Raw genomic sequence first — 43388 nt, 5'->3', positions numbered from 1 at the left:
CGGCTTGGCAGTCAGGGATAGGGCTTTTGCCAGATCGTCGGTGGTAAGACTTTGAGTGGGACCCGTAGAACTGATACGTAATACGGGCTTAGTAGAATCATCATGACGGTTCAAATGGAATAGATTGAACCCGAAGAAGTGCCTGGGTTTCCCTTTGTCGCTCGATGATACATTTCTTACTTGAATCACCTCCCCTTTTCTAAGGTCTTCTTGTACGGTTTTTTGCGCGAGAACTGTTCGGGCATCTATATTCCTCGAAAGGAAGTGTTCTGCCTGAGATAGGTCGATGCCTTGATAGCTTTGGGCTAAATCCTTTAAATCCTTTTTAGCTTTCATATAGGCCAGTCGTTTCGGTTCGAAATACTTTGGTCGTGCAATTTTAAATAAAATTAATAATATTAAATTTTAAATATTAATTTTATTTCAAATGAAGAAGCGATCAACTTAATCTATGAAGATTTATCTGAGAGTAATCTGCGTCCTAATCATCTCCGCGCCGATTTTTGCGCAGATGCCCATGCCGAAAGGTCTCCCTCCTGAAAAGGGATTAACAACTAAGGGCATGAGTTATGAGAAAGATTGGAGAGTACGGCCGCCTGGAAATCGGTATCAACAACAGAGTGAGCCAGTGGAGAGGGCTTTCACATTCCTGGAAGATATGCCAAGTATCAGCCCATTAGCGGCAGGAGAATTACCCTGGATATCTTCCCCTTTTGGGATGAGATTTCACCCAATCGACAGGGTTCTCAAACCTCACTTAGGCATCGACCTAGTATGCCGGAGAGGCTTTCAGTTCGTTTACGCCACGGCAAATGGGCGAGTGACTTTTGCGGGGAAACGTGGTGGCTTGGGGTTGGCAATTGAAGTAAACCACGCAAATGGCTACCGGACTGGCTACGGCCATTTGGGTACCATTTATGTCCGGGAAGACGATCAGGTCAGGATCGGAGAAGTATTGGGAGTAATGGGGAGTTCAGGCAAGGCGACCGGAATTCATCTGCATTATACCGTCGTTAAAAACGACACTCCGATAGACCCCCTACCCTATTTGACTTTGTATGAGGATTTTATAAATAGAAAAGACGCCCAAAAGGCGTCTTTGAATGAAAATGAAGCGAAGTGATCTTCTTAGTTATTGGCACCCCGACCACTAATTGAACTAAGAGTTTGGTTCTGCTTTTTGATTTCTTCAAGTTTCGACATGGCCAGGTTTATGAGTTCTTCAGAATAATAAAGCTTATCGAAATCGTAACCGTTTCTTTCGACTGCCCGCTTGAAAGCCATGATGTTCGCGGCTGTTCCCTTGCCCTCTTTCAATGCTCTATATTGAATATAGCTTAGACCGTAGGGTTCCAGCAGCACCTTCTCGCTGGGCTTTTTCGACAGTTGATCCGCCTCTTCCGCAGTTAGCTCTCCCCTCTCCCTTTTGGCGGCAACGATAAGTTGTAGGCACAACGAGAAAACGAGTTTATTAAAGAAGGCCACGGCTTCCTGCTCGGTGTATATCTCATCGAGTTTTCGGTGAATTTCAGGATTGGAGGTCATAATCTTACTGATGGTTGATTTGAGCGCTTCCGTCGATGGCGTCTCTGATGCTTTAATGTGCGTATAACGATTGGCCTAAAATTAGAATAAAATAATATCAAATGTCTATTTTCATTGAAAATATCATCAGTCACTTTTTGCTTGAAACTCCTCGTATTCAAGCCTGATAAGTTCTGTCACCTCGCTTTTGATAGACCGATAGTTATCGTCGAGCAAGCGTACTTTCCAGCTATCCTTTTCTTTCTCCTCGTATTTTTCGCCGGGATAGTGCTTACTCACAAGCTTGGCTATATCCTTGATGATGGGTGGTTTACCGTAAATTTTCTTCATACCATCCTGATCTACCCGCACCACCCCTTTAAAGGTTTTGAGTTTGATCTCTTCCCCAAAATTATCAGCAAACTGACCTACGAATTCACCTTGAGAAAGGCCTGAAATCTTAGAAGCCGGAATGACTTCATGCAAGGCGGTCGATAGCGTGACCGAGGTTTCCTCTCTACCAAAAGTGATGTTCTCCGACTCCTGTTGGGTTTTTCCGAAACGTCGTGAGAGTTTCTCAGCCGACTCAAATACGACCTGGCCAGAAAAAATATTACCGGGTAGATTCATTATCACCTTGGACTCACGCTCTCCGTATCCCGACGCCAATTGCTCAAAATCCTGAAAGCCCAGCCAGGTCGCCACCTTATTGCTCCTGGCGGTGGCCATGAGTGAAGAAATGCCTTTCAGAAACATAGTAGGCAACTCATCCCAAAAAAGCGCGGACTTGAGTTTCCCCTGCTTGTTGACCAGCTTGGTCATTTTAGAAGTGTATAAGGAAAAGACTGCGCCATACACTTCGTCCCGCTCGGGGTTATTGCCTGTGCAAAGAATTTTCGGATCGTCAGGATTATTGATGTCAAGCGTAAAGTCGTTGCCCGACATGATCCAGTATAAAGTGGGTGAAGAAAGCCGGGCCAACGGGATGCGCACCGAGGCAATCTGCCCTTCAAGCTGCTCGGCCGCTCCATGCTGCGCGGCGCTAGCGAAAGGACGCACGTAGGCCTCCAATTGTGGATAGGAAGCCATGATGGTAAACATCTCCTTGTATTCTTTCTGACAAGCGAATTCAAGAATATGAGGAAAGGTGCAGACGTTTCGGAAGCGCCCGTACAAATCCAACAATTCTGGGTTACGCAGAGCGGCGGGCTTTTTTATTTCTTCGCCGTAAAGCCGGGTGTACTTTATAGTCACCAGCTTCATATACCAAATCACGGAGGTAAGGAAATTAATGGCCGACTCTACGAAAAAATCTCCCTGCTTGTTTACCCAAGTCCGGTTCAGATTGAGCATGATCGTGGCCGCACTCTGATAGCCATCCAATATCTCCGTCATGCTGGATGGGACGAGGGGGTTGCATCGGTGGGAATACTCGATGTCGTCGAAATTGATCACGTAGAATTTGGGAACGATCAATTTTCCCTCGGCATTCCGCCCCCAGGCAGCCGGGTTTTCGCGAATAGTCTTCTGGTAAGCGTTATAGGCTTCCAGAGTAAGCGTCGGGTATTTGAAGTCATAGATATAGGCCGTGTACCCCTTCCAGATACTTTGCCAAATGGCAGGAACCAGAATGGCGAATGATTTACCACTACCTGGCGTCCCTAATATCATGTTCGACCGATAAGGGTTGATGATGTTCACCCAACCATCCCGCCACTTTTTGTTGTAGTAATAGAGAGTCTTAAAATGGATGGAATCATCATTCTCCTTGAAATCTTCGTTCTGGGGGAAGGTCTCATTCTCGTTATTGAAAATGTCGTTGTTGTTTTTGAAAAACATGATCCGGGAAGCATTCTGTCCTGCTTTTATGATCCAGAATATGGCAACGCAGTTAGAAAGCAGATAGATCACATCGGCGGTTTGGGAAGAAAACAGAGATGAGTCGTATAGAAAAAAGACGTTCAGAAAATAAAGTACCGTCCCCATAGAAGCGTACAAATAGACCTGTTTCACTTTGATACTGGGGTCGATCTTGCCCCGTGAGCCAATTGAATATAGTACGAGCAGAAAGAAAACGACGATCTTGGTAATGAGCGGATGAAGGAACAGGTCGTAGCGCTCATTGAGCCGAACCAATATCTGATTGAGTAGCGCGGTTGGACTCAATGACCCGAGAGCGGGTATGTTCTTAAAAAGGTCATAGTTATACCAGTAGTGATGTAGGAAAACCAGTAGCAGCGCGATAGACAGTAGCAAGTCAACTCCCTTTGCCCTCCCCTCTTTCTCAGCGTTAGTAGCAGACATTTTAAATAATTTTTACAGATTATTAATTTTCAAATCTATAATATTATTTCAATCTTTGGAAATTATTTCATCGCTAAGACCTAAATGGTTTCAATCTGGATATGAGGTTTATTGATAAGAGATACGCTGCGTGGGTGGCATTGCTGCTATCTACCACGACGAGCTGCCAACAAAGTGCGTGGACTGGAAGGCGGGCGGAAAACTACAAGCTATTGCAGTACAGAAGTATGTTGGATGAGGTTGGCAGCACAATCCGATTGGAGAATCAGCGCTTGGCGTATGAGATCCCTTCTACCTTCCGCCATGCCTATGGAAAGGAAATTTGGCCCTATTTTGTTGTCTCTCAGCAGGATTCCTTAGGAATGCGTCACACGGAGGGAAGCGCAATTATACCCAGTCAGTTTTCGATTCCGAAAATCATTTCGGCTCAAGAACAGCAGAGGGCGATTGAGGAAGAGGCCAATGAGAAACTGTACAGAACTCAATCCGATCCCTCTTACTATGAGAATACCAAGCGAGCATTCCAGGCGGAGTACAAACGCAGGATGAGCGCTAAAGGCTTAAAATAACGTGAGGATTGTCCTTAGACTAGTAATTACACGCACACGGTCTCTTAAAACTTGGATTCGCCAATCTTTCGGTATTTGAATTCAAAACCATTGTTGATGGTGATCACGCCCTGATCGAAAAGCAGGGGAACACTACCCATTGGGGTGACGGCGAAGTAGTAGCTGCCTTCCATTTCGTATTTGAGGGGATAGGTCGTTCCGTTATTGTACCGCATGAACAGGCCACCATCTTTTTCGGAAATCGTGAATGTCACAACTTTCGCATCCGGGGACACCGGGCGACCTTCCTTTGGTATTCTTTTCCATGTTCCCAAGTACTCGGCGGTTCTGTTATCCTCGCCTTGCTCCGCACTCTCTTTGGAATCGCAGGAAAGCAAAGTCATCATTATCATTAGGATAACGCTCAAATATTTAAGTCGGACAGCCATAAATGGAGATCAGTTAGGGGACGAAACTTTAACTATTTGCAATTTATAAAGTACTTGACCCTCCAAATATTGTTCTTGATGGGGCATTTTTAACTACCTTCTCTCGATTTTGAAAGTGACACCGTGTCACTTTCAAAACTCATTCAAGCACGCTCAGAAGCTCATTGGCTTTCTCAATGAGTAGCTTCAAAGTGTCTTTTTTAGAGAGGTCTTCATTTAACAGACTTTTCAATCTCATTTGAAGTTTTGCAGCCTGGCTGTCTTCCACCCGATAATCCTCCTTTACGAACTTAATTAATTCCGAGTCTGAATCTTCCTGCGCTTTTCCGCTGTCCTTCGCCTCGGCAGTAGTAGTCTCTGAAGCCACCACTCCCTGAATTAAGTCCGCTATTGTGCCGGATCTTTTATGGTCGGCATTCTCTGGCTTTCCCTTCAAATCGTCCAGGCTTTTGAATGCTTTGGGCATTTTTTCCAAAACTGCGTTCAACTCATCCAGGGATTCAATAGGTTTAGCTGGTTTTTTCTTGGCAAGCGCTTTAACCGCTTCCCTGGGCAATTGGGTCTGGCCCGAAAGAACCTCTTGTTTAAATTCGGGAGATAGCTCGTCCATCCCCTTGGCAAAACCAGAATCTCTTTTGATGGTGCGGGTACTAACGTTGTATTCATTAGCCAATTTCTCGGCCACGTTGACTTCCCTTCCGGATTTGTTTCCTTCCCTCAGTTTATTATACCTCAGCCCCCGCAGATAAGAGGATTGTTCGGGCGTCAGGTTCCGTCGACCCAACTGATAGTTGATCATGTAGTCCCGCACGGTTACCATGTTATCAAAGCTTTCGATGTTGATTCGGTAATCGAGTCCGTGCTTCTGTGCGAGATCATACCGATTGTGGCCATCGATCAGCACATATATTTTGGCGTCATCGGCAAGTCCGTCCAATAATTGGTTGGAAGCACTTTTAGAATCCAGTCCACTTTTCACCACAGCCACAGTAGTTTCCCAGACGGTGAGGGGGTCTTTAATGCCGTTAGCCAGCAAATTGGCCTCCAATTGCTCCTGCTCGTCCGCTTTAAGCGGCGGAATGAGACTCCTTAGTTCAGGAATAACATTCAGATTTGATTTAATGAAAATCTCCTGCTGAAACATGGGTATTTTCAAGTCGGCAGTTTTTTGTTTCAGCTTGTCGAGGGGGCTAGTCTTGGCCATAATGCTATTGGAGTTTTAAGAGTTCGGTTGCCAGGGCTTTGTACTGATTCCAAGGGGTCGAGGAAGGGTGGCTGGTGTGGAGGTCCTCCTTGGCTACTTGTGATTCCTTCACAGCCTTGGACTGGCTGATGATCGTGTCGAACACATGAATCCCTTGGAAGGAGTTTTTGATGTGTTCCATCATGTCCGCGTGCAGATTCAGCCGCTTGTCTATCATTGTGAAAACAAACCCCTTAATGTTAAGACTTGGATTAGCGAAGGTGCGGATATCTGATATGTGGTTCAGCAAGTTCGCGACGCCGTGATAAGCGGAGGCTTCTGCTTGAATGGGTACGATGCAATCGCTGGAAGCTACAAGGGAGCAAGTGGTGCAGATGCCAAGGCTTGGAGGACAGTCGATGAGAATGTAATCGTACTGATCCTTAATCGTGTTGAGTTTAATGGTCAATCTTCGCTCGGAACCGATGGAATTCATCAGGTCGCTTTCGCGTGCCGCCATGCGGATGTCGGAAGGTGCAAGGAAAAGATTGTCAGCGATCGGAAGCACGGGAATTTCGGCATCGGACAATAAGCTGTCGATGATCTGGGTATCTGGCTCGTGTATATTGTAACACTGAGAGAGGTTTCCCTGAGAGTCCATGTCGATCATAAGCACACGCAGGCCGTATAAACTTAGCGCCTTGGCTAGGTTAATGACTGTGGTGGTTTTCCCTACACCCCCTTTGTGATTGACGATTGAGAGGACATTAGCAGACTTCACCCCATTATCGAAGGTGTCAGTATATCCGTATTGTCTGAGTACCGTTTCTATCGCCGACAAATGCTTCTTGGGAATATTAGTCGCATTGGCTAATAAGGCTTTGGAGAGCGTTTGCGACGGGATACCTGCCTCTTTCTCCAAAGGCGGAATTTTGAGTCCGGGCCGCGAACGAATAAAATCGACGATTTTTTCCTGATTGATCATTGGAATAGATGCGATTAACTCTAATTGGTTTTTTACAAATGTAGTAAAGAGGTCTTTCTATCCAATTATATTTAGAAATATTTTGCTGAAAGTGACACCGTGTCACTTTCAAAGTGCGTTTCCTGCCAATTGGGGAGCTTCCTACATTTTATTTGATGATTTCATCTCACTTTGGGGCTCAATCGCTTCTCTAGTTGCGAATCTTTGACTGAGGCGTCCTTAATCACTTTTTCGGAATATTGTACTTCTCCCTCCGATTTATACTCGCCATTGATCCTATGAATGAGGTTTGTCTTTGAATACTGTCTTCCGAGTGAAGAAGCTTTTATTTGCGTTCCGGTCTTTTTACAGATAAAAGCTACCCCATTTCCGACCTTAGATTTAAATCCCATTTTCAACAGCTTGATCTGCAACGTATGGAGATTATTGCACTCGGGAATCAGGTCGTCAATATTTCTTCGCAGCCTCTCGTGATGGGTCGTCATTCTGGGAGCAAAAGCCTCTTCGAGTTTTAGAGAGTCCATTTGCTTCACCTGCCTTAGATCGTATTTGATTTCCATTTTCCGACAAAATCGACCCATTTCCAGATAGTTGTAACTGGACTTAGCTGTATTCTTGCCGTTACTGGCGATTTTATTGGCAATGATGTGGATATGCTCATGCTCCTTATCAGTGTGCTTGAAAGCCAGCAATCCATTCTCTCTGAACCCAAAGTCTTCGGCAAAGTCCGTGACGATGCCTCGCAATGTTCCCTTATCAGGACTCTCGCCAGGCGGGAAGGAGATACTGACGTGGCAAACGGGCTTTTGCGTACGCGAATTCGAAGCGGCTACGCTTTTGAGTTCATCGGCGATGATATTAAGTGGCACTTTCTCCCCGAACAAGAGGGCGTTTATGTGCTGGTAATAGATCAATTCACCACGCACTTTTATCGCTTCATTCTTTCTAAGAGCAGCGCGATCGTATTTGCAGTAGGAGAGAACTCCAAGGAAATTCTGACCTGACTTTCCAATTTTACCGATCATGGCGTAGCTTCTTTAATTTGTAAAGTTTCAGGAAGGGTTCCATAGCTTTTTTCAGGTCATCGACCTTTTGCAACACAATCTTCAAGCATGCCCCTCCGTCTGGGGCAGCTCCCCTATCCTTTATAGATTTTTCTAAGTCAAAGATGATCGAATCTAATTCCATGACTAGGCTTTGGCTATAGGCTATTTCATTTACTGCGTAAACGGCGCGCTGAACCACTTCTTTCACATTCTCCGCCATCCGCCCAAAGTCATCCGAGATGGGCGATTGAGAAGAAGTCTTTTTTGAGAGCAGCAACAAGCTGCCTGACAGTTTGAGGAGATTCGTAAGCTGACGCTGGATACCCTCCTCCATGGGTTTGCTCAGGGTGGCCGCCTCGCGGTTTAGCAGCTTCTCGCGGCAAAAAACTGAAAATCCAACTGCATATCCTTCATACTCCTTTTTAAGACTTTTGATCTCTGTCGGGGAAAGCATTAAGGTTACTTTATGGCGCTTTTCCTCCACTTCTAAGGGCGGCCTTCCCGGCTTTTTATGCTTTCTCATTTTTCAACAATGCATTCAAAATAAGTTCACAATGAGCCGAATGGCGAATTGACTCCCGCAGGGCAAGCAGTTTTCATCCTGGTAAAATACACCTGCGGTGAATTTCGACCGGGTGAAAACATAGCTTGCTAAATGAAGGATCAAATATACGGTATTATAAAATTAATATTTTATACACGTTCTAGTTTCAAAAACAGAAGGCAGGCTGTATGTGACCCTTATTCCGTACTTCTGAAAGTGAATGATTACAGGCTCTGTTACTTAAATGCTTGTGCTGGACGAGTCGTGTGTTAGCCCCGTGTTACTTCCATGTTGACCACGAGTTGGAAAAGTGTTGGTCAAATTTATTTTTAATAATTATTGATTTAATATTTTCAATTTAAAATTTCATCCACGATATTTGAGCCATAATTCAATTGCGGATGTCAGAAGAGGGATTTATAAAGGATGGTTTCCAAGACAGGCAGAGATTAATTTTCCTGATCGAAAATGATATGGTGAAAGGAAAATTTGAATTACTCTACAAGCTGTTCCGTCGTGAGGTGAAAGAGCTGTCCTTACTCGGTGCTTCCAAAATAATTACTGCGAATCTGGGAATACGGGTTGGGATTCAAACCATGCGGACATTGAGGAGTAAGTGTCACGAGTTCGACAAAGTTAAGGGACAAAGATTGGAGCCAATGCCCTCCTTCAGCTCCATAACCAGTCACGAAAGTGAAAGCGGTGACTGTCACAACGAGTACCATTCCATAGTGAAGGAAATGGATGAATTCAAACCAATGGATGCGTTTTCAGAAGCCCAAAGCAAATCCAACGCTCTTATAAAGTGGGCGGGAAAAACCAATTCGTAACCAAGTATGGAGCAGTCAGCGGTAACTAAGAAATTCAACTTTATCATCCAGGCGAAGGGTGGAGTAGGAAAGTCATTTTTGACTTACCTCATTGCTATCAAGCACGAGGAGGATGACAGCCGCACTTTTATTGACGTCGACAGTTCCACCAAGACCAGTACGGCTCAGTTGCGGTTCCTGGCAGAGAAGGAACTGCGGCTGGCGGAGATCGACCTGCTAGACAGCTACCGCAAAATAGCGCGCGACCGATTATTCGACAGCATCCAACAATTGTCGTCGCTGAATAATGAAGTATTCTATCTGGATTTTGGTGCGCCGGAATCGGAGCAGGTTCCAGCCCTCTTGACGATGGATCTGAATCAGGATGAACTCAAACAGTTTGAGCAGTACCTGGGTGTGGAATTCTTGTTCCATGTAGTCGTTGCGGGTGGCACCGCTTATACCTCGTGCGTCGATTATCTCATGAAAATTTATAAAGCTGTCGGAAATGTCTTTCCAATCATGGTCTGGATCAACGCAAACACTTTTCAGAATTTTCCGCAGCAGCAGGAAGAATGCCTGGCGGTGGCAAAGAAGTGCCGGATGTCGGTAGAGCATTTCGGAGACATTGAACCCAATACCGACCTCGCCAGCAAGATCATCAACAACGTTGAGAGAGGGGAGGGGAGAAGTGGAATTCTGGCAGCCGGGTGGTTCGCCAAGACCAAAATGGACAAGCTGGTGAAAGCCATAACTATTTAGCCATTGGAAACGACGCGAGAAATTCCCAACGAGGTACTGCGCCGCATTAGCGGCCACTTCCAAGAAAAGTACGGCTTGGCTATGGACTCGCTGACCGCAGCTTTATTGAATGAAGTCAGAGAAAAGGGACAGCATGATATCGAGAGTCAGAAAGCAATATCTGAAAAAATAATGAGTGAGATAAAGAAGTTGAGCGATGCTACAAAGCCCGTCGTGACAGAAAATCCTTGGGTAGCATTTACTTACGGTTTTGCCAAGCACGCATGGGCTTGGACTGCGGTGGTGTTTTTGGGAGTCGGCCTGCTGCTGCACCACGGTAGAGAAACCACTAAGGCGGAATACCAGCGGGCACGGCTGGTGGTGGAGCGCTATCCGAATCTGCCAATGCTTGAACCACTTATCAAATCGGCCAAGATTGTGAAGAAAGACCAGGGAGTTTTTCTGGAACTGGCACCAGCAAAAGATCGACTCCTTCTCGGCAGAAATTATACCGTTGACCCGACGGTGAGACTTCCGGAAAATGCCCAAAAAGTACTCATACCATTAAGTTTTAAATGACCAAACCTGTTGTTTGTCATGCTATTATTAACAATAAGTAACGGCGCATACATCCTCTTTTCGTTCGTCGCCTTTATCGTTTACGCATTCATCTACTTATCGTCAGTGGGCTTATTAAATGGACGAAAAGAAAATATGCAAAATCGTCCAGAGGTCGCCGGATACGAATCCCTCAGAAACTGCAATCAAAATATCGAAGAAGCGGACAGGGTCGCAATCGAGAGACTAACAAACTCTGGTGACGATAGCGATGAGAGTGAATCATCCTATGACTACGAGGCAACATTTTACGGCAGGCAAGCTAGTCATAAGCCACTTGAAGATTCAGTAGCCACTATGTTGGAGGATGAGGCAAACAGCCAAGAGGAGGCGTCTCCGCTTACCTCCTCAGTAGATGAAGAAGAAGGTGACGAGGATGGTGAATGGCCTACATTGAAGAGACCCATAGAGTATAGAGCAGACGATTCAACGGACGACCTGACGCTGAGCAACGACATTGTTGGTGATCTGACTGCCGAGGAACTTGTGCACCTCACCAATATTCGCGCGACTACGCTAAACGATGCCGAGCGGTATCCCGAGTTAGTAGAGGAGTGTAAGGCCGCTAACGACAAGGTCAATGAGTTTGCCCGCCAGACAGGAAAGAGCGTCGAGGAGATTATCTCGACTCTGCTAAACTCTCGGGAAAAAGTGATTTTCAATGCATTTCCAATGATACAGTACGACCGTGCAGCGTGACTAAATGATTTCCATTCAATTCAAAACCAATAATCCATGACCAAGCAACTGCAAAGAATTCCCCTCATCGGGTCAGCAATGCTTCTCTCTTTTGGAGTGGCTTTCGCCCAAAATCCCGGTATTCAGGCTGGCGCTCAGGCCATACAGCAGGCCTCTGCCGACCTTCAAGCCTACTTCGAACCTGTCACGACGCTGATTTATATCATCGCCGCCCTGGTGGGACTGTTTGGCGGATTCAGGATTTACTCCAAATGGCAAAATGGTGATCAGGACGTTCAAAAAAGCGCGATTGGCTGGGTTGGGGCTGTCCTGTTTCTGCTATCGATCGCTGCCGTATTACAAGCTGTATTTTTTGCCTAATCGGAATCGTCTTCAAGCTAAATCACCTATTACATGATTTCAAGTGCCGTATTTTTTGGCCTATTATGCCAGGCGCAGCATTACCTGGGCGGGGGAGAAGGAGCAATTGACGGTTCCATCGTTGACCGATACTTTACTGATCCCCTTTCAAACAATCTGGACGTGTTCTCCAATTTTGTTTTTGCGGTTTGTGGGATCATGGGACTGTTGGGTGGACTCAGGATTTACAACATGGCCATGAATGGGGAGGACGATGTCAAGCGTCATGCCTTCCGATGGCTGGGGGCGATCATAGCGCTCTTTGTCGTCGGATACGTTCTACAGAGCCTTGCTTCTGCACAGAAGCCGATGCAAGGCGATAGTAATGTCAAGAATTTCATGGAAAAATAGAGTACCTCAGTTATGGACTTAACCGCTGCCTGGACAATCTCGAAAATCATCACTTTGACAATTATCGCCGTAGCGGGTCTAGTCGCCGGAATGAGAATCTACCAGGGAATGCAGCGAGGTGAGGATTTCGAAGCGCCAGCCATTCGATGGTTAGTTGGATTGGCTGGCGCATCCGCTCTGGTGTACGCTGTGGAGTCATTCATCTACAATGATAGCGGCTCGTGGGCGAGTTCAGGATCCGCTCCCCATTTCCTGGCGCTGAGCTACGCGGCCGAAGCCCATCAGGCCGCACTATATCTGGGACTGGCCATGGCCATATTTTGCCTCATCAGGGTGTACAGCAAAATCCAGAAGGGCGACAACGACATCTACGAATACATGTTGAAGTGGTTTGGCTCGCTGATGTTTCTTTTCATGATGGGTTGGATAATCGATTCGATTTTAGGTTAAGACTATCAGTCAGATATGAAAAAGTATTCCATTTACCGAGGGATCGACAACGAGATTGAGTTCAAGGGGTTGCGGGGAAGATATTTCTACTATGCCGCCGGCGGTGCCGTGGGATTTATCATGACTACCCTGCTACTCCACATACTAGGGGTTCCAGTTGTATTCAACATCGTATTTCTAGGTTTGGGCCTGGTGGCATCGTACCTCATCCCTACAAGCTACAACAAATCGCACGGCCGGTGGGGATTCGATAAGCTGCCCGTGCGGAGCCAACAGCCGAAACATATCGTGAGGTACAGATTGATTAGGTCGATAGTCAAGAGGGAAATAATTGTAAAGGGCAGATAATCATGAACAATCGGGTGAAAAAGTTTGAGGAGATATATCCCATTTTCAGAATAGACGAAGAAACGGGGGTGATAATTTCAGTTAACTGCGATCTTACAATGGCCTTTGAAGTGGTGCATCCTGAAATATTTACCTCATCTGACGGTGAGATCGATATTCTGACAGAGGCTTACGTGAGCGCAATAAAAACGCTACCTGTCGGCTACATCATGCACAAGCAGGATTGGTATGTTTCCCAGACCTACCAAGCAGATCTGAAAAGTCCCACAATCAGAAACGGCAATTTTGTAGCCTTTGATAACGAACTGCATTTTGCTGAACGCTCGTGCATAAAACACAAGGCCTATATATTCATCACTCGGCCAAGTAGCGATATTAAATCTCGCTCTTCCAAATCTTCCAAGCACTCTTCTTTGCTGAAACGACACCTGGTGCCGAAAGATGTTCTCCTACCTGAGACATGGGAAGTCTTTTTGGACTCTTGTGAGCAGTTCGAATATTTGTTGAATGGTTCCGGGAAAGCGAGTATTCGGCGATTGGATATCGGAGAAATTGTCGGTGACGCAGACAAAACGGGGTTGCTCGAGAACTACACGAGCCTGAGTTTCGACGACCGGAGTCTGCATGAGGTGGAGACGGCCGTGGACGGATCTATTCAGGTCGGTGGTAAAACGGCTTTTACTTACGTCATCTCTGAGTTGGGCGTGTTTCCGCCAGCCGTGACCAATTCTGTCATTTACGAACCTTATTCGTCCGAACGGTACAGCATCCCGGTAAGCACGGGCGCGTTTCTGGGGCTGGGGCTTCCCTTCAATCATATCTATAATCAGGTTATAATGATTGAAGACCGGGACGCCCTTTCGAAGAAGCTGGTTGCGGAGATAAAAAGGCACACTTCATTTTCGGAGTGGGAAAAGGGCAACCAGGTTTCGATGGCCTATAAGGATGAATATCTTCTTGAAATGGAAAAGAGCGCTAGGACAGCCGTTAAAGCACATTTCAGTGTCATGGTTTGGGATAGGGATCGCGAAACGGCGGAGGCTTTCCGCTCCAGCACGGCTTCGGCGCTTAGCAATATTGGTTTCGTCCCAAGGTTGGCCAAGCACGATGTATCGACCTTGTACTGGTCCTGTATCCCCGGCAACATTGGGGAGCTGGGCATAGACAATCTGCTTACTTCCTTTATTGAGGAAGCTGTTTGTCTTCTGGCCATAGAAACCAATTACAACGATGCCCCTTTCTCAAAGTCGGGAATCAGAATGACAGATCGTTTTGGCAATCCCAAAATGGTCGATCTTTTTGATGAGCCATTGAAAAATGGATCAATTTCCAATCGAAACACTTTTATCGTTGGTCCCTCCGGTTCCGGCAAGTCTTTCTTTACTAACAACATGGTATATTATATGCTAACGGCGGGGATGCACGTGAGTATTGTGGACGTTGGCCACAGCTACCGTAGGCTGTGCGACGTCATGGGGGGACGGTACGTGACCTACGAAAAGGAAAACCCGATTAGCTTTAACCCATTCTACTTTAAAGATGCCAGCCCGCAGGAAGAGGATGAGGACGCATTAGCTGAACTTCTGCTGTCATTGTGGAAATCGGATAACGAACAGGTGACAAACGCCGAGCTTACGACGATCCGGGACATTGTCCACAACTACTACCTCATTCTCCGAAATGACAAGAACAATTCAAGCCGGATGTTTCCCTGCTTCGACACCTTTTATGATTTCACGAAGCAGACCTACCCCGAGATATTTACTGCAAACGGGGGCCGAGAGGGACGGGAGTTCGACTTGACCAATTTTCTATACTGTTTGAAACCCTACTATCGGGATGGACAATACGGGTTCCTGTTGAATTCACGTGCTAACATCGACCTAATGGATTTGCCCTTTGTCATCTATGAATTAGATAACATAAAGGATCATCCGGTTCTATTTCCGGTCACAACTATCATGATCATGAATACCTACGTCAGGAAATTATTCAACGTGAAGGGCGTAATCAAAGCACTTATTATTGAGGAAGCTTGGAAAGCGCTGACAAAAGAGAAATTCGCCAATTTTCTCAGATGGGCCTCAAAGACAGTGCGTAAGCACGACGGAGCATTGATCGTAGTGACCCAGGAATTAGACGACTTGGTGGGTAACGAAGTCGTGAAAGACGCCATCATCAATAACTCCGATGTGAAGGTGCTGCTGGACCAGAAGAATTACGAAAATCGGTTTTCTGAGATTGAGGGCCTTTTGGGGCTCAGCCCCAAGCAGTCCGCCATTGTCCAGAGCGTGAATCGCTCGCTCGACCATAAGCGCCCACCCTACCGGGAAGCCTGTGTCATGCTTAAGGATTTGACCAAGGTATATGGAATCGAAGTTTCCCCGACTGCTTATGCGGCTTTTACCACCAAGAAAAGTGAGGTTGAGCAGATTCAGAAACTGGCACAGACTGCTTATAAGGGTAACACAGAGAAGGCAATCCGGGCGTGGAGCAAAGGGGAGCGTGCTGAACATTTTGCCTCATACTAATCGTAAGGCTGGTTTTGAAAGTGACACGGTGTCACTTTGGTCTTGATACGATTGGATTTAAAAACAGGATAAACGTCAATTTTCAAAACCCATTTAGTATGAAAACAAACCACCTAAACCTCGTTTTTCTGCTCTGCTGTTTATTGCTGGGAGCGTACAAAAGCTTCGCCCAAATGGTGACCTATGATCCTATTCACACGACGGTAACCACCATCATTAAGTTTTTTCAAGAACCCTCCTTTGGTCAGCTCGTGGGAAACGTGAAGAAGCTGGTGCAAATCTCAAAGTTCATTCGCCAGGTGGGTAGAGGAGTGGATCTTGCCAAGGAAGCCAGCACCACTCTTTCCCTGGTTAACAACTATGGTCGGGTCATGGCTGCCGATAAGCACATTCTATCCACCGAGTTCAGCGTCATATCAAAAGACTTTGTGGCTTTTGGCAAAGAGGTAGCCGCCATTACAACCGACTTGGCGGAAGTAGTGCAGCAGAAAAACTCCACCATGGACGATGGTTCCCGGCTGCGCGGGGTAAATGAAGCATCTGATAAGCTAAAACGGCTGAATGGTGAAATACGCCGATACGTGGGACGGATCAATTACATTTCACAGCGAAGATCCTTCGGCGTGGAGGACAAAGCCGCCACCGCTCGTTTATACAATATCGCCGCCGACGCCACCCGTAACGGAGGTAGTAGTTTTTCCGGCGTGGACGAGTTCCCTGGCTACACCTACGGTAATGAATATGACAACGAGGAAGTCGATTTTGATGTAGAGCGGAAGATGGCCCAAGAATCCGCCATGATCCAGCAGCAGCTTTATCAGGAATACAACACGAAGGTGCAGATAGCCGAATTGGAAGCGGAATCGCTGGCCAGCTTACAGATTCCCAAGACCACCCAAATGGGATTTTTTAGCATAAAGATGAAAGAAGGCGCTTGCCCCATGGTTCCGCAGCTTACGCCACAGAACACCTTTTTTGCTACCACCATGCATTATGATTCTACGAGCGGGGCAACTTTCACCACCCATTATGAGGATAAAGGCAAGAATGCCTTCGATAAAGCACTCAAAGACTGGGAGTACCAAATGGAGGAGATTTGCGGCCCTTTGTGGGATGCTTATGAAAAGAAAATCGATTTGCAGAGGAGCAAGATTATCCAGGAGACAGTGGCACCGCTCAAAGATCAATACATCAGAGAGATGAATGAGAAGCTTGATGCGGCGAATGCCGCTATTTCGGAAAAATACAAAGGTCAATCCACCACCAAACCGAAACCACAATGAGCATCTTATCTATTCTGGCCTTTGGTAGCGCAGACTTGCTGAAGGTTATTGATTCTATGTACGCCAAGGAAATCGCCGAGAATACTTACAACAGCGGGATTGGCGTCGAGCTTATGAACGCTTCTCGGGCGATAGCGGGCATTGCGGGGCTGTTTTACATTGCCTCAAAAGTATCCGGGCAGATCATCAGAAATGAGGGTATCAATTTTATTCCTCTGCTCCGACCCTTTGCCCTGATGATTCTAATTGGACTCGTTCCCCAGATCACTACGCTCATCGATACCACCTTTCAAAAAGTCGCGGTTGCTGCCCAGGCAGATAACGAATCAGTCAAGAATCGCGTGGCCATGCTACAAAAGAAACGCGAAGAAGCCGTGAAGAAAAAGTGGAAGGAAATAGAGGACAACGATGATGCCTATGCGATGGAGTTTGGTGAGCCGGGCGACGATATGTTTGCGGCTGTGACTAAGTCATTTAACATCGCAGTCGGCAAAATGTCGGATGATTTCAAATCTGCCATGTATGACTTCACCCAATCCATGATGTCGCTCTTGGGCGACATTGCCTACATCATACTTTACCTGATTTCGGCGGTTTACAGGATTATACTCAGGATAGTAGCACCCCTGGCGATTGCCTTTGCGATTTTCGATGGTCTAAGTAATAATGTATTGGAGTGGTTTGGTAAATACGTCAACTATGCGCTTCTCCCAATGGTGGCTGGTATTTACCAAAACATTGCAGTAACGCTCAACATGGGCTTTCTGGACGAAATGATGGCTTCTGGGGATATGTCTAGCACCTTACCTTCACAGGACCCTTTTGCGTTCGGGCTGGTATATACAGGCGTTCTAATCATCCTCCTGGTGCTCTATATGCAAATACCTTCTATCACGAATATGATCATGGTGGTAGGAGGATCATCAGGCATGATTCAGGGGCTGACAGGAAAGGTTGCTTCAAGTACTAACACCGCTGGGAGATTTGGGAGCAAGCGGATGTCCAGCGGAACTATGGCCACTTCCGTAATGGGCACTTCGGGGCCAATTGGTTCAATGATCAAGGACACGGCAAGCAGTCGAATGGGTGGGGGAGGAGGGGGGGGCTCGCGTGACGGAGGTTTTACCTCGGCAGCCAGAGGGCCATCTCGTGGTTTTTCAAATAACTCAAAACCTAGCACTTAATGGGAAGAAAATCAATTTACGAGAGCTACATGAGAATTCAATTGGAAGCAATCATAATATCAGTGCTTTCATTGACCATGACAATCGGTTGTGTAGTATGGTGTTATAAGCAATTTAATGAAAAAACAAGCGTGACCTACATTCATAATCATGGGGTAACGCTACAAGTTTTCGACGATACAAAAAATCAGAAGACACTTTTAGAATAAAAAAATGAAGGAATTGCTTGATTTAGAAAAAGGACATCAGCGCGCTAGGGTGCTAGTCATCACCGTTGTGATCGGTTGCCTACTCACTTGTATCATTTCGGTGGTGATGGCCTACAAGCACTCTGCCGATGCTTCGAGAAGAATTTTTGTCGTGAACCGAGGAGTTGCCTTAGAAGCATTCAGTGCCAACGTAATGGAAAACAGACCCGCCGAAGCTATATTTCATGTGACCCGCTTCCACGAATTGTTCTTCACGAACCCACCCGATGCCCGTTCTATTGAAGCGAACTACGTGAAAGCCTCTTTCCTGGCTGATGAGTCGGTAAAAATGACCTTCGAGCGATTGAAAGAAGACTCGTTTTATCAAAAACTAATTCAGACTAACACCAACCAGAAAGTAGTGGTAGAGGACGTGGAAGTTGACATGAAGAAATACCCTTATAAGGTACGAACGGTATTCAAGGTCATTCAAGAACGAGCGACCAACAAAATTACGCGGCTATTGGCATCCGAAGCATCCTTAGTGGATGTCACCCGATCCGAGGTGAACCCGCAGGGTTTCTTGCTCAGGAATTTTCGGATCACGCAGCGCAGTGATGCTAAAGAAGAAATCATAAGGTAACCATCATGAAAAATTACAGTCAGCGGGGTAAGTCGATTAAAAGTGAATCTAAGCTTTCGGGCTACGAACTAGGATCAGGAATCAGGAAGGCAGTAAAAGAAAGGGCTCAATCCACCGGGAACGCCCTGAACTCTCTCCAACATAAGATTGGGATCCGAACAACCTCCGTTCTGATTGGTCTCATCTGGTTGGCTGCATTCTATTACTTCGCCCATTTATTGTTACCCTTTATTTGAAAAAAATGGATAAGACCACCGAGATAAAAGCTGAGAAGGCCAAGCAGCTTTCAAAGCCCTCCAAGCATGTTTTCATGGTATTGCTCCCAATACCTATCCTCATCGTCGTAGGAATCATGGGCAATATCCAAGGTTGGATAGGGAAATCTGAAAAAGGTACAAGCGATGTCCTTGGGATGGCCATGACAGTCCCCGATGCAAAGGTTAAGGATTTGGAAAAAGATAAGAAGTACGGAAATTACTCGGTAGAAACCCCTCTGAACGATGTCAATGGCCTGGGCATTTCCTTCGATGATAATTCTAATATTAATTCTAAAATGTTGAATGGAGAAACGGGTAGTTCAATGGGGATCGCTTCCAACAACGACAAGTCCGTGGATGATATTGCGGCGGAAATGGGGATCAATGCGAAAAAAGGAAGCTTTGCTACATCCAACGAGGTCAAATTAAGTAGTCAGCAAAAAAAGAATCGAGCTTGGGAAAATAGTGTTGCGCAACAGCGAGGTTTCAATCGAGATGTTAATAGTACAGTCGATGCAATGTATAGAAACCCTTCACTCGGTAGAGATGAACGAATGGGAAATGAGAAAATGAGTACAGAGGAAAGGCAGAGAATCCAGGCCAATGAAAAACTTCTCGACCTTCTTGATAGGCAAATTCAACAGCAAGGGCAACCGGGTGTTGGAACCTCAGCCTCTCCAATCCGGACAACCGTTGCCAGACGTGCTAATTCTGTTGTGAAAAGCGAAAATTACGAGATTGAACCCTACCAAGACGCCGTGATTGGTACTAACGGCCGCGAAGGAGGTAATTCATTTTATGGACTCAACGGCCGAAAGCTAAGAAACACGCGACCATCAAAAACGAGCAGTTCAATTCGGGCATCTGTTCATGGTGATGGGGATGGAATTACCGTCACCAATGGATCTTCGGTAGCGATCAGAATGCAGGACGAAACAGTAATAGGGATCGAAGGCGAGTCCCTCGTCCTGCCTAAGAATACCCTTGTATATGGTATCTCACGAATTAATGGTGATCGTATAGACATAACCGTTACTAAAATCCGTATGGATAATTTCATTTATAACGTCCAAATGGAGGCGTATGATCTCGATGGCCGGAAAGGGTTGTATGTGCCGGATATGAAGCTGAAGCAACGTACGAACAGTTCTATTGTCCAGGGTTCGACTCAACTTGCCAGCCCAGGTTATATCGTGGGAGGTTCGGTCGGACAGCAGGTTGGCGGCCAATTGGCATCGCAGGGAGTTGGGATGGTGCTAAACGCTGGAAAAAATATTTTGACCAGAAAGGCCCAACAACCAAAAGCTCAGATAAGGCCTAATTACCAGATACTATTGCGATCCGGGACGGCAACGCCGGAAATGAATTTATACGAAGATGGAGTCGATGATGAAAATTGAATCAACAAAAATGAAACGACACAGAGGCATGATAAGGACGTTGAATATTTTCTGGATAATTTACATGTTCAGCCAGATGGTTGTTGCACAGACCGTTGAAAATGACACTATTATCCCAAATAGTGCGATCCGGTCGGCGACCTATTTGAGACCAATCGAGATTGAACCACATCCTTTTATTCTTCCAATTGCCAAAACCTCTGTGCGAGGGAGTTATCCTGTCGAGCTTTCTTACAGTAAGACAACGCATATCATTTTTCCTTCCAAAATTCAAGACTTTGACGCTGGCAGCAATGTGGTGATTGCTACAGTGCCGGAAAAACTGCTGAACGTGCTTCGCGTGAAGTCTGATGCCAAAGGCTTTCCCGGTGAAACAAATATGACGGTATTTACAGAGGACGGAGGTCTTTTCAGCTTTTTGATTCGGTACAATGATAACCCAGAAGTCTTTAACATCAACATTTCCAATAATATAGCAGCCGATGATTTTGCTACCCAGTCATTGGGCATTGGACAGAGTTCTAATAGCTCACCAAACACTTATTTGATGGAAGAAGGAAGCTATTTGGAAGAATCGCTTAAAGCTTCATCACTTGAAGTATTGTTGAGGAAAGATTTTATCCGGCAGCTTGGAGCCCGTAAAAGCGATCTGAATGTGCTTCTGAGGGGGGTATTTTTGGATGGAAACAACGTCTTGTACCTGAAGCTGGATATGAAAAACAAGAGCCTAATGCCCTATCAAATAGATTTTATCAAGGTTTTTATCCGAGATAAGAATCACATCAGAAGAATGGCTGCCCAAGAGAATGAGATCTCTGTCTTAATGGATTATCCTATGAGTGTCACGCACCTGAATGGATTACAAAGTCTTGAGAAGGTAATCGCCATTCCATACTGTACGCTAGCTGATGGCAAGACTATGGAAATTGAGATTTATGAGAAAGCTGGTGGAAGGCATCTCAAGTTTCAGTTTGGGAATGATACTCTTCTGAAAGTCAAGAGACTTTAAATAATATGGTGTTGAGAAGAAAACTTAATACCGCTCCACTAATCTCCAAAACTATGGTTGAAAGCGCTTGATTTATTATATTTGAGTAGTGATGACAAATTTTAAGAGGTTTGTATTCACCGCCCTGGCAGTCTGTCAGCCGCCAGGGCAATTTAAGATTGGTAATCATGTGGAATGCCATGCAGCTTAGAATACAATCATTACTACTGAAACAGAGCGCGAAATCGGCATCAAGACGGCTTTTTAAACCATGATTTTATAATATCAATCCCAAGCAATACGATGATCGTCAGAACAAAAGTCCCAAATGCGATCAAAATAGCGTTTTGAAGTACCTGTGCCATAGATTGTTGACTGTTTTATATGTATTGATTCGTTATTTGTTTCTGCACCTATGGAAATTCGAAGTTAAGACAACAAAAACTCTGTTTTGATGCTTTACTGAGGCTATGTGACGACAAAGGTCCACTAGTCACGGTGGACTTTTGTCGTTGTATCAGATTTTAGACTAGGAGTCAAAGGATTAGAAGCACAATCTGCTGAGGGGTTAGTTGTCCCGGAAAGGTGCTACGGAGGGCTATATGACGACTAAAGTCCACCATCGACAGCTTGATTCCTTATTAATGGACGATATTTCTTTGAATAGTTGAATTGTTATTTAGTAAAATCATACGAATTAGAATAAAACCCCTTATCAGCCTGCTTTTGCTGTTAAATCTTTTTACTATTAACCTTGGTACGCCTTTACGTTTATTTTTTATTTATTTATTACCAATTACGGTTGAGATATTTACCTGAAAATCATAATATTACATGTCTATTTAACGACTAAAGTCCACTTACAAGGATACCAAAGTCCACCAATCAGACGACCAAAGTCCACTAGAACAACGACCAAAGTCCACTTTAAACAGGTCTAAAGTCCACCATTTGACGACCAAAGTCCACCAGTGTGGAGAAATCAGACCAATACAACGACTAAAGTCCACTATCGGGGTAAAATAGTTTCTTCTGATATGGATATGACGAAAAAATATTTCATTTGTCGCTATATTGAGAAAAATTTGTAAGAATGGAAAAGAAAATCGCCAAAAAGGCCACACAGCACAATCACCTAGTCAATGCGAAGTTCGATATGTCGACTTACGAGATGAGGTTATTCATTGCGATGATGAGCCGTTTGAACAAATCTGATTCAGAATTTTCCGAATGCCAAATCCACTTATCAGATTTTATGGATAAGGCTACGGGTGGAAAAACCTACCAGATGATAAAAGATGCCTGTGTCAGCATGAGCAAAAAGGTCATCCAAATAGAATCGTTAGTGGAAGGGAGCAATGGTAATATGCGAAAGCAATTTGTTGTGCTACCACTCATGGCCATGGCAGCTTATCAGGAAGGGGAAGCCACTATTACCGCGCAGTTCAATAATAAGTTGAAACCTTATCTTCTGAATCTAGCAGGGAATTTCACTCAGGCCGAAATAAAGCAGCTCTTCCGTTTGAAGAGCTTTTACAGTTATCGTCTATACTGGCTTCTTAAACAGTACCAGACATTTGGGCAACGTTACATTGAAATCGAAGAACTGAGGCAAATCCTCAATTTAAAGGATAAATACGACCGTTTTCAGGATTTTAAGATAAAGGTGCTCAATGTAGCTAAGAAGGAGCTCAAAGAGAGCGATATGGCTTTTACCTTCGATTTGGAAAAGAAGGGCAGGAGAGTAGTTGGGATAAGATTCTACTTTGCAACGAGTGGATTGCTGAAACAGGAGACGGATTCTAATTCACGACAGCAACAACTATTCGGTGAAGAGGGCGATATCACTAATCAGAGTACTGCTCAGGTTACCATTCCTGGAAAACTCTCTCTGCACACGGTTCTTGCTGAGCTAAAATTATCGAATTTACAGATCAACCGGATTATTCAACGAGTGCCTGCAGACGATATTTACAAAACGGCTTACGACATAGGTAATACATTACGAGACAATCAAAATCTAAATCCAGCGGCGTTTTCGTTTAGTGAGTTTCAACGCCGATTTTTCCCAAAATAGTAGGGTAGGGGACACTTTGTATTGATGTAAGTTCAGCGTGATTTCATTCTGCGTCAGGTTGCTGACCAGCGAGTTTCCGTAACTCCTCATTCTCAACTGTGTAGTGCCGAAGCTGGCCTTTGAGATAGGCATTCTCAGAAAGTAGGGCAGAGATCATCTTTTCAGTTTCATCGTATGGAACCACCTCCTCAGCATTTTTTGCCTGATTATAGTAACTGCGGCAAGTATTTGAACAGTACTTGGCCGTCGAGCGGCTGGCATAATAAGTTGTCCCACACCAATCGCAAGACTTTTCAAATACTTTGGCGTTGCGTTCAAATCCTGATCGGGTTAGTTTAGGCATAGGACAGTTGAAAAGATGAATAACAAAGATAATAAAATAAACAATATTATAACGTTATAATGTCGTTATAATATTGTTATAGATGTAAATCTATAAACGAAACCCCTCTTCTCACGGTATACGTGCAGCGGAAAATTCACCAGAAATTCGACTTATCGCACGAGGTATTGTAAACTCACATCGATCAACTATTGTCAAGCTACGGTCGGCTGATTGGGGCCCCGCAGGGGACTAGGTGAATGTGGGCGTGTTCAAGCCCTGATTCACCTAGTCCAACATAGCGCGGCATCTACCTAATGAGACGCCGCAGCAGAGGAATATATCTCTGGGGATAAAAGGTTGGGTGATTTAATTAATATCCAGATTCCATTTCAACAGGGTGGGAGTGCGTACCAAAGCAAGAGTGGCAGGCGGTGGAGGAGCGTTGCCTGGCCAGGGTTCGGATGCTTACTTCAAGCTTCCGATACCTTGGACAGGTCAGGGGGTTGGCCATGTCCCGCCCTGGGATATACGAGCGATTTTTAGCTCGATTTTACCAGGGCCTCGTGAGGACGAATTTCGGGCCAATGATCTGTCGCGGTGGAACTGCATGTCCCTTGCGGAGGTGAGCCGGGTGGGTCAATGTATATCCGAACTTGCGTCAGGGGTACGAAGGGAATGCCAGTGGCATTGTCCGTAAGACGGAACGAAGCGAACCCCGCAGTGGCCCGACCCGTAGGGAGACGCCCTAAATACCAACATTCAGTCTTGTACACCCCAATATTCTAAAGCCTTTTAGCGAGAGTCTAAGAATCAATCAGAAAAATAAGCTGATTCCTTGCCGTTTTTCTTAGCTTTGGCCACTAATTATTACCTAAGATTGGAGCTCGTATGAAGTCATGCTTCATATTTTCACCAACTCATAAAAAGCTGATTCAAACTATGTACAATATTGGCTTAATCAAAACCGAACGACCCGATATACTTATCAATCCTGTTAGCTGCCCAACAGAAATTTCTGTATACGACTGGATAAAGAGGTTTTTCAATCCCGAGGATTTTACATTGGAGATAGCCATTACTCAGGAAGCCATCAAGGAATTGCTGGGAACCAACAATATCGGCCGAATTAATATTAATGGGTACGAGGTGGCGCTACTTCTCAGGGAAACCGAGACCATCCAGGAAGCCACCACCCGCTACATTCACTTGACACCTCGTTCAGCTGATAATTTGGATTTTGAAAAAGTTGTAGGTTTAGAAATTCTCGATTAATGCAATGCCCGAGCAATCAAATTCAGATTCGGAGATTAGAGCATCACTGACCAAGCTCGTTAATGAGTACGCCGAACCCGATAGCTATTTCGTAGTTATGGCCAACTATTACGAACACTTGACACCAGGGAGGGAGGGCCAGCGCGTACACCTTGCCCACATATGGTTCCGGCATGACTCTGCTTGGAACGTGAGTTTGAACGACAGGGGGCTTCTGTGTAATGTCAAATTGAACCCAGACAACCTTGAAGTGATTAGCCGGATCATAATCCCGATTAGCCACGTGTGGAAAGTCACGAAAATTGACCATTCAACAAAAAAAGGCAAAATTGACAATCGCGAATGGCCGGAAAGGATGCACATGAAGCTACCAAATGAGCCGCCACTTTCCGAATAATGTATATAGCTAACTTTTCTTTGAAACCCGGCTTCCAGAAAATAAAAGTTGCATTGAAACGCTTCATAATGACCCAGGAAGAATTCGATCGACTAATCTACGTAATTCATCCCAAAGAGAGCATTAGAGCGAACCAAAAGGCGCGCTTAGAAAAATGTGTTGACGACGAATTCGAGTTCAATCGTTTGTTTTTCAACTTTGGGAACGCTGCCTATCGATACTCTGGTCTGGCCAGTGGTAGCGTAACACGTGAAGATTATGAGGATTGGCTGGAAGGCTTGCCTGAGAACATAGCAAAGAGTTTCCGAAAGAAAGGTATTGAGGGCAGCCAAAATTCATTAGCATTGCGCCGTCATATTCTGGAACGGCGGGACGTAGGGATGGATGAATTCGTGGCGAGACTATTAAAGCCTGAGGATCTGGCAAAGTGGAAGCAGTATGGGGAAGAATCGAACGACGATGGCAGAGCAGTATAGTAAGCCTGAGGTTTTCACAGAGCATTTAATATCTGGACAGAATCCATGTGCGCGATTCTGGTGGCCAATCTGAATAAGCGACATTTGGCGTCAATCAACTCGGTTCCTTACGTCCGATAAGATTAACTTATCGGACGTAAATAGTTTTTCGTATTTTTGGCCTGCTAAACCGAAAAACCATGCAGAACGATCTGATTGTCGAGACCAAATCCGAGGAGCTACCCGTGCTGGTCTCCCGCGAGCAGCTCGCCCAGAAAACGGCGGCCTTTTTTGCCAAGGGGGTCGAGGGGGCCGACAACACGCGCAAAGCCTACCAGTCCGACATCGCCCAGCTCACCACCTGGCTGCGCCACCGCGGGCTGCCCGAGTTGCCCGTCGACCCGGCCACGCTGGCCGCTTACATCTCCGATCTGGCCGCCACCCGCAAGTGGTCGACGATCTCCCGGCGACTGGCCGCCATCCGCCAGTGGCACCGGCTACACGGTTACGCCAATCCGGCCAGTGACGAGGCCGTCAAGACGGTCATGGAGGGAATTAAACGCAGTATCGGCACCGAACCCGAGCAATCCCCGGCTTTCGACATCGACGAGTACAAAGCCTGTCTGGCGCAAATCCCCGCCACGCCCACCGGGCTGCGTGACCGCGCGCTGCTGCTGGCCGGGTTCGCGGGCGGGTTTCGGCGCTCGGAATTGGTGGCCCTTAATATGGAAAGCGTCCAATTTACCCGAGAGGGGGCCGTCCTGTCCTACCAGGGCAGTAAAACGAATCAGTACAAGAAGAAAGAGCAGAAAGCCCTGTTTTTCAGCCCCGATCCGGATACCTGCCCGGTGCGGGCGTTGCAGGATTATATGGAAGTGCTTGATCGCGACGCGGGGCCGCTGTTCGTGCGCATTCGCAAGAACGAGCAAATCACCGAAGATCGTCTCTCGGACAAGCAGGTGGCCCGGACGACCAAAGCCTACCTTGGCGAAGGCTACTCGGCCCACTCGCTGCGGGCTTCCTTCGTGACGATCGCCAAGCTCAACGGGGCCGACGACTCGCAGATCATGCAGCAGACCAAGCACCGTACCCGTACGATGATCGACCGCTACACCCGCATACAGCAGGTTGTTCGCCACAATGCCGCTATGAAGTTGGGGCTGTGAGGCAGACCTTCTGAGAAGGTTCAAATGTGTATTGCTAGATTAGTCTCCTACAAAAATAATTTAATGAGGAGTGAGACGGCTGTTTTCGGCAACGATATCCGGGCTTTTGCCAAGATGCGGAGCTCCACGCCCCGATTGCCACTTAAGCTAGATTGCCCCACACTTTTTGATGCTCTCCAACAATCTGAACTACCGAGCCGACAACCTACTTTCCAAGGGCGCCATCCGGTTCGATACGGCAGCATCATCGCCTAGTGCAGAAAGGGCAAAGCGTGTACCGGGCGAGAAGTTATTTTCTGAAAACGCACTTTCGGGCAATGGCGAAAGGAGCTGCGCAACCTGTCATCAACCCGCTCTTTTTTTTAACGACAACTGTACCGACCCCCTAATTTTAGGACAGAATTTCCAAGTGTTAGATTGGAACGTTTTCACTTTTTAGATACTGCTTTTTCATGTCGATTCCCCGTGCCAGCAGGAACTTGTAGGGGCTTTTGTAGCCAACCCCCGAGTGGATCCTGCGGAAATTGTAGACAAAATACTCAACACCTACTTATTTGTCAAAGAAGGGATTCAGTCTGAAACACTGGTTTCCATCAAAGCTTACCTGATAGTCAGAAACAAAATGCGTACTTTTCTGATAGTAGTCTGTCGATATGATCTGAGCACCTGATTTACAGGCCGCTTCAAACTGGCTTTTATCGTTCTTTCGTGCCTGTTTTGTGTCGGCATCTGCTCGGGTGCGGATGATGTAGCCTTTCTTCACCAACTCCTGAATTTTTGCCTGATCCTTATTCGGATCATTCAAAATCATGATAGCTGCTTCGGGTGTTCCCGGCGCTGCATTGGCAAACAACACGCGGCCTTTCAGAGAAGGATGGCCTTGGATGTACGCAGTTCTTTTTTCATTTGTCTCATCCAGGATAAAAATAAATTTGCCTTTTGCTCCCTGTAACGTTGGCCAGTTCTGCTCCAGCACCGCTTTCTCTAAGGTACTATAACTTCCGCGTACCTGGTCGGGAGTAATTAAGTTTTCCTCTCCCAATTCATCCAGAATAACCTGGTCTAGTTCATCCAATACCTCAGAAGTAAACTTCTCCGGAACGGTAAACCCCTCCCTTTTAATTTCATCATCTTTGGCATTCATGGTGATGAAGACGGGGTTATGGTCAGGATTCTCCTCCGACCATTTTTTCAGATCCCGAAGACAGCTTTTCAACGTAAGGTAATGGCTGCGAAAATCTATTTCCTGGACATGGAGTATTTTAAAGCCAGGCTCCATCATCTGCTTTTCGGGATCATACGTTTTAGCCTGGGTTTTCACCCAGTCCAGCCCCTTAGGGTGCGCGTACTTTCCCCCCTTGGCATCTGCATAGATATCAATTTCCAGGCTGGCCAAACCCCTATTTAGCTGCTCCAAAATGCTGACATGGCTGTAATCCAGGCCAGACGCCAAGCTTCCGATGGTTTGCTTCAGCATCTGAAACAAGGCAGGGTCAATCGCTTGCTTATAACTGTTATGTGACCCTATTACCTGTATATGGTTCAGCGGCAGTTGCCCTGCTTCTTTCACCGTTTTACCCGCTAACGCTCCGTTGCTTACATCGGTCTTTTGGGCCGAAACAGCACCGGACAGTAAAATGCCAGTCAGTAAAATAATGATCCCCCTCATTGTTTCAGCCTCAATAACCCCGGTTTTGCACCAAAAACCCTTCCTCGCCGGAAGCACCATCGATGGCCCGCTGGGGAATCGGAAACAGCCGCTTGCTGACATCACCCTCCGTTTTCCCCGTCCAGCTACGCTCGTATTTGCCAAAGCGGATCTGATAGTTCCTTCTGAAAGCTTCCCAGTACAACTCGAATCCCGATTCACGGAAAAGAACATCGAGATTGATGCTACTGAGGGCAGCAGGAGTCTGACTGGGGCGGGCGTTTCTGGACGTTCTCAACTTATTCACGTCGGCCAAAGCCCCGGCATTGTCGCCGTTCCTCAACTTGGCTTCGGCCCGCATCAGGTAAATCTCTCCCAAACGGATTAGAACCAGATCGACGCTACTGTAGCTGCAGCAATTGGGAGCAGTGTGGCTGAACTGGTATTTTGAAAACCGGTAACCCGTGTTGTGCAGACTACCCGAACTGGTAAAATCAACGTTGCGTGTATGGTTGACGTAGGCCAGGTTGGCACCACTGGTCCTTTTGTTGATGACGGGGTATATCCTCACCTTGCCATCGCTGCAAGTCAGAATCTTGCCTCCTCCATCTTTTCTTGGCCCCCAGATGACCCCGCGAAGTATTCCCCGGTCGATCTCGAACTTGGTGGGTTCCACACAATAATAATGCTCCGAATCATTCAGTGGACTCACCTTGCTAAGATCCCTAAGCGTAGTGGGAATGACCGTATTTTCTTTGTTAAAGCGGGCATCGGCCGTAGCAGGATCTACATTGCCGTAGGCATCCACCCAGGTTTGGTAAAAATCAGGAGTGACTGCCGCCGCATCCGTTCCGCGCGTGTTGGGAAATTCCGGTCTCGGAACCTGATCACCGGATATCGACCAATAGGCCCAACGCTGGTGGTCGGTTTCGAGCACTCCCCTTTGGTCGAGTGCGAATATGAGTTCGCGGTTGGTGTGGTTGTCGTCACTAAATAAATCGAAATATTCGGGGGATAGTGAGTACGGTCTGGAAATAATCTCGCTGGTGTACTGTATGACCTTATCCATGTCCTCCTTTTTGAAGACCGGCGTACCGTACGGATCGCGATATACGGCAGCATTCAAATACAACCGGGCCAGCAAAGCCTTCACCGCATCTCTGTTTATCCTTCCAGGGCCTTTGTCGTTGTTGATGACACTCACTACCGACAGCAGCTCGCTCTCGACGTAGCTAATGGCTTCCTGCCCCCGCAGGATTTCCGATTTTTGGTTGGCAGTCTCTTTCTTGAAAACAAGTCCCCAGTTGTCGAGTGCCAGCATATTGAGGTAAGCCTTCATGGCCACCATTTCGTAGTAGCCATCCTGGGCGCTTGGATTACTGGTTCCGGCTTCCGCCTTCAGCCTTTCCGCCGCGATTACCGCTCTCGATAAGGTCAGGGTGATTTGAGTCCAGGTGTCACCCACCAGGCTATTACCTGGGGTCATCAGATGCTGGTGAACCGCAATGAACTTGCCGCCGTCAAACCAGTCCGTGCCTCCACGGTAGGGAAGGATTGCTTCGTCGGAAGCAATCTCCTGAAGTCCGAAGTTGACCGTATGCAGCCATACGCCGTGCCGGAGAAGTCCATACACCGGTGCTATCGACCCACTCACGGTTTCGGCCTGGCCGGTCCCAGTCAGAGACTCGTCGAAGATTTCCTCATTGAGATCTGTACAACCGATAAACGCGAACAACAGGGCAATGATAGGCAGGCTTTTATTGAATTTTATATTTTTCATAATCTATTGTATTTCAATGGTATTGGAAGGATATTTTTCTCTTTTTTTAGAATGTCAAATTGAGACCGAGCAGGAACGTTCTCGCCCTTGGGTACGTAAATCGGTCGATGCCAAAAGTCTGGATTCCTCCCAGGGCAGATCCCGTGTTGATTTCGGGGTCAAACCCTGAATAGTCCGTTATCACAAATAGGTTTTGACCCGTCAGCGTGAGGCTGATGCGCTGGAAGGCACTCCCCAATCTGCTCCCCGTCAGGTTCCAGTTGTAGGCCAGGGTGGCGTTGTTCAATCGCAGGAAAGAGCCATTTTCCAAGTAGCGCGTCGAGACGGTATTGGCATTGCTCAGGATCTCGTTGGGGTACTCGACGGCAAAGTCGGTGGTGTTGTTGGACTTAGCCAACTGCGCCTTACTGAACAAAGTCATGGTCGTGTGATTGTACACCTTGTTTCCTGCAACCCCGTTGAAGTTCAGACCCAGGTCAATAGCCTTGTACTTGAAATTGAGGTAGTACCCGTAGATCAGCTTGGGAATCGCACTGCCCACCACGAGGCGGTCATTGTCAAGTACACTACCGTCTCCGTTGGTGTCCCGGAATATGTTTTGGCCTTTTTCAGCACTGATGCCGTCAAACTGGTACATATAGAATGCCCCGATCGGCTCATTGTTGACATAGCCGTTGATGGTCGCGCCCGTCTGGCCGGAACCCTGCGCCGCCCCCGTGGTCAGGATCGCGTAGGGTGAATCCTTTACCTGATTCTGGATATAAGTGATATTACCTCCAATATTGTAAGAGAAGGCTCGCTGCGGGGTACTGCGGTAATTCAGGCTCAGCTCGACGCCGTTGTTCTGGATGAGCATATTCGGGATGTTGTTCCAGTAGGTGGAGGTGGGCTGAACAGGATCGCTGGGAACGACCTCCAACAGTATGTTGGAAGATTTCTTGTTGAAATAATCCAATGTTCCCGTCAACCGGGAATTGAATAGTGCGAAATCGATCCCTGCGTCCACCTGAGTGGACACCTCCCATTGCAAGTCCGGGTTGGCAATTCGCGTAAATATGATTCCGTAGGGATAACTCTGCAACGAGGAGGCATCGGTACCGATGGGATAGGTGCTGATGCTACCGGCACCCGTCTGCAATCTTTGCTCCAGATAACTGGCTTTCGTAATCTTGGAAGGAATCTCCTGGTTGCCGGTCCGGCCCCAGCTTGCCCGCAGCTTCAAATTGCTGAAAACCGAGTTGGCCATGAAATCCTCGTTGCTGATGTTCCATCCCACCGCAAAAGAAGGGAAAAAACCGTACTTGTTGTTCTCCCCAAACTTGGAGGAACCATCGGCCCGCATCGTGCCGGTGAACATATATTTATTGGCATATATATAGTTCACTCTGCCAAAGTAAGACTGTAGTTCGTTTTTAGTGGCCTGCGAGTTCACCGAAGTAGGAAACGTAGTCGTACTGGTGTGGTCTTGGTAGATAGGCTCGATGTTGTTACTGGCAAAACCCCGGTAGGTCGTTATTCTGGTTTCGTCCAAAAATTTCTGAAATGAATGTCCGGCCAATACGGTAACGTTGTGGACATCCTGGTTCCAATTATAGTTAAGCGTATTCTCGATAAGTTGGTTGGTGTTTCCGTTCGCGGCAAAATCCAGGACCCCGTTGGAGACGTCGGACTCATTGACCACCGCCGCATTTGGTATGTACTGTTGATTTCGGTTGGTGGCGGAATAATCGACCCCGAAGTTCAACTTGTAGGTAAGGCCGTCGACTATCTCGATGGACGGTGAGATGCTTGCCAAAATGCGGTTACTGATGGCATTGTCGCTGAACAAATCATACCTGGCGAGTGGATTCAGGGCATTGGTGTTCAACAAAGTGGGCTTGCCGTCCGTGTACGGGGCCACCGTCGGATTCAAGCTGAGCATATCGCTTATGGTGGACGTGATGCTCGGGCGCAAGTTTTCGGTGCGGGAGGCCGTAAGGTTATAATCTATGTTCAGCCTGCCGTTGAATGCTTTTTGGTTCAAATTCAGCTTTCCCGAATAACGTTTCAGCCTACTGTTCTTCAGGATTCCTTCCTGATTCTGGTAGCCCAGCGACGTGAAATAGGAAAAATTCTCGCTGCTGGCTCCGCTCATCGACAAGTCGAGATTGTTCGATACACCCCGCTGCGTCAATTCATCCTGCCAGTTCGTATTTGCGCCGAAGTCTTCCAGTTTTCCACCCACGGCCACCACCTGCCTGCGGAAAGCGTCAGCATCGAAAACAGCTATTTTGTTGGCCATAGACGACACAGCAGTGGATGCTATAAAATTAATTTGTGGTTTTCCCTTTCCTTTCTTGGTGGTGATTACAACCACTCCATTCGCTGCTCTGGAACCATAGACCGCTGTGGCACTGGCATCCTTCAGCACATCGATATTTGCAATATCGTTGGGATTTATAAAGTTCAGGGGATTGGTGGGAACGCCGGTAGAAGAATTGTCCAATAAAAATCCATCGACCACGTAAAGCGGCTGAGTTCCAGAACGCAAACTACCGATACCCCGGATAATTATATTCTGGGCCGCTCCGGGTTCACCACTATTTGCGGCGATGGAGACACCGGCCAATTTGCCCTGCAAAAGTTCACCTGGGTTCGTTACCACACCTTTGTTGAAACTCTCACTGTTAACGGAAGCAATGGACCCGGTAACATCTGACCTTTTTTGGATACCGTAACCAACTACGACCAGTTCTTCCAACTGCTTGGTGTCGACGGACAGCGTAACGTCATTGGTGGCGTTTGTTACGACAACCTCTTGGGTGAGGAAACCAACCATTGAAAAGACCAGGGTTTCGTTGCGGTTGGCTTTGATAGTATAGCGACCACCTGCATCCGTGGTAGTACCGTTTGAAGAATTCTTAACCAGTACAGTTACGCCAGGCAGAGGCCCTTTTTCATCCCGAACCGTTCCTGAAACTGTGATTTCTTCAACCTTGACCACTTGCTGGTCGACAAACAGTACTTCACTGCTACCCGCACAATCAGTTGCATAGGAGCGATCTGGAAAGAATAATGTCGTTCCACAAAGAACTGTCGCAAGGAAAACAGGTCTTAATTTGAAGGGTGTGCTAGATTTCTTTTTCATACATTTTTATGGATTTCAAATAGTGGACGTGGCTGTTGCCTCTTTACAAAAAGTGGGAATGTTCGGGGTACGTTTTGTACAATAATATGTATTACGAAATAACCGGAAGAGCATTACTTGGTTATCTTTTTGCTGTTATCAAAATATTAATTAAATACCCGTTTTATTAAAAAATTATTAAAAATTCTAAAATAGAAGAAATAGGGTCGGTGAAGTAGATTTTATTCAAAACAAAATTTAGTAGAAAGGGCCATCCTGTCTTTCAATCAGATGGCCCTTTCTACTAAAAACACTAGGCTTCTAAAATCAATACCCCGGATTCTGGTACATCCGCTCGGGATTCAATTTATTTTCATCAAACGGAATGGGGTAATACCGATCCTTCGGTCCGAAATTCGACAGCTTGGCGATCCCGTAGTCCGCCTGGCTTTTGGATTGGAAAAATTTGGCCAATTCGTCGTTGGTGAAAAAGCGCAGAAGGTCGAACCAGCGCTGGTTCTCGAAGGCCAGTTCCACCCGCCGTTCGTGCAGAACGGCGAGTTTCAGGGTGGGGAATTTGGCGGCGTAGGCCGGATCGCTTTTGGCCGTTTCGTACAGCGGAAGCCCGACGCGTTCGCGCACCTGGTCGAGGTAGCCGATGGCGGCGGTATTGTCACCCAGGTACAGGTTTACTTCGGCCAGCATCAGGATTACATCGGCGTAGCGGAGCAGAACCCAGTCGTTGCCGCCGTAGCCGTTGGTACCCGCTGCCGCGCTATTGTCGCGGAATTTGGTGATGAAGTAATCCTTCACAATCGGGTCGTCGGCGTATTTGACCGAGAAATCCTTGCGCACGTCGCCCTTCTCGTAGGCTTTGACTAAATCGGGCTGGACATTGGTACCTGAACCCGTGGACTTGAACTGCGAGTTGATGGTCTCGCCCCTCGCCTGGTTGTTTCGGGCGATGGAAGATGAGTACACGGGATCGCCTTGCTTGTTTACGATTTGGAAAATTGCCTCGGGATTGGTCGTTTTCTTGCTCACGTCGAACACATCGGCGTAAGGGATTTCTCTCAACCGACCGAAGGAACGCATATTGTAAGCCGCCAGCAGGGAAGCTTTTGCCTGGTTCAAATTCGTGCTCCGGTTGGCGGCGTCCAGCGTAGTAGCCATCGTCAGATACACCTTGCCCAGTAGCGCGTTACCCGCCGACTTTGACACCCGGCCCTTATTGGCAGCGTTGGGCAGGTTAGGCAGCGGGCTGGCCACGACATCTTTCAGGTCGGCCACAATCTGCTGATAGACCGTTTCCTTCTTTTCGCGGAATGTGCTGGCCGTCACCTCGTCGGTGGTATTGAGTGTTTTGGTCACCAGCGGCACGTCGCCCCATTTGCGCACCAACTCGAAGTACATCAGCGCCCGCAGAAACTTGGCCTCGGCTTGGTACTGCCCTTTCAATTGGGCATCGGTGAAAGTCACCTTCTCGATTCCCTCCAACACTTGGTTGGCGCGGGCGATGGTTTCGTATAAGGCGAGCCAGTGCCTTTTCAAATATGTATTGCTTGGCAGCAGCGAGAAGTCGTTGAACTGGAACGGCTCCCCGGCGTTCGACTGGTTGTCGTTGCGCCCGGCGTTGTCCGAGCGCTCTTCGTTGAATAAGGCGCTGGTCTCGCCGATGTTGTTACCAGAGCGCAGCGATTGGTAGATACCGTTGACGCCCAGCAGCACGTCGTTTTCGTTGCGGTAGAACGTGGAAGCCGCTACGGCGTTGGGATCCTGCAAGTCGATGAAATCGGCGGAACAAGAACTGAGAATCGCCAGGGCAAAAGCCACCGCCGTGATCTGAAAAATATGTTTTTTGTTCATAAGGTTTTTTGCTTAAAAAGTGATTTTCGCCCCAATATTATATGCCCGCGCCAGCGGGTACTTGCCGTAGTCCACGCCGGGCGTCAGGTTGGCCCCGTTGTTGTAGTCCACTTCGGGGTTATAGCCCAGGTACTTACTGAACGTGAAGGCGTTGTCGGCACTTACGTAGAGCCGCAGGTTACTGATGGCGTTGCGCGTCAGACCGGAAATGTTCGGGACGTTATAGCCCAGCATCAGATTGGTGCAGCGCAGGAACGAACCATCCTGTAGGTAAAAAGTCGAAAGTCGGGTGCTATTGCTTTGGGTACCGCCGCGCGCGGCGCGATAGACGCTGCCGTCGCCGGGCTGCTCCTCCGAGCGGTAGCGGTTCACGACTTTCTGGTACTGGTTGCCCGAGGCTTCCATGTTGAAGAGGTAGTAGTCCTGCCCGTCGAGGACCTGGTTGCCTTGGCTACCATTGAATGACGACGTGAAGTCGAGATTCCAGTACCGGGCCGAGAGCGAGAATGCGTAAGTAAACTTGGGGTAAGGGCTACCGATGACGCGCTTGTCGTTGTCGTCCACCACGCCGTCGCCGTTGACGTCCTCGAAGTACAGGTCGCCGGGGCGCAGTGGGTTGGACGAGGCCAGCGAGCGGGCCGGGCCTTTCAGGTTGTAGCCCTCAGGAAACGACTTAGTGGACGTGTTGTAGTTGGCGTTGTCGGTCGCGATGTTCTCCATGTCCGCTTCGCGCACCATCCCCTTCACCTTGAAACCGTAAAACATTCCGATGGGCTGGCCTTCCTGCGTGATGTGCGTCAGGTACGAGCGCTCGGCCCCGTTGGTGATGATCGTGTTCGCGCCGCCCATGTCCAGGACTTTATTGCGATTCAAAAAGATGTTGCCGCTGACGTTGAGCGTAAAGTCACGGGTGGCGATGGCCCGTGCGTCCACCTGCACGTCGAAACCTTTATTCTCCACTTTGGAGTCGCGCAGGTTGGTCAGGATGGTGGAGGTACCCGAGATGGCCGAGATGGGTTGATAAAACAGCAGGTTGAACGAGCGGCTGAGGTAGTAGTTGGCGATGATCGACAGACGGTCATTGAGCAGACCAAGGTCGGCTCCAAAGTTGAACTGCGAGGTGGACTCCCAGCCCAAGTTCAAATCCTTGATGCCCTTAGCCCAGACAGCGGTATTGACCGTGCCGTTGCCAAAAACTGCGCCGCCCGGCGTGGCGATGGTTTGCAGGAAATTGTAGTTACCGATGTTGTTGTTGCCGCTCAATCCCCAGCTACCGCGCAGTTTCATCGTCGAGCCTTCGCCCAGCCAGCCGTGGTAAAACGATTCGTTGGAAATATTCCAGCCCGCCGACACCGACGGGAAATTGCCCCAGCGGTTGTTGGGGCCGAAACGCGACGAGCCGTCGGTGCGGAAGGAAGCGGTCAGGTAGTAGCGGTTGTCGTAGTTGTACACCGCGCGGGCGAGGTACGAAAGCAGCGTCCAGTCGGTTTTGCCCGTGCCGTTGAGCATCGAAAAATTGGTCGCGTCCGCGCCTTTGGCCGTAATTTCCTCGATGCGGTCGTTCTGGAAGCCGTTGGCTCGCACCGCCAGTACGTCACGGCTATTTTTCTGAGCGGTGTAGCCCGCCAGCGCGTCGAGGTTGTGGAGGCCGAATTGCTTGCGGTAATTGAGTATGAACTCGGCGAGTTGATCCACTTGCGTCAGCATCTGCGACTCGGCGTAGGCGGCGGCCACGGCCTGCGGCGAGCCGGGTGGATTGGCCCCGCTGCTCAGGCTGGTCGGACGGTAGAATTCGTACTTTTCGGAATACGTCTGCATACCCAGGTTGACCTTGAAGTTCAGGTTGGGCATGATTTCGTAGGTCGCGAAGCCGTTGTAGGTGCCGCGAAGCCCCCGGCGGTTGATGTGCGTCTCGGTCGCCAGGGCCACGGGGTTCTCGATGGATTGCAGACCGAAAGACGAGTTGCGGGAAGCCGCCTCGTTCTTCGACAGGGTACCGTCTTCGTTATATGGTTTGAAAATGGGCATATAAATCAACGCCCCCAGAATCGGCCCCTGGTTGAAGCGCCCTTCCTGCACTTCCTCATTCGTGTTGGAGGTAACGGCGAGGTTGGCTCCCACTTTCAGTTTTTTGGTCAATGCCGCATCCAGGTTCGTGCGAAAGTTGAGCCGCTGCTGGCTGGTGCCGAGGATGATGCCGGGCTGGTCGAGGTAGCCGCCGCTGAGGGCGTAGCGGACGCCGTTCTTGCCGCCCGTGAAAGAGAGGCTGTGTCGCTGCACCAGCGCGTTGCGGTAGAGTTCGTCCTGCCAGTCGGTGTCGTACTGGGCGGGGCGGGCGGTTTGGCTGGCGAAATTGTAGAGTTCCGTAGGGATGCTCACGGCCCCGGCACTACCCACGTTCTTGATGCGCGTAGCGTTGTCGTCGGAGTAGTTGGCCGGGCTGAACGGCTTACCGGCGTTGACCGATAAGTCGCGGTAGGTGTTGTTGCGGGCGTCGATGAGCAGATCGGTGAATTCGGCGGAGTTCAGCAGCTTCACCTTCTTGCTCAACTGGTTGATGCCGAACTGGTAGTCGTATTCCAGCTTGCCTTTGCCTTCCTTGCCGCGCTTGGTGGTGATAAGTACCACGCCGCCCGCCGCACGGGAGCCGTAAATCGCCGCCGAAGCGGCATCTTTCAGAATGTCGATGGATTCGATGTCGTTGGGGTTGATGAAAATGTCGTTGCCCGCCGGGTAGCCGTCGATGACGTACAGCGGATCCGAGCTGGCGTTGACCGAGCCGATGCCCCGCACCCGGATTTTTGTGGTGTTGTAGGGTGCTCCACTCACCTGCGACACCTGCACCCCGGCTACCTTACCGACTAACGCTTGCCCGATGGTCGGCGTAGTCAGGTTGAGTTCCTTGGCCTTCACGCTGGAAACCGCGCCCGTCAGGTCGCTCTTGCGCAAAGTCTGGTAGCCCACGGCCACCACCTCGTTGAGCATGAGCGCGTCCTGCACCAGCGTAATGTTGATAGTTGACTGGCTGGCCACCGGGATTTCCTGGGCGATGAAACCCACGAAGGAAAACACCAGCGTCGCGCCCGCCTCAGCGTTCAGGGCATAGCTTCCTGCTTCGTCGGTAGCCGTTCCCCGGCTGCTGCCTTTTTCCAGCACCGTCACGCCAATCAGCGGCTCACCCGCTTCGTCCAAGACTTTGCCCGACACGGGAATCAAAGCCCGCCGTTCTGTACTAACCCGCCCGGAGGCGTCTTTTTCCATTACTCCCGCTTGGCCCGGAAGCGTGGCTCCGACCAGCACCCCCCCCGACAGCACGTAGGGCGCGATCGCTAGTAGTTGTTTTTTCATAACCGCCTCAAATCATTTTTTTGGACAAAAACAATAAAAAAATACACTCGAATCCAAACGGAATAACCTAACTAAGTCATTCGATTTGAGCGCAAATGTATTTTCGGACGATTACCCCGAGGGAAGGAAACGATTAAGAAAACATGAAATTTAGGGGGCAGTAGTGCTCACTATTTAACATTCACAAAATGTACGTTGCTTCGGCGTGAGGAGGTGACGGCGATTCCTTTTCCGCCCTTGCCCAGCGTGGTGAAGCCTTCCAGTTCATCGGCTTTCTCAATATCCTGCGTAGTGAGGACGTGGGCTTTTCCGGTGGATAGTGATTTTTCCAAATCCAAAAACGTAAAGCGCCACTTGCGGCCTTCGATCTGGTTTTGGATTAAAACCAAGATTCCTTTTTCTGGCATCCAGTGAATATTTTGTACCCACGGCCCACAGGTAAATTTTTTGTACAAAACGCCAGGCTCTGAAGTTTTTTCAGCGGTTTTCAGTTTTTCAGGATCGTAAAGCCGCACCTCGTTGCGCTTGTCGCCGTAGTCGGCGGTGGCGACGTACCATTTATTTTGGTACTGTACGTACTCAGGGCGGGTTCCTTGGATGCAGGCGTCGTCCTCAATGGTCTTAAGGAGATTTCCGTCCAGCGTTCCCTGTTTTTTCAGCCCGGCCCAATTCACCTGGTAGATGACCGCTTTCCACAAAGTACCCTCGGGATTGAGGCGAATGCTGTTGCCCAAGAACACGGGTTGTCCCGGCTGGTAGGCGATGCCTGTCGGGTGGTTGATAACATCCTGGCCATTTACGGTAAAACGGTATTCATTTCCTGAATACAGCAGAGAATCACCGTCCACGACATATTCCCGCACCATACCCACCTCGCGGTCGCCGTAGAGATAGACTTTGTCGTTGATGAAACTCACGCCCTGGCAGGCACCGAGCGAGTCGATGGAAAGGGATTTAGTTAGTTCGAGGTTTTGGGGTAGAAGCCGGACGGCGGCTACTAAGCCCGACAGGGCTACGAAAATAATGAAGCGGGGCAATTTTTTCATGATGCTAAGGATCAAGGGGTTCATCGTGGTCTATTTGCAAGGAATTCAATAGGGGAAAAAACTCCAGGTCGGTATCGCTCAGCCGCTCGCCGAGGCGATAGGGCAGGTAGCCCAAATCGTGGCGGCAGCGGTCGGCGAAAACGTCGTTGGTGATGTAGAAACTCTGCGAGCGGGTCGTCGTTACCAGGCAGGGCTTTTCGATGGGCATCCCGTAGCGGAAGAGCAGCCGGACAGTATTACGGATGTTGGTGGTCGTGTGGCGGGCGTGGGGTTCCAGGATAATCGCTTCCTGGGGGACGTGAAGTTCCTCCATGAGGTACTTTTTCATTTCGTAAGCCTCGCTGTACTTCGTCTTGAAAGGATGCACCCGCCCGCCGGAAACGACAATGAAGGGAGCCAAACCGTCGAAGTAGCGCAATGCCCCCAGTCGGCAGCGCAGCATTCCGACCGAACTCAGCGCCACCGCCGGGTCGGAAGGCCCGGAACCTGGCACGAGGATGAGACTGTATCTGAATTTGTCCCAGTTGTTGAGCGAATCCAATTTGTGTGCCGCCCGTACCGCAGACTTATTCTCGGTGTAGGCCATTGGTTCAAAATCAGCCGCTTCGTGGCGGCCGTTTACTTCCAGAAACGTAAGCGCGTACTGCATCGAAGGGCCGAAAAATAATTGCCCTTTATCTTCCTGCCGAACGGTTTCGGTCACGTCGTAGGCCAGCGTCCCTAAATTGCGTGACTTCACGTCGAAGGCGATAGAGTCAATGGCGGGGTAGTTGGGCTTTTTGCCCTCGGCGTAAACCTCCAGCAGGTGGTTGAGGCCCCGCGCCTCCAACTCCCAGGCTTTGACCAACAATTCTTTATTGAGAAGCGAATCATACAAAACATAGGTACCCGACGGGACGAGGTGTTCCCTCACAATTTTGCCTAAACCGTTGTCCTCTTTGTAAAGCGCAAAGAGTCGCCCACTCACCAATTCGATTTCGTCCTCCGAGAATTTCATCGGCCCGGTATAGCAGCCTGCATCACTGCCGCATTCCTTGACCGCCTGATTTAGGTGATCGTTCTTTTTCTTATACAAGCCGCGCAAGACGGAATCGGTTGACAGCATACGCGATGCCTCCTGACTTTCCAACAAGCTGAGGGCGTAGAAATTTTTTAGCTGAACAATGGATGGACTGTATATAAATTCGTAGTCGGCCCGAGGGCTGGTTACCTGAGCGAAAATCGAGCCGAGTGAAAGGTAGATAACTAGTACGGTCACACAAGGCTTCAAAGGCCGGAGAAGGTCGAATCGATTCATAGCCCCAAAGGAAACCTCGGCGTGTTATATGAGTATTACCGGAGTGTTATGGTTTTTATCCGATAGCAATTTCCGTTTGCCAAAGCCTTGCTCGACAAATGATAACAAGGCTTTGAGCATTCAAAAAAATGAAGCAGTTGCGGAACGGCTCTTCGGGTGGTTGTTAGGGGTAGCATGTAATTAGTTCAATATTAGGTCATTGTTACGCAATTCATATTTAGTAACCGAAAATTTCACGTTATTTTTATAATCCTCTAACGGTCAGGTAATATACGCGCTGCTTATTTGTAGCATGATTAAACAGACCGAATTTCGGACCATCGTCATCTCCGACCTGCATCTCGGTACAAGCGGTTCAAAGGCTAAGGAAGTCACGAATTTCCTTAAACAATACACTTGCCAAAAACTCATTCTGAACGGTGACATCATCGACGGATGGCAATTGAAAAAGTACGGTACCTGGAAACGTCGGCACACCGCCTTTTTCAAAACCATGCTCAAAATGATGGATGAGTACCACACGAAGGTAATCTACCTGCGGGGCAACCACGACGATTTTCTCGACCAGATCATGCCCCTGCGGCTGGGCAAGCAGTTTCAGATCAGGAAAGACTACATCCTGAAATCCGGCAGCAGGCGATTTTACATTACCCACGGCGATGTCTTCGACTCCGTGACGACGGGTTTCAAATGGCTGGCCTACCTTGGTGATACGGGGTATACATTTTTGCTTTGGCTCAACAAAGTCTATAACAACTACCGTACGACTCGCGGCCTGCCTTATTACTCGCTTTCGCAGAAAATAAAGCAGCGGGTGAAGAAGGCGGTCAGCTATATCTCGGATTTTGAGGAGAAGCTCGCCGAGCTGGCCCGCAGCCGCGATTGTGACGGTATCATTTGCGGCCACATTCACCAACCCGCGATTCGTGACATCGACGGTATCCTCTACATGAATTCCGGCGACTGGGTGGAATCATTGAGCGCGCTCGTGGAAGATTTCGACGGAAATTGGAGCCTACTTTACTACCACGACTCGAAAATACGCGATGAATCGGTCGAGGATGGGACGCCAGTCTCCGAATTCTTCGGGTACAAAGAGCGATTGGTGGCGTTTAGACCTCCTGTGGCGCGTGAGGAGGTGGAAGCTATTCGAAAAATAAAATAACCTCCCATGAAAGTCGTATTCATCGTGCAGGGCGAAGGGCGCGGACACTTGACCCAGGCGATTTCGCTCGGCCAAATACTGCGCATCGCCGGGCATCGCGTAGCGGCCGTGCTGGTCGGGAATGCCGAAGGGCGCGAGATTCCCGCTTTCTTAACCGACCAGATCGACGCCGAGATCCACACATTTCTCAGTCCTAGTTTGGTCTATGACCATGAAAATGGGAGTATTTGCGTTGGCCGTACCGTACGAACGCACCTCTTACGATCGGGCAAGTACCAGCGCAGTCTGCGGGAGATTCACGCGCACATTTCAGCAATTCAGCCCGACCTGATCGTAAACTTCTACGATGTGCTAGGTGGTCTTTATAATTTTTTTTACCGCCCGACCGCCCCAATGGTGTGCGTCGCGCATCAGTACTTGCTACTACATCCACAGTTTCCTTTTCCCAGGAATAGCGGGTTTGACCGCCGGATTGTCAACTTAAACACCCGTCTGACCGCGATGGGAGCCGAGCGGAAACTGGCGCTCTCGTTCCGCCGCTACGAAGCGCGGGAAACGGTGCCGCACCTGAGCGTCTTCCCCCCACTGCTGCGGCGGGAAGTCAAACAACTGACGCCCACGAACGGAGATTTCGTGCTCGCCTACCTCACCCATCCCAGCCTTAGCCCACAGATTATCGCCTGGCACAAACAACATCCCGAACTGCCACTGCACTGCTTCCGCGAAGACCCCGCTGCGCCTGAGGTGGTGCGCATCGACAACACGCTCACGTTCCATCAACTCGACGGACCGAAGTACCTGCGCATGATGCAGACCTGCCGGGCGCTGGTGAGCACGGCGGGTTTCGAGTCAGTATGCGAGGCCATGTACCTGGGAAAACCCGTGCTGATGGTCCCCGTACCCAAACATTTCGAGCAAGCCTGTAACGCCATCGACGGTGTGCTGGCCGGGGCCGGGGCTTCCTGCCG

Annotated in this window: 39 protein-coding genes; 23 read left to right on the top strand and 16 right to left on the bottom strand. The window is 48.3% G+C overall.

The window, feature by feature from the left end:
- On the bottom strand, positions 1-336 hold a 336-nt coding region (locus ACEW8P_RS14425; protein ID WP_373513781.1), incomplete at its 3' end, for a hypothetical protein.
- A gap of 115 nt (positions 337-451) precedes the next feature.
- Between ACEW8P_RS14425 and ACEW8P_RS14420 the strand changes: the two genes are divergently transcribed.
- Positions 452-1123: a M23 family metallopeptidase gene (locus ACEW8P_RS14420; RefSeq protein ID WP_373513780.1), complete on the top strand. Its 672-nt coding sequence runs from the start codon at positions 452-454 to the stop codon at positions 1121-1123.
- A 5-nt stretch (positions 1124-1128) separates the two neighbouring features.
- Here the strand turns inward: ACEW8P_RS14420 and ACEW8P_RS14415 are convergent, their stop codons facing one another.
- Entirely contained in the window at positions 1129-1545 is a 417-nt protein-coding gene (locus tag ACEW8P_RS14415) for a hypothetical protein (protein WP_373513779.1), read from the bottom strand.
- 126 nt (positions 1546-1671) lie between these two features.
- Positions 1672-3828, bottom strand: coding sequence for a YWFCY domain-containing protein (locus ACEW8P_RS14410; protein WP_373513778.1), 2157 nt, complete (start codon positions 3826-3828; stop codon positions 1672-1674).
- Positions 3829-4085: 257 nt separating this feature from the next.
- Between ACEW8P_RS14410 and ACEW8P_RS14405 the strand changes: the two genes are divergently transcribed.
- The gene (locus ACEW8P_RS14405) at positions 4086-4397 is read left to right on the top strand and encodes a hypothetical protein (protein WP_373513777.1); all 312 of its coding nucleotides are present in this window, start codon (positions 4086-4088) and stop codon (positions 4395-4397) included.
- Between the two features lie 44 nt (positions 4398-4441).
- Here the strand turns inward: ACEW8P_RS14405 and ACEW8P_RS14400 are convergent, their stop codons facing one another.
- The 5 genes from ACEW8P_RS14400 to ACEW8P_RS14380 all read right to left on the bottom strand — a co-directional run bounded on the left by ACEW8P_RS14400 (position 4442) and on the right by ACEW8P_RS14380 (position 8562).
- Positions 4442-4825, bottom strand: a complete 384-nt coding sequence (locus tag ACEW8P_RS14400) for a hypothetical protein (protein WP_373513776.1) — start codon at positions 4823-4825, stop codon at positions 4442-4444.
- A gap of 139 nt (positions 4826-4964) precedes the next feature.
- Entirely contained in the window at positions 4965-6029 is a 1065-nt protein-coding gene (locus ACEW8P_RS14395; protein WP_373513775.1) for a hypothetical protein, read from the bottom strand.
- A gap of 4 nt (positions 6030-6033) precedes the next feature.
- Positions 6034-6993: a ParA family protein gene (locus ACEW8P_RS14390; RefSeq protein WP_373513774.1), complete on the bottom strand. Its 960-nt coding sequence runs from the start codon at positions 6991-6993 to the stop codon at positions 6034-6036.
- A gap of 161 nt (positions 6994-7154) precedes the next feature.
- Entirely contained in the window at positions 7155-8018 is an 864-nt protein-coding gene (locus tag ACEW8P_RS14385) for a relaxase/mobilization nuclease domain-containing protein (protein ID WP_373513773.1), read from the bottom strand.
- Positions 8008-8562 (bottom strand): hypothetical protein, encoded by a 555-nt coding sequence (locus ACEW8P_RS14380; RefSeq protein WP_373513772.1) that lies wholly within the window; start codon positions 8560-8562, stop codon positions 8008-8010. The genes ACEW8P_RS14385 and ACEW8P_RS14380 overlap by 11 nt, the downstream gene beginning before the upstream one ends.
- A gap of 422 nt (positions 8563-8984) precedes the next feature.
- Here ACEW8P_RS14380 and ACEW8P_RS14375 point away from each other — a divergent pair, with 422 nt between their 5' ends.
- The 15 genes from ACEW8P_RS14375 to ACEW8P_RS14305 all read left to right on the top strand — a co-directional run bounded on the left by ACEW8P_RS14375 (position 8985) and on the right by ACEW8P_RS14305 (position 23549).
- Positions 8985-9413, top strand: a complete 429-nt coding sequence (locus ACEW8P_RS14375) for a hypothetical protein (RefSeq protein WP_373513771.1) — start codon at positions 8985-8987, stop codon at positions 9411-9413.
- A 6-nt stretch (positions 9414-9419) separates the two neighbouring features.
- Positions 9420-10154: a hypothetical protein gene (locus ACEW8P_RS14370; protein WP_373513770.1), complete on the top strand. Its 735-nt coding sequence runs from the start codon at positions 9420-9422 to the stop codon at positions 10152-10154.
- 3 nt (positions 10155-10157) lie between these two features.
- Positions 10158-10712: a hypothetical protein gene (locus ACEW8P_RS14365; protein WP_373513769.1), complete on the top strand. Its 555-nt coding sequence runs from the start codon at positions 10158-10160 to the stop codon at positions 10710-10712.
- A gap of 18 nt (positions 10713-10730) precedes the next feature.
- Positions 10731-11450, top strand: a complete 720-nt coding sequence (locus tag ACEW8P_RS14360; protein ID WP_373513768.1) for a hypothetical protein — start codon at positions 10731-10733, stop codon at positions 11448-11450.
- A gap of 36 nt (positions 11451-11486) precedes the next feature.
- Positions 11487-11810, top strand: a complete 324-nt coding sequence (locus tag ACEW8P_RS14355) for a DUF4134 family protein (RefSeq protein ID WP_373513767.1) — start codon at positions 11487-11489, stop codon at positions 11808-11810.
- 33 nt (positions 11811-11843) lie between these two features.
- On the top strand, positions 11844-12200 hold the full coding sequence (locus tag ACEW8P_RS14350) for a DUF4134 family protein (protein WP_373513766.1): 357 nt from the start codon (positions 11844-11846) through the stop codon (positions 12198-12200).
- 12 nt (positions 12201-12212) lie between these two features.
- On the top strand, positions 12213-12650 hold the full coding sequence (locus ACEW8P_RS14345) for a DUF4134 family protein (protein ID WP_373513765.1): 438 nt from the start codon (positions 12213-12215) through the stop codon (positions 12648-12650).
- 15 nt (positions 12651-12665) lie between these two features.
- A complete protein-coding gene (locus ACEW8P_RS14340) occupies positions 12666-12998 on the top strand; it encodes a DUF4133 domain-containing protein (protein WP_373513764.1) in 333 nt (110 codons plus the stop codon).
- Between the two features lie 2 nt (positions 12999-13000).
- Entirely contained in the window at positions 13001-15529 is a 2529-nt protein-coding gene (locus ACEW8P_RS14335; RefSeq protein ID WP_373513763.1) for a TraG family conjugative transposon ATPase, read from the top strand.
- 98 nt (positions 15530-15627) lie between these two features.
- Positions 15628-16812, top strand: coding sequence for a hypothetical protein (locus ACEW8P_RS14330; RefSeq protein ID WP_373513762.1), 1185 nt, complete (start codon positions 15628-15630; stop codon positions 16810-16812).
- Positions 16809-17996 (top strand): type IV secretion system protein, encoded by a 1188-nt coding sequence (locus ACEW8P_RS14325; protein ID WP_373513761.1) that lies wholly within the window; start codon positions 16809-16811, stop codon positions 17994-17996. The genes ACEW8P_RS14330 and ACEW8P_RS14325 overlap by 4 nt, the downstream gene beginning before the upstream one ends.
- A 213-nt stretch (positions 17997-18209) precedes the next feature.
- Entirely contained in the window at positions 18210-18827 is a 618-nt protein-coding gene (gene traK, locus ACEW8P_RS14320) for a conjugative transposon protein TraK (protein WP_373513760.1), read from the top strand.
- Between the two features lie 241 nt (positions 18828-19068).
- Positions 19069-20484, top strand: coding sequence for a conjugative transposon protein TraM (gene traM / locus ACEW8P_RS14315; RefSeq protein ID WP_373513759.1), 1416 nt, complete (start codon positions 19069-19071; stop codon positions 20482-20484).
- A gap of 10 nt (positions 20485-20494) precedes the next feature.
- Complete coding sequence (gene traN, locus ACEW8P_RS14310) at positions 20495-21493, top strand: conjugative transposon protein TraN (protein ID WP_373513758.1); 999 nt, start codon at positions 20495-20497, stop codon at positions 21491-21493.
- A gap of 1072 nt (positions 21494-22565) precedes the next feature.
- Positions 22566-23549, top strand: a complete 984-nt coding sequence (locus ACEW8P_RS14305) for a replication initiation protein (RefSeq protein ID WP_373513757.1) — start codon at positions 22566-22568, stop codon at positions 23547-23549.
- A gap of 43 nt (positions 23550-23592) precedes the next feature.
- Here the strand turns inward: ACEW8P_RS14305 and ACEW8P_RS14300 are convergent, their stop codons facing one another.
- A complete protein-coding gene (locus tag ACEW8P_RS14300; protein WP_373513756.1) occupies positions 23593-23892 on the bottom strand; it encodes a hypothetical protein in 300 nt (99 codons plus the stop codon).
- A gap of 921 nt (positions 23893-24813) precedes the next feature.
- Here ACEW8P_RS14300 and ACEW8P_RS14295 point away from each other — a divergent pair.
- From ACEW8P_RS14295 to ACEW8P_RS14280, 4 genes are all read left to right on the top strand, one after another.
- Positions 24814-25146: a hypothetical protein gene (locus ACEW8P_RS14295; protein ID WP_373513755.1), complete on the top strand. Its 333-nt coding sequence runs from the start codon at positions 24814-24816 to the stop codon at positions 25144-25146.
- A 396-nt stretch (positions 25147-25542) separates the two neighbouring features.
- Positions 25543-26019, top strand: a complete 477-nt coding sequence (locus ACEW8P_RS14290; protein ID WP_373513754.1) for a hypothetical protein — start codon at positions 25543-25545, stop codon at positions 26017-26019.
- 179 nt (positions 26020-26198) lie between these two features.
- The gene (locus tag ACEW8P_RS14285; RefSeq protein WP_373513753.1) at positions 26199-27164 is read left to right on the top strand and encodes a tyrosine-type recombinase/integrase; all 966 of its coding nucleotides are present in this window, start codon (positions 26199-26201) and stop codon (positions 27162-27164) included.
- A gap of 169 nt (positions 27165-27333) precedes the next feature.
- Positions 27334-27603: a cytochrome c peroxidase gene (locus tag ACEW8P_RS14280; RefSeq protein ID WP_373513752.1), complete on the top strand. Its 270-nt coding sequence runs from the start codon at positions 27334-27336 to the stop codon at positions 27601-27603.
- Positions 27604-27714: 111 nt separating this feature from the next.
- On the opposite strand, the gene ACEW8P_RS14275 is transcribed toward ACEW8P_RS14280, so the two are convergent.
- The 7 genes from ACEW8P_RS14275 to ACEW8P_RS14245 form a co-directional block, all read right to left on the bottom strand.
- Positions 27715-28833: a phosphatidylinositol-specific phospholipase C1-like protein gene (locus tag ACEW8P_RS14275; RefSeq protein WP_373513751.1), complete on the bottom strand. Its 1119-nt coding sequence runs from the start codon at positions 28831-28833 to the stop codon at positions 27715-27717.
- A gap of 10 nt (positions 28834-28843) precedes the next feature.
- Entirely contained in the window at positions 28844-30592 is a 1749-nt protein-coding gene (locus tag ACEW8P_RS14270) for a RagB/SusD family nutrient uptake outer membrane protein (protein WP_373513750.1), read from the bottom strand.
- A 46-nt stretch (positions 30593-30638) separates the two neighbouring features.
- On the bottom strand, positions 30639-33719 hold the full coding sequence (locus tag ACEW8P_RS14265) for a SusC/RagA family TonB-linked outer membrane protein (RefSeq protein ID WP_373513749.1): 3081 nt from the start codon (positions 33717-33719) through the stop codon (positions 30639-30641).
- Positions 33720-34025: 306 nt separating this feature from the next.
- Positions 34026-35564: a RagB/SusD family nutrient uptake outer membrane protein gene (locus ACEW8P_RS14260; RefSeq protein ID WP_373513748.1), complete on the bottom strand. Its 1539-nt coding sequence runs from the start codon at positions 35562-35564 to the stop codon at positions 34026-34028.
- A 12-nt stretch (positions 35565-35576) separates the two neighbouring features.
- Positions 35577-38912 (bottom strand): SusC/RagA family TonB-linked outer membrane protein, encoded by a 3336-nt coding sequence (locus tag ACEW8P_RS14255; protein ID WP_373513747.1) that lies wholly within the window; start codon positions 38910-38912, stop codon positions 35577-35579.
- A 170-nt stretch (positions 38913-39082) separates the two neighbouring features.
- Complete coding sequence (locus tag ACEW8P_RS14250) at positions 39083-39958, bottom strand: hypothetical protein (protein ID WP_373513746.1); 876 nt, start codon at positions 39956-39958, stop codon at positions 39083-39085.
- A gap of 4 nt (positions 39959-39962) precedes the next feature.
- The gene (locus ACEW8P_RS14245) at positions 39963-41255 is read right to left on the bottom strand and encodes a YdcF family protein (protein ID WP_373513745.1); all 1293 of its coding nucleotides are present in this window, start codon (positions 41253-41255) and stop codon (positions 39963-39965) included.
- A gap of 292 nt (positions 41256-41547) precedes the next feature.
- Between ACEW8P_RS14245 and ACEW8P_RS14240 the strand changes: the two genes are divergently transcribed.
- Entirely contained in the window at positions 41548-42420 is an 873-nt protein-coding gene (locus ACEW8P_RS14240) for a UDP-2,3-diacylglucosamine diphosphatase (protein ID WP_373513744.1), read from the top strand.
- A 6-nt stretch (positions 42421-42426) separates the two neighbouring features.
- A partial coding sequence (locus ACEW8P_RS14235; protein WP_373513743.1) for a glycosyltransferase family protein occupies positions 42427-43388 on the top strand: 962 nt, incomplete at its 3' end.

Origin of the sequence: Persicitalea sp., assembly GCF_041751555.1 — a bacterium.
Taxonomy (GTDB): domain Bacteria; phylum Bacteroidota; class Bacteroidia; order Cytophagales; family Spirosomataceae; genus Persicitalea.
The sequence above is the reverse complement of the archived record's forward strand: the minus strand, read 5'-3'. Positions and strand labels throughout refer to the sequence as shown.

What these genes read in the sequence shown, in the direction of transcription:
- ACEW8P_RS14270 (WP_373513750.1), bottom strand. Translation starts at nt 30,592, where the DNA reads ATGAAAAATATAAAATTCAATAAAAGCCTGCCTATCATTGCCCTGTTG.
- ACEW8P_RS14420 (WP_373513780.1), top strand. Translation starts at nt 452, where the DNA reads ATGAAGATTTATCTGAGAGTAATCTGCGTCCTAATCATCTCCGCGCCG.
- ACEW8P_RS14360 (WP_373513768.1), top strand. Translation starts at nt 10,731, where the DNA reads ATGCTATTATTAACAATAAGTAACGGCGCATACATCCTCTTTTCGTTC.
- ACEW8P_RS14265 (WP_373513749.1), bottom strand. Translation starts at nt 33,719, where the DNA reads ATGAAAAAGAAATCTAGCACACCCTTCAAATTAAGACCTGTTTTCCTT.
- ACEW8P_RS14370 (WP_373513770.1), top strand. Translation starts at nt 9,420, where the DNA reads ATGGAGCAGTCAGCGGTAACTAAGAAATTCAACTTTATCATCCAGGCG.
- ACEW8P_RS14345 (WP_373513765.1), top strand. Translation starts at nt 12,213, where the DNA reads ATGGACTTAACCGCTGCCTGGACAATCTCGAAAATCATCACTTTGACA.
- ACEW8P_RS14330 (WP_373513762.1), top strand. Translation starts at nt 15,628, where the DNA reads ATGAAAACAAACCACCTAAACCTCGTTTTTCTGCTCTGCTGTTTATTG.
- traN (WP_373513758.1), top strand. Translation starts at nt 20,495, where the DNA reads ATGAAACGACACAGAGGCATGATAAGGACGTTGAATATTTTCTGGATA.
- ACEW8P_RS14250 (WP_373513746.1), bottom strand. Translation starts at nt 39,958, where the DNA reads ATGAAAAAATTGCCCCGCTTCATTATTTTCGTAGCCCTGTCGGGCTTA.
- ACEW8P_RS14335 (WP_373513763.1), top strand. Translation starts at nt 13,001, where the DNA reads ATGAACAATCGGGTGAAAAAGTTTGAGGAGATATATCCCATTTTCAGA.
- ACEW8P_RS14380 (WP_373513772.1), bottom strand. Translation starts at nt 8,562, where the DNA reads ATGAGAAAGCATAAAAAGCCGGGAAGGCCGCCCTTAGAAGTGGAGGAA.
- ACEW8P_RS14390 (WP_373513774.1), bottom strand. Translation starts at nt 6,993, where the DNA reads ATGATCAATCAGGAAAAAATCGTCGATTTTATTCGTTCGCGGCCCGGA.
- ACEW8P_RS14240 (WP_373513744.1), top strand. Translation starts at nt 41,548, where the DNA reads ATGATTAAACAGACCGAATTTCGGACCATCGTCATCTCCGACCTGCAT.
- ACEW8P_RS14255 (WP_373513747.1), bottom strand. Translation starts at nt 38,912, where the DNA reads ATGAAAAAACAACTACTAGCGATCGCGCCCTACGTGCTGTCGGGGGGG.
- ACEW8P_RS14275 (WP_373513751.1), bottom strand. Translation starts at nt 28,833, where the DNA reads ATGAGGGGGATCATTATTTTACTGACTGGCATTTTACTGTCCGGTGCT.
- ACEW8P_RS14340 (WP_373513764.1), top strand. Translation starts at nt 12,666, where the DNA reads ATGAAAAAGTATTCCATTTACCGAGGGATCGACAACGAGATTGAGTTC.
- ACEW8P_RS14355 (WP_373513767.1), top strand. Translation starts at nt 11,487, where the DNA reads ATGACCAAGCAACTGCAAAGAATTCCCCTCATCGGGTCAGCAATGCTT.
- traM (WP_373513759.1), top strand. Translation starts at nt 19,069, where the DNA reads ATGGATAAGACCACCGAGATAAAAGCTGAGAAGGCCAAGCAGCTTTCA.
- ACEW8P_RS14300 (WP_373513756.1), bottom strand. Translation starts at nt 23,892, where the DNA reads ATGCCTAAACTAACCCGATCAGGATTTGAACGCAACGCCAAAGTATTT.
- ACEW8P_RS14245 (WP_373513745.1), bottom strand. Translation starts at nt 41,255, where the DNA reads ATGAATCGATTCGACCTTCTCCGGCCTTTGAAGCCTTGTGTGACCGTA.
- ACEW8P_RS14415 (WP_373513779.1), bottom strand. Translation starts at nt 1,545, where the DNA reads ATGACCTCCAATCCTGAAATTCACCGAAAACTCGATGAGATATACACC.
- ACEW8P_RS14375 (WP_373513771.1), top strand. Translation starts at nt 8,985, where the DNA reads ATGTCAGAAGAGGGATTTATAAAGGATGGTTTCCAAGACAGGCAGAGA.
- ACEW8P_RS14395 (WP_373513775.1), bottom strand. Translation starts at nt 6,029, where the DNA reads ATGGCCAAGACTAGCCCCCTCGACAAGCTGAAACAAAAAACTGCCGAC.
- ACEW8P_RS14325 (WP_373513761.1), top strand. Translation starts at nt 16,809, where the DNA reads ATGAGCATCTTATCTATTCTGGCCTTTGGTAGCGCAGACTTGCTGAAG.
- ACEW8P_RS14295 (WP_373513755.1), top strand. Translation starts at nt 24,814, where the DNA reads ATGTACAATATTGGCTTAATCAAAACCGAACGACCCGATATACTTATC.
- ACEW8P_RS14385 (WP_373513773.1), bottom strand. Translation starts at nt 8,018, where the DNA reads ATGATCGGTAAAATTGGAAAGTCAGGTCAGAATTTCCTTGGAGTTCTC.
- ACEW8P_RS14285 (WP_373513753.1), top strand. Translation starts at nt 26,199, where the DNA reads ATGCAGAACGATCTGATTGTCGAGACCAAATCCGAGGAGCTACCCGTG.
- ACEW8P_RS14305 (WP_373513757.1), top strand. Translation starts at nt 22,566, where the DNA reads ATGGAAAAGAAAATCGCCAAAAAGGCCACACAGCACAATCACCTAGTC.
- ACEW8P_RS14410 (WP_373513778.1), bottom strand. Translation starts at nt 3,828, where the DNA reads ATGTCTGCTACTAACGCTGAGAAAGAGGGGAGGGCAAAGGGAGTTGAC.
- ACEW8P_RS14280 (WP_373513752.1), top strand. Translation starts at nt 27,334, where the DNA reads ATGCTCTCCAACAATCTGAACTACCGAGCCGACAACCTACTTTCCAAG.
- ACEW8P_RS14400 (WP_373513776.1), bottom strand. Translation starts at nt 4,825, where the DNA reads ATGGCTGTCCGACTTAAATATTTGAGCGTTATCCTAATGATAATGATG.
- ACEW8P_RS14350 (WP_373513766.1), top strand. Translation starts at nt 11,844, where the DNA reads ATGATTTCAAGTGCCGTATTTTTTGGCCTATTATGCCAGGCGCAGCAT.
- traK (WP_373513760.1), top strand. Translation starts at nt 18,210, where the DNA reads ATGAAGGAATTGCTTGATTTAGAAAAAGGACATCAGCGCGCTAGGGTG.
- ACEW8P_RS14260 (WP_373513748.1), bottom strand. Translation starts at nt 35,564, where the DNA reads ATGAACAAAAAACATATTTTTCAGATCACGGCGGTGGCTTTTGCCCTG.
- ACEW8P_RS14290 (WP_373513754.1), top strand. Translation starts at nt 25,543, where the DNA reads ATGTATATAGCTAACTTTTCTTTGAAACCCGGCTTCCAGAAAATAAAA.